At 49.6% G+C, this 46048-nt stretch carries 34 protein-coding genes and 1 pseudogene; 3 read left to right on the top strand and 32 right to left on the bottom strand.

The annotated features are described in order from the left end of the window. Window positions 1-309: 309 nt before the first annotated feature. From ACR0QE_RS08030 to ACR0QE_RS07970, 13 genes and pseudogenes are all read right to left on the bottom strand, one after another. Window positions 310-807, bottom strand: coding sequence for a flavodoxin (locus tag ACR0QE_RS08030; protein WP_432627849.1), 498 nt, complete (start codon window positions 805-807; stop codon window positions 310-312). 218 nt (window positions 808-1025) lie between these two features. Next, window positions 1026-1934, bottom strand: coding sequence for a ketopantoate reductase family protein (locus tag ACR0QE_RS08025; protein WP_432627848.1), 909 nt, complete (start codon window positions 1932-1934; stop codon window positions 1026-1028). Window positions 1935-2309: 375 nt separating this feature from the next. Continuing rightward, window positions 2310-2702 (bottom strand): 30S ribosomal protein S9, encoded by a 393-nt coding sequence (gene rpsI / locus ACR0QE_RS08020; RefSeq protein WP_308451972.1) that lies wholly within the window; start codon window positions 2700-2702, stop codon window positions 2310-2312. Between the two features lie 25 nt (window positions 2703-2727). After that, window positions 2728-3156 carry a 50S ribosomal protein L13 gene (gene rplM, locus ACR0QE_RS08015; protein WP_308451961.1) on the bottom strand — a complete coding sequence of 143 codons (429 nt, stop codon included), beginning with the start codon at window positions 3154-3156 and terminating at the stop codon, window positions 2728-2730. Between the two features lie 136 nt (window positions 3157-3292). Then, entirely contained in the window at window positions 3293-4693 is a 1401-nt protein-coding gene (gene nhaC / locus ACR0QE_RS08010) for a Na+/H+ antiporter NhaC (RefSeq protein ID WP_432627847.1), read from the bottom strand. A gap of 439 nt (window positions 4694-5132) precedes the next feature. Further along, a pseudogene (gene truA / locus ACR0QE_RS08005) lies at window positions 5133-5867 on the bottom strand (tRNA pseudouridine(38-40) synthase TruA); the annotation flags it as partial. A 150-nt stretch (window positions 5868-6017) separates the two neighbouring features. Continuing rightward, a complete protein-coding gene (locus ACR0QE_RS08000; protein ID WP_432627846.1) occupies window positions 6018-6812 on the bottom strand; it encodes an energy-coupling factor transporter transmembrane component T family protein in 795 nt (264 codons plus the stop codon). Next, window positions 6809-7696 (bottom strand): energy-coupling factor transporter ATPase, encoded by an 888-nt coding sequence (locus ACR0QE_RS07995; RefSeq protein ID WP_432627845.1) that lies wholly within the window; start codon window positions 7694-7696, stop codon window positions 6809-6811. The genes ACR0QE_RS08000 and ACR0QE_RS07995 overlap by 4 nt, the downstream gene beginning before the upstream one ends. Beyond that, on the bottom strand, window positions 7697-8590 hold the full coding sequence (locus ACR0QE_RS07990; protein ID WP_432627844.1) for an energy-coupling factor transporter ATPase: 894 nt from the start codon (window positions 8588-8590) through the stop codon (window positions 7697-7699). A gap of 204 nt (window positions 8591-8794) precedes the next feature. After that, window positions 8795-10201: an MATE family efflux transporter gene (locus ACR0QE_RS07985; RefSeq protein ID WP_432627843.1), complete on the bottom strand. Its 1407-nt coding sequence runs from the start codon at window positions 10199-10201 to the stop codon at window positions 8795-8797. An 87-nt stretch (window positions 10202-10288) separates the two neighbouring features. Continuing rightward, complete coding sequence (locus ACR0QE_RS07980; RefSeq protein ID WP_432627842.1) at window positions 10289-10795, bottom strand: flavin reductase family protein; 507 nt, start codon at window positions 10793-10795, stop codon at window positions 10289-10291. A 381-nt stretch (window positions 10796-11176) separates the two neighbouring features. Then, a complete protein-coding gene (locus ACR0QE_RS07975; protein WP_432627841.1) occupies window positions 11177-13261 on the bottom strand; it encodes a heavy metal translocating P-type ATPase in 2085 nt (694 codons plus the stop codon). 105 nt (window positions 13262-13366) lie between these two features. Next, window positions 13367-13675: a DUF6110 family protein gene (locus tag ACR0QE_RS07970; RefSeq protein ID WP_432627840.1), complete on the bottom strand. Its 309-nt coding sequence runs from the start codon at window positions 13673-13675 to the stop codon at window positions 13367-13369. A gap of 522 nt (window positions 13676-14197) precedes the next feature. Between ACR0QE_RS07970 and ACR0QE_RS07965 the strand changes: the two genes are divergently transcribed. Next, window positions 14198-15397, top strand: coding sequence for a class I SAM-dependent rRNA methyltransferase (locus ACR0QE_RS07965; RefSeq protein ID WP_432627839.1), 1200 nt, complete (start codon window positions 14198-14200; stop codon window positions 15395-15397). Window positions 15398-15516: 119 nt separating this feature from the next. Here ACR0QE_RS07965 and ACR0QE_RS07960 read toward each other — a convergent pair whose 3' ends face one another. From ACR0QE_RS07960 to ACR0QE_RS07925, 8 genes are all read right to left on the bottom strand, one after another. After that, window positions 15517-16575 (bottom strand): polysaccharide deacetylase family protein, encoded by a 1059-nt coding sequence (locus ACR0QE_RS07960; RefSeq protein WP_432627838.1) that lies wholly within the window; start codon window positions 16573-16575, stop codon window positions 15517-15519. Window positions 16576-16774: 199 nt separating this feature from the next. Then, window positions 16775-18229: a sugar transferase gene (locus ACR0QE_RS07955; protein WP_432627837.1), complete on the bottom strand. Its 1455-nt coding sequence runs from the start codon at window positions 18227-18229 to the stop codon at window positions 16775-16777. A 314-nt stretch (window positions 18230-18543) separates the two neighbouring features. Beyond that, a complete protein-coding gene (locus ACR0QE_RS07950) occupies window positions 18544-19305 on the bottom strand; it encodes a CpsD/CapB family tyrosine-protein kinase (protein ID WP_432627836.1) in 762 nt (253 codons plus the stop codon). Continuing rightward, on the bottom strand, window positions 19302-20069 hold the full coding sequence (locus ACR0QE_RS07945; protein WP_432627835.1) for a YveK family protein: 768 nt from the start codon (window positions 20067-20069) through the stop codon (window positions 19302-19304). The genes ACR0QE_RS07950 and ACR0QE_RS07945 overlap by 4 nt, the downstream gene beginning before the upstream one ends. 5 nt (window positions 20070-20074) lie before the next feature. Next, the gene (locus ACR0QE_RS07940) at window positions 20075-20818 is read right to left on the bottom strand and encodes a CpsB/CapC family capsule biosynthesis tyrosine phosphatase (protein WP_432627834.1); all 744 of its coding nucleotides are present in this window, start codon (window positions 20816-20818) and stop codon (window positions 20075-20077) included. Window positions 20819-21042: 224 nt separating this feature from the next. After that, window positions 21043-22461, bottom strand: coding sequence for a polysaccharide deacetylase family protein (locus ACR0QE_RS07935; RefSeq protein WP_432627833.1), 1419 nt, complete (start codon window positions 22459-22461; stop codon window positions 21043-21045). A 171-nt stretch (window positions 22462-22632) separates the two neighbouring features. Then, window positions 22633-26331 carry a DNA-directed RNA polymerase subunit beta' gene (gene rpoC / locus ACR0QE_RS07930; RefSeq protein ID WP_432627832.1) on the bottom strand — a complete coding sequence of 1233 codons (3699 nt, stop codon included), beginning with the start codon at window positions 26329-26331 and terminating at the stop codon, window positions 22633-22635. A gap of 18 nt (window positions 26332-26349) precedes the next feature. Continuing rightward, entirely contained in the window at window positions 26350-30219 is a 3870-nt protein-coding gene (locus ACR0QE_RS07925; protein WP_432627831.1) for a DNA-directed RNA polymerase subunit beta, read from the bottom strand. A 225-nt stretch (window positions 30220-30444) separates the two neighbouring features. On the opposite strand from ACR0QE_RS07925, the gene ACR0QE_RS07920 reads away from it, so the two are divergent. Beyond that, window positions 30445-30912 (top strand): hypothetical protein, encoded by a 468-nt coding sequence (locus ACR0QE_RS07920; protein ID WP_432627830.1) that lies wholly within the window; start codon window positions 30445-30447, stop codon window positions 30910-30912. A gap of 349 nt (window positions 30913-31261) precedes the next feature. On the opposite strand, the gene ACR0QE_RS07915 is transcribed toward ACR0QE_RS07920, so the two are convergent. The 6 genes from ACR0QE_RS07915 to ACR0QE_RS07890 form a co-directional block, all read right to left on the bottom strand. Continuing rightward, the gene (locus ACR0QE_RS07915; protein WP_432627829.1) at window positions 31262-32629 is read right to left on the bottom strand and encodes an amidohydrolase; all 1368 of its coding nucleotides are present in this window, start codon (window positions 32627-32629) and stop codon (window positions 31262-31264) included. 233 nt (window positions 32630-32862) lie between these two features. Next, window positions 32863-33459 carry a hypothetical protein gene (locus ACR0QE_RS07910; RefSeq protein ID WP_432627828.1) on the bottom strand — a complete coding sequence of 199 codons (597 nt, stop codon included), beginning with the start codon at window positions 33457-33459 and terminating at the stop codon, window positions 32863-32865. 100 nt (window positions 33460-33559) lie between these two features. Next, on the bottom strand, window positions 33560-34258 hold the full coding sequence (locus ACR0QE_RS07905; RefSeq protein ID WP_432627827.1) for a DUF5058 family protein: 699 nt from the start codon (window positions 34256-34258) through the stop codon (window positions 33560-33562). A gap of 208 nt (window positions 34259-34466) precedes the next feature. Next, window positions 34467-34934, bottom strand: coding sequence for a DUF1934 domain-containing protein (locus tag ACR0QE_RS07900; protein ID WP_432627826.1), 468 nt, complete (start codon window positions 34932-34934; stop codon window positions 34467-34469). A 12-nt stretch (window positions 34935-34946) separates the two neighbouring features. After that, window positions 34947-35813 (bottom strand): glutamate racemase, encoded by an 867-nt coding sequence (gene murI / locus ACR0QE_RS07895; protein WP_432627825.1) that lies wholly within the window; start codon window positions 35811-35813, stop codon window positions 34947-34949. Window positions 35814-35823: 10 nt separating this feature from the next. Then, window positions 35824-36882 carry a D-alanine--D-alanine ligase family protein gene (locus tag ACR0QE_RS07890; protein WP_432627824.1) on the bottom strand — a complete coding sequence of 353 codons (1059 nt, stop codon included), beginning with the start codon at window positions 36880-36882 and terminating at the stop codon, window positions 35824-35826. A gap of 252 nt (window positions 36883-37134) precedes the next feature. Here ACR0QE_RS07890 and ACR0QE_RS07885 point away from each other — a divergent pair, with 252 nt between their 5' ends. Beyond that, window positions 37135-37779: a stage II sporulation protein R gene (locus ACR0QE_RS07885; protein ID WP_432627823.1), complete on the top strand. Its 645-nt coding sequence runs from the start codon at window positions 37135-37137 to the stop codon at window positions 37777-37779. Between the two features lie 214 nt (window positions 37780-37993). Here ACR0QE_RS07885 and ACR0QE_RS07880 read toward each other — a convergent pair whose 3' ends face one another. The 5 genes from ACR0QE_RS07880 to ACR0QE_RS07860 form a co-directional block, all read right to left on the bottom strand. Then, window positions 37994-39199, bottom strand: a complete 1206-nt coding sequence (locus ACR0QE_RS07880) for a TolC family protein (protein WP_432627822.1) — start codon at window positions 39197-39199, stop codon at window positions 37994-37996. 12 nt (window positions 39200-39211) lie between these two features. Next, on the bottom strand, window positions 39212-40378 hold the full coding sequence (locus ACR0QE_RS07875) for a TolC family protein (protein WP_432627821.1): 1167 nt from the start codon (window positions 40376-40378) through the stop codon (window positions 39212-39214). Between the two features lie 161 nt (window positions 40379-40539). Next, the gene (locus ACR0QE_RS07870; protein ID WP_432627820.1) at window positions 40540-41184 is read right to left on the bottom strand and encodes a TetR family transcriptional regulator; all 645 of its coding nucleotides are present in this window, start codon (window positions 41182-41184) and stop codon (window positions 40540-40542) included. A gap of 178 nt (window positions 41185-41362) precedes the next feature. Next, on the bottom strand, window positions 41363-44413 hold the full coding sequence (locus tag ACR0QE_RS07865; RefSeq protein ID WP_432627819.1) for an efflux RND transporter permease subunit: 3051 nt from the start codon (window positions 44411-44413) through the stop codon (window positions 41363-41365). After that, on the bottom strand, window positions 44410-45573 hold the full coding sequence (locus ACR0QE_RS07860; protein ID WP_432627818.1) for an efflux RND transporter periplasmic adaptor subunit: 1164 nt from the start codon (window positions 45571-45573) through the stop codon (window positions 44410-44412). The genes ACR0QE_RS07865 and ACR0QE_RS07860 overlap by 4 nt, the downstream gene beginning before the upstream one ends. Window positions 45574-46048: the final 475 nt, after the last annotated feature.

Genomic DNA, 46048 nt, shown 5'->3' with positions numbered 1-46048 from the left:
ATATGATATTGTAATAAGTATTTGTGTCTGTTTTTAGATTTCCATGTTCCCATGATATAAGCATACAATAATATCTAACTTTTGGCTACCTTAACCCACCGTCTAAAGTCAGTGGGATTGCGGTAGCCTCATTTCAAAGTTAATTATCAGTATAATAATAGCAGACGAAGCGTGAATATCAACTTTTTTCTCCAAAATTTTAACAAAAAATTTTAAAAAGTTGAAATCACGCTTCGTCTCCCGTTTTTCTTTATAATCTTTCTTTAATAAATCTTATTATTTATTTTTTCAGACATTTGCATGCCAAAATCAAAGCAGTGCTTTCACACTCTGCACCCATTTCTCAATCTTCTGCTTCGGAGTCTCAAGTTTGTCTCCGCCATTTGAGTCAAACTGCACCTGAAGCTCACAACTCACCTCTGCGCCCGGACATGCCGCTTTCATGTCACGGATCACATGACCCGGCCAGCCTCCGTTTGTCATGAACGGCACAACGACTTTACCCTTCCAGTCCTGACTGTGCAGAAACGTCAGAACCGCCGGAGCCATCGTATACCACCAGGTCGGCGTTCCCACCGCAATCACATCGTAATCCGCAGGATTTTTCTCGAGAGGTTTCAGCTCCGGCTCGTAACCGCGGTTGACCTCCTCCTGACCCTGACGCACAACATCGTTGTAACTGCCTGAATACGGAACCGCGGTGTCAATCTTTAAGAGATCTCCGCCGGTGACGCTCTGAAGCTCCTTTGCAATCCGCTCCGTATTTCCGTTTGACCATGAATAGTAGACAATCAGCATCTTTTTCATTTTAATCGCCCTCTCTTATCATTTTTACTTATTTTCTTAACCTTTTTATACTTATTGTTCTTGTGCCTGTTTCGTTTGCTTTCTTATACCATATCACTTGAAGTTTACTTTAAGTCAAGAACTTTTTGAATGGGCGAATGAATGAATCATCAAATTTCTTCAATGTCAGGTCAACTAATTCCTCAAACAGGCAATCTCATACGACTTTTATTGATTTTTTATCGATTCTCCATCGCATGAACCAGCTCCACCATGAGTTCATGAATCGGCACAGGCACCTGATGCGCATGACCAGCTCTGACAACTGCTCCGCTGATCACATCAACCTCAGTCTTTCGTCCGGCTTTCAGATCCGCATAAATGCTTGTAAGTCCATCCGGTGCATTCTGCAAATGCTTTTTAATGCGCGCAATCTGAGCCTCCGCATCAAACGGATAGCCGTCTGCGGTTGCCGTCGCACAGAGTTCGCGGATCAGTTTCTGCGCGATGCTCCATGCGTAATCATCTTTCTCCACATATCCCTGCGGAACCTGCAAAACGCCGGAGAGCACGCTCGAGGACGCATTGATCATCAGCTTGTCCCAGATCATGCCCTGAACCTGATCACAGACCTCACACGGGAATCCACACTCGGCAAAGGTCCCGGCGATCGCCTCAAAACGGCTGCTGTCGCCGTTTACAGCGCCAAGAAACGTCTTTCCGCCTCCGCTGTGGCAGATCGAAGTCTCACTGAGCTTGAAACTTCCCTGCTGGGTCGTCCCGATCACAAGCTGGTCTGCCGGAGCGAAACGGCTCATCACAGCTTCATGACCCATTCCATTTTGCAGAGTCATCAGAATCGTGCGCTCGCCGATAATTCCCTGATTCTTCGAGAGCGCGCTCTCAGAAGCACTCGCCTTGACCTGAAGAATCACCAAATCCACCGGCTCCATATCAGAAGAATCTGCCGTCGCATGCGGATAAAACGTTTTCTCCGTGCCATCTGTCTCGCGAATCATCACACCCTGCTTCTCAATCGTCGCCATCTTCTCAGGATTTGTTCCGATCAACGTCACCTCATTTTTCTGGGACAGGTATCCTCCAAACAGAAGTCCCATCGCCCCCGGTCCGATCACTGCTATTCTCATACGTTCGTTTCTCCTTCACACATATTTTCGTTTTGCAGCTATTCCATTTGTTTCTCAATCACATATAAACAGAACTCTGTGATAAATAAAGCAACTGCACACTCATCTTATTTTTATTATATTAGAATCCTCTCCAAAAACCAAGCAGAACCCTATCCGTTTCATAAACCTTTTCATATAAATTACTATTATCCTTTTAAGTCTGATTTGCGTGTTACCTGTGTGCTATCTGTGTGCTACTGCTCAAAATCCCCCACATTTTTAAGAAATTTAGAAACGTCTGCCACCGGGCGCAGACGCAAAAAAAGACCCGGAAAACTTTCGTTTTCCGAGCCTTTTGTAATATTCCAAATAGGAACGCCCTGAAATAAGCAATTATCTCTTGGAGAACTGCGGAGCGCGACGTGCAGCCTTTAAGCCGTACTTCTTTCTCTCCTTCATTCTCGGGTCTCTGGTAAGGAATCCAGCCTTCTTCAGAACCGGACGATACTCAGCGTCTGCCTGAAGCAGTGCTCTGGAGATACCGTGACGGATTGCGCCAGCCTGGCCAGAAAAACCACCACCACGAACGTTAACCAGAACGTCGAACTTGTCGCTGGTCTCAGTTGCTACGAGCGGCTGACGAACAACCAGCTTCAGGGTCTCAAGACCTAAATACTGATCGATGTCTCTCTTGTTGATGGTAATCTTACCGGTTCCCGGTACAAGATATACTCTTGCGATAGATTTCTTTCTTCTTCCTGTTCCGTAATATTTGTTTGCCATGATAACTTCCTCCTTTCAGTACCTTTGATTAAAATTCCAGAACTTCCGGCTTCTGTGCTGCCTGCTCGTGATCCGGGCCTGCATATACATGAAGTTTGGTAATCATGCTTCTTCCCAAAGGTCCCTTCGGAAGCATTCCCTTAACTGCCAGCTCGATTACGCGCTCCGGCTTCTTAGCCATCATCTCGCGCAGGGTAGCCTCTTTCATGCCACCAACATAATCGGAATGGCTGTAATAAACCTTCTGATCCAGCTTCTTGCCGGTTACTTTCACTTTGTCTGCATTTACAACTACTACGTAGTCACCGCAATCGATGTGCGGGGTGTAGATCGGCTTATTCTTACCTCTTAATACTTTTGCTACTTCTGAAGCCAAACGTCCTAATGTATATCCGGTAGCATCTACTACATACCATTTTCTCTCAACTGTAGCTGGACTAGCCATAAAACTCTTCATTGGTTAACCTCCTGTTAAACATAAAAGATCTAAATTAAAACAAAACATATATTGTAAAATGCCTATTCCGGGGCTTGGCTTCAGCATTTCTACCTAACGTCACAGTTAAACATTATATTATACGAATCCCTTTGTGTCAAGCATTTTTTCCTGTTTTTACGTGCTTGATTGAGATTCCGGTGAAGCCGTAAAAAATGCTGAAAAACGGTGTCAGATACAGCAGGAACAGATATGGGAAAAATGCGGACCATGCCACACCGAGCGTACCTGCCATGTATACGCAGTATCCGTGCCACGGAATCATCGGGCCTGCCAGAGTACCGGAATCCTCGAGGCTTCTCGACAGAATCTCCGGCGCAATTCCTCTCTCCTTGAAGATCGGTGCCATCAGGCGTCCGGTCAGCACGTGAGCCATCGGCTGGGAACAGCTGATCAGGCTCGTCACATAGCCGACGAGAAGCGTTGCGGTGATCAGGGTTCCATCATTGTGGATGCGGTCGGTGATGACTTTCAGGATATTTCCGAGAACACCGAGTTTCTCCAACATTCCGCCCATTCCGACTGCAAAGCTGATGATTGCGACATACTGCATCATGCTGTTCATTCCGCCGCGGTTTAAGATTGCCTTTAAAACTGCATCCTCAATTCCGGTTGTGTAGCCGTTGTAAGCGACACGGATGATGCTCTGGAGCGTATTTCCCTGCCAGAAAAAGGACACCAGACCGGCTGCAAACGCTGAAAGACCGAGCGCGACAATCGAATTCACCTTGCATAAGAGCAGCACAATGATCACGGCTGCCGGGATCAGAGTCACAATGCCGAGGTGGAACTCTCCCTCGAGCGCCTGAATATAAGTTCCGAGATCTCCCATCTCATATCCGCCGGAAGTCTGGCTGATTCCGAGAATCGTGAACAGCACAAGGCTGATCACAAACGTCGGCAGCGTTGTCCACATCATTGCGCGCACATGGTCGCTGAGCTTTGCCCCTGCAACTGCCGGAGCAAGGTTTGTCGTATCGGACAGCGGGCTTAACTTATCACCAAACATCGCACCGCAGATAACGGCACCGGCTACCATTCCCGGGTTGAGTCCCATCGCATTTCCGATTGCCATCATCGCCACACCGGCACTTCCCGCAGAGCCGTAAGACGTTCCGGTCACAAGACTCAAGACCGCACAGAAAATCAACGTCAGCGGCAGAAGCCATGTCGGATTGATCATCTTTAAACCGCCGACAATAATCATTGCGATCGTGCCGCTCTGAAGCCAGGTTCCGATCATCACACCGATCGCCATCAGCAGACACAATGTAGGTACAACAACACGGATCGCATCGTAAGCACCTCCGACAACCTCATCATAGTTGATCTTCAGTACCTTACAGAACACATACACGATGATCCAGCTCGTAAAAAGACCGATCATCGGTCCGCCCGTCTTCAGACGGATACAGACGGCAACTGCGCACACAATGAGAATCAGCAGCAGCACTGACTGAAACCCATTGAGGCTTTTTTCATTTGTTTTTTCATTCATCCTATCACATTCCCTCCATTCTTTCCCGTTTAACTTTGCCCCGGTAGTACTATTCTTTTGCGTCCACAGCACAATACCATGCCGGGAACGAATCCACACGCCGCTCCGCCATACAGGAGATCTCCATCATTGCCATATTTTCCTCATCGCTCAGCAGCGACATCGCCTCTCCCATCTGTTCAGGTTCCAGCGCGTGAATTCTGTAATAACCATACTGATCGCCCTCACACAGGCGATCTTTCTCCAGATCAATCAGCAGGACTTTCTTTGCTCCATTCTGGAATGCATGGTGAATATTTCGGCGAAGCAGGCGCTCCCACTCCTCATCGAGACATCGCTCCACAAGAAAATATGCCAGCTTCTCCTCCTTGATATGAGACTGTAAAATATCGTAATTCCACTGCAGATTTTCACTGTAATGCCACTGTGGAAGTTCTTTTTCATACTCCATGCTCACGAGCGTCAGCCCCCTCGCCGCCGCAGTCTGTCCTGCCTCGCGGCGGTCTCTCGCCTCAAGAATCGCCGCCACATGTTCCGGCGGATAGACTCCCATTCCGACTTTCATCAGCGTTCCCGCGATGATTCGCACCATATTATAGAGGAAACCACTTCCGCTGATCCGGATTGTGATCATATCGTCCTGCTTTGTGACATTCAGCGAATAAATCGTCCGGATCGTCTCCTCCGCCTGCGTCCGCGTTGTACAGAAGCTCTTGAAGTCATGCTCTCCGATCAGATAATTGGCCGCCTCCTGCATTCTCTCCACGTCGAGTGGAAAATAACAGAAATGTGCGTACAGCCTCTCAAGCGGCATTGCGATCTTTCTGTTCAAAATCTTGTATTCATAAGTCTTCGTGCAATTTGCCTTGCGCGGATGCCAGTCTGCCGGTACTTCCTCCGAGGACTGGATCCGGATATCATCCGGAAGTCTCGCATTCAGGGCAAAGCAGATCTTATCCGCTGCCATGCGATTTTCCGTGTCAAACACAGCGACATTTCCTCTCGCGTGAACGCCGGAATCCGTCCGGCTCGCCCCAATCACCGTGATCGGCTCCCTCAAAAGATCCGAGAGCGCGCGATTTAAGATCTCCTCAATCGTGACTCCGTTTGGCTGAAGCTGCCATCCCCGGTAGTTGGTGCCGTCATACGCCACCACAAGTTTGATTCGTTTCATTCTATCTTTTCTCTTCTATCCTTTCTCTTCCCAATCCATAATAATAGGACAAACGCCCAGAACTCAGACTGTCGTCTTCCCTGACAACCGAATTCCAGGCGCATGCCTTTCTTTCTATATTTTTATAATTCTATGTTCCTTTCCTTATCTCTACTTTCTAAGAAGAATCACGATTGCAAGATAGACCACATACGTCAGATAGCCAAGTCTGTCTCTCTTCTCATACTTGAGAGGTTTCATCTTCGTTCTGCCCTCTCCTCCGTGATAGCAGCGCGCCTCCATCGCCATTGCAAGGTCCGTCGCACGGCGGAATGCAGAGATGAACAGCGGCACGAGAAGCGGAACCATGCTCTTTGCTTTCTGGATCAGATTTCCTGTCTCAAAATCTGCTCCGCGCGCCATCTGCGCCTTCATGATCTTATCCGTCTCCTCCACAAGAATCGGGATGAAACGAAGCGCAATCGACATCATCATCGAAATCTCATGAACCGGAACCCCCACCTTGTTCAGAAAGCCAAGGCTTCGCTCAAGTCCATCCGTCAGCTCATTCGGCGTTGTCGTCAGCGTCATGATTGAGGAACCAAGCACGAGGTAAATCAGGCGAAGCGCCATAAATCCAGCCGTCCGCAGACCTTCCCAGGTCAGTTTCAGAAATCCGATCTGAAAAATCGGTTCTCCGGGTGTCAGAAACATATTGAAACTGACACTGATGAGGAGCAGAAAGACCACAGCCTTCAGTCCTCTCACGATGAATTTAAACGGCACTTTCGATGTCCGGACTGCCAGAATCAGAAAGATGGTCGCCGCGCCGTAAGCGGCAAGGTTATTTGCAAGGAACAGGGAGATGATAAATATCATTGTTCCAAACAGTTTCGTTCGTGGATCCATCCGGTGAATCACCGAATCTACCGGATAATACTGACCTAATGTAATATCTCTTATCATTCCGCTCTATCCTTACCCTTCTCCTGCTTCTCTTCTGTCTTTCCGAGCAGTGCAAGAATTGCATCTCTCGCCTCCTCCACGGTGATGAGATCCGAATTGATCGGAACACCGTGATCCTTAAGCTCGTGAACGATGTAAGTGATCTGGGGTGCCGCCAAACCGATCTTCTCGAGTTCCCGATAATGATGGAAGACTTCTCTCGGCGGTCCGTCAAAGACCTTCTCGCCGTGATTCATCACCATGATCCGGTCTGCATAGCGGGCAATGTCCTCCATGCTGTGAGAGACGAGAATGATCGTCATGTGCCTGTCACGATGAAGCGCCTCAAGCTCATCGAGAATCTCATCCCTGCCTTTCGGATCAAGTCCCGCTGTCGGCTCATCAAGGATCAGAACCTCCGGCTGCATCGCAAGCACTCCGGCAATCGCGACACGGCGCTTCTGTCCGCCGGAAAGCTCAAACGGAGACTGCTCCCAGAACTTCTCATCGAGTCCGACCTGGCGGAGCGCATCCTTTGCTCGCTCCTCGATCTCCTCTTTCGAGAGTCCCTGATTCTTCGGGCCAAAGCAGACGTCCGAGAATACATCGACCTCGAACAGCTGATGCTCCGGATACTGAAAGACAAGACCAACCTTGCTGCGGAGGGCTCTCATATCGTAACCCTCACTGTAAATATTTTCTCCGTTGTAGTAAATCGCTCCGCTGCTCGCCTTCAAAAGTCCGTTTAAATGCTGGATCAGCGTGGATTTTCCGGAACCGGTGTGACCGATCAGTCCGACAAACTCTCCGTCCTGAATCTCAAAGTTCACATCACGCAGGGCATACTGCTCGTAGACTGTGCCCTCTCCATAAATATGATTCAAATGTTCTGCTCGGATTGACATTTATTTTTCTCCTTCCAGCTTCACCTGATCCGGAAAGCGTTTTTTCATCAGTGGAAGAAGTGCCTTCATAAATTCTTCCCGGCTGAGAATTCCATCCGGAAGATCAACCCCAGCCTTCTTTAACTCCCACGCAAGTTCTGTGACCTGCGGAACATCCAGACGGTAGGACTTGAGTTCCTGCACATGAGAAAAGATCTCCCTCGGAGTTCCATCCATCACAAGTTTTCCGTCATCCATCACGATCACGCGGTCGGCATCGATGACTTCCTCCATGTAGTGCGTAATCAGAAGAATCGTGATGTTCTCCTTCCTGTTCAGCTCATGGAGCGTCGCAATGACCTCTTTTCTTCCGTTCGGGTCAAGCATTGCCGTCGGCTCATCGAGGATGATGCACTGAGGTTTCATCGCCATGACTCCGGCAATCGCCACGCGCTGTTTCTGGCCTCCGGAGAGCTTGTTCGGAGACTTTAAGCGATACGCCGTCATTCCGACTGCCTCGAGACTCTCGTCAACCCTCTTCCAGATCTCATCCGTCGGAACGCCGAGATTCTCCGGTCCGAATCCGACATCCTCCTCCACGATATTTCCGATGATCTGGTTATCCGGATTCTGGAATACCATTCCCGCAGTCTTTCGAATATCCCAGATATGACTCTCATCTGTCGTATTCATGTCAGATACCCACACAGTTCCCTCACTTGGAAGAAGGATTCCGTTGATCTGCTTTGCAAATGTGGATTTTCCGGAACCGTTATGTCCCAGAACCGCCACAAAATCTCCTTTTTTGATATCCACAGTCAGCTGATCGATGGCACGGTTGACTTCTTCCACGTGCTCATCTTCATCTCTCCGGATGTATTCATATATCAATTTGGAAGCTCGGATGATGCCCATAGTAAAGCCTTCCTTTCCACTTTATCCATATTCGTTCATTACCGTCCACGCATTGCACTGCACAGACTGCAACATTCCTCTATTCGGCTCTATTGTTATTGTCAACCTTATCGGCTCTGACACTTTACATTTACATTCGTTTCTCAATTTTATGTCATATCCCGTCTGCCGTCAAGTGCTTTTCCACAAACACTCTGACCAGAATTATCCCCGCAATTTTTCTTCCTTTTCCCTGCGGTCAAGCTCCTTAAAAATCCCGCTCATAACGATCACTGAGAGGATCAGGGTAAAGAGATCCGCAATCGGCTGGGCCGCCTGAATTCCGAGAAGTCCCAGGAAATGCGTTCCAATCAGAAGCACCGGTATCAGGAAAAGTCCCTGTCTCGCAATCGCAAGAATCGTGGCACGCACGCCAAATCCAATCGACTGTGACATCATATTGCTCATTGTCAGAAAGCCATTCATCCACATCGTCAGAATCTGAAGGCGAAGAGCCAGTGTTCCGATTGCGATGACTTCCGGGTCATTTCGTCTGAACATCATAATCACCGGCTTTGACACAAAAAATCCGCCGATGCAGATCACGAGCAGAACCCCCGTTGTAAGTTTTACACAGAACCAGAATGCCTCCTTCACACGGCGGTATTTTCCGGCTCCAAACGAGAACGCGCACAGCGGCTGGAATCCCTGACCGAAACCGATGACAGCGGAGTTGACGAGAAAGACAAGGCGGTTCACAATCGCCATCGCCGCAATCGAGGCATCCCCGAACGGATGCGCCGTCGTGTTCAGAATGACGGTTGCAAGGCTTGCCATTCCCTGACGGGACAGGGAGGGCATTCCTCCGTTGATCACCTCTCCGTACAGGTGAAGGGACGGGCGGAAATTCCTGAAGCGGATCGGAATACACCCTTTGCCGCGATTGCACTGATAGAGCAGAATGCAGAAACTCACAATCTGTGAAAATCCGGTTGCGAGTGCTGCTCCGGAAGTCCCGAGTCCAAATCCGAAGATAAAGATCGGGTCGAGAATCATGTTGAGAATTCCGCCTGTCGTGATTCCGACCATCGCAAGTGCCGCAAGTCCCTGAAGACGCAGAAGATTATTCATGATAAAGGAACACATCATAAACGGAGTCGCAAGAAAAATGTAACGCGCATACTCCACGGCATACGGCTTGATCGTCTCCGTGGAACCGAGAAGCATGACGATCTCATCAATGCGGAACAGGCAGAAAATGCCGAGCAGCGTTCCAATGATCAGACCAGTGAAAAATGCCGTTGAGACTGTGATCTCGCCCTCTCTCTGCTTTCCGGCTCCGAGGCAACGCGCCATATAGTTTCCGCTTCCCATTCCGATTGTAAAGGCAATCGCCTGAATAATTGCCATCGCCGAAAAAATAATTCCGACGGCGCCGGAAGCACTCGTTCCGAGCTGGCTCACAAAAAAAGTATCTGCCATATTGTAAATGGCACTGATCATCATGCTGATGATCGTCGGCGCAGCTAAGCGCGGAATCACTTTCCGAACGTCTCCCTCGATCAACATCTGCCGCCTGTTTTCCTGATGTTGTCTCTCCTCGTCCGCAACCACCATGTCACTTTCCTCCATATTCTGTTCTCTCGCGATCGATTTGAAGTTCATTCCATTCGAAGACATCTCAGAATAAATTTCACTCGAATCTTGTTCAAATCCATATTACACACGCTTGAGAACTTTCACGATCTCTCCCATGTACATGGTGTGGTAATCCTTATCCGGATACCATTTCTCATCATTCTCTTTCTCATCAAAGCACTCCGGCTTCATCTCCTGATGATACTGTTTCTTGCAGACAAAGATCAGATCAGCCTCCTCAACAGCCGTCGTTCCATCCACATAATACGGATGAAGACCTGCTGCTTCCCACTTGTCTTTATCGCGTCCGGACACACTTCCGCACACGCTCAGTGCCTTCCGGTACTCCTCCGGCAGAAATGAGAGCGTAAAATATTCATTTGCATCCACAAACTCTTTCGTGTAGCGCTGAGGACGAATATAAGCCGTTGCGATATTCTTTCCCCACATAATTCCGAGGCCGCCCCAGCTCGCCGTCATTGTGTTGCTCTTTTTCTCATCCCCTGCAGTGATCAGCATCCACTCTTTCTGAATCTTATTGAACGGATTAAACTCCAGACTGTCGATTGAAATCTCCTGAAATCCCATGATAAATCCTCCTTTGTTTTGATATCTGATTTGTCTTGATATCTGACTTCATGCATCTGTTTTCCATGCACGCCGAATCATTTTCGTTCAAGTCGACGCCAGCAAAATACTGTCGCATGATTCCGGTCAGCTCTGCTGACATCTTCTCCCCGGAATCACTGCACATCCGCCTTGCTGCGTCCCGTGACTTCTAATATTATATAGCAGACTTGGACTTTTGGCAATGAGACACAAAAATACGGCTGTACAAGGTTTTATTTTCCCTGAACAGCCGTATTTCATTGCTACATATATATTGTTTTATAAATTACTTGATAAATTGTTTTATAAATTGCCTGCCCTGTTGATCCGCATATCAATCCGCAAAAGAAGCGTCGCCGCTTATTCCTGCTCCTCGATCAGATTTGTCATGCTCTTCAAGCTGATTGCAAGGGTGGAGGTGTTGTGCAGAAGCGCCGAGGTTGTCGGAGCCAGGATTCCGCCCACACCCAGTAAGATCAGTCCGAGGTTGAAGCTGATGACAAAGCGGTAATTCGCATGAATTCGCTTCATCAGTGCATTGCTCAGCTGTTTGAGAATTACAAGCTGTGCAAGATCATCCTCTGAAACGGTGACATCTGCAATCTCACGCGCAATCTCTGCGCCCTCGCTGATTGCAACGCCGACGTCTGCGGCAGACAATGCCGGGGAATCGTTGATTCCGTCACCGACCATGATTACCTTGTGACCATTCTTCTTTGCCTCTTCCACATAGCGTGCCTTATCTTCCGGAAGAACCTCGGAATAATACTCATCCACACCGACTCTGCGCGCAATCGCACGCGCTGTCCGCTCGCTGTCGCCCGTCATCATGACAAGCTTCTTGATTCCTGCTTCGCGCAGCTGGCGCAGAACCTCTGCTGCCTCCGGGCGAAGCGGATCCTCGATGCAGATTACAGCTACAAGTTCTCCGCCGATTGCCATGTACAGGTGGGAATACTCCTCCGGAAGCGCATCGAATTTGGCCTGACCATTCTCCGGGATCACGCACTTTTCATCCTCAAATACGAAGTGATGGCTTCCGATTACGACGCGCTCGCCATTGATCTGGCTTGCAATTCCGTGTGCCACAATATACTCCACTTTCGTGTGCATCTCATCGTGGACAAGATGTCTTCTCAGCGATTCCTGAACAACGGCATTTGCCATTGAGTGCGGGAAATGCTCCTCCAGACAGGCGGCGATTCTGAGCATCTCATTCTTGTCTCTGTCACCGAAGGTCACAATGTCCACAACCACCGGTTTTGCCTTTGTCAGTGTACCGGTCTTGTCAAAGACGATCGTGTCCGCATCTGCAACTGCCTCCATGAACTTTCCGCCCTTTACCGTGATATGATGACCATTTGCCTCACGAATTGCAGACAGGACAGCGAGCGGCATTGCAAGCTTCAGAGCGCAGGAGAAATCTACCATAAGAATCGACAGTGCCTTCGTCGCATTGCGGGTCAGAAGGTACGTCAGTGCCGTACCGCCAAGACTCCACGGAACAAGCGCATCTGCAAGATTCTCTGCCTTGCCCTCCACGGAAGATTTGAGCTTCTCGGACTCCTCAATCATCGTGACGATTCTCTCAAAGCGGGTGGAACCTGCTGCCTTCTTGACGCAGATTGTGATCTCGCCCTCCTCCAGAGCAGTTCCTGCATAGACATAGGAGCCCTTTTCCTTCTTGACCGGAACGGACTCACCCGTCATCGATGCCTGATTTACCATCGCCTCGCCCTCAACAACGATACCGTCAAGCGGGATCATCGTTCCGACATGGACGAGAACCTCATCACCTTCCTTGACCTGAGAAATCGGAACAAGGACTTCTGTGCCGTCTGCCTTCAGCCATACCTTGCTGACATTTAAAGACATGCTGCGCGCCAGATCGCCGACGGACTTCTTGTGTGTCCACTCCTCAAGCAGTTCTCCAATGCCGAGAAGGAACATGACAGAACCGGCGGTGTTGAAATCTCTTCTCAAGATCGAAACGGTAATTGCCGTCGCATCCAGAACTTCAACCTCCAGTTTGCGCTTCCACAGGCACTTGATTCCCTTGATGATGTAGTGAACTGCCTTGATTCCCGTGTAAACTGCGCGGACCGGTGCCGGAAGAACCGTCTGGGTCACAATTCGCGTGCAGACTCTCTGAATCAGTTTTTCTTTATATTCTGCATTCAGCTCTCTTCCGCTGTTCTTCGGAACAATCTCCTCAAGCTGGCTGTCCTGATAGCTGAATTTCTGGATTCCCTCCAGAACATTCTTTCTTTCTCCGCTGTAATGGATCACAGCGTCCGCCGTCCGCTCATATACCTTTACCAGAGTGACACCCGGCAGATTTTCCAGATAGTATGCCAGAATGTCTGCCTCCCGCATTGTCATATTTTTCTGCCACATATGCACACGGATTCGTCCGGCAAGCTCATGTTTTACTGCAAATTTCATGTTCTCTCTTTCTCCTTTTGCACAAAAGAGGGGGCAGTGTGCGCCCCTTGTGCGACAGCCCCCTCTTTTTCCGTCTGATTGCAGGCAATTGCCTGACTGCCGTGATTACTCTTCCTCTGCAGTCTCCTCAGCAGCAGCCTCTGCCTCTTCGCTCTCGTCCTCGAATACGACATTCTCTGCCTCTGCACGCTGACGGTTGATCTCCTTAGCCTCTGCCAGGATATCCTCAGCATTCTCCTGGATGTTGGTAGCGGTGTTCATCACACAATCCTTTGCACGCAGACCTGCTGCCAGACAGTTGATGTAGCACTTCTTTGCATCGCTGCTTCCCAGAACCTTCATACCTGCTGTTCCGAACAGAACGCCGCCTGCAAATAAACCAATCTTCTTTACGCAATCTACACTAATCTTCATGATAAATTCCTCCTTCTTTGTATAAACAATTTATTTTTCATTTTTCGGGGTTCGGTCCTCTTATCGCTTTATCTGTGCTTATATCCAGTGTAAACTGTCATCGCCAGACAAAACATCATTGCCCAGGCCCAGAATCTGTGTTGTTTCATTCCATTCACACCTCTCTTCTTTCGCCCAAAACGGCAGCAATTTTCGGTCTGTCCGAACCGTTATCCAGATGTTATCACCTGAATTTGCTGTTAGTCAAGCCCAACTTTTCTCAATAAGGAAATGTTGTTTTGTGCTAACTCGCTAAATTTCTTTATTTTTCCTATATTTTCAGACTTTTATATTTTTGTTTTTCTTTACACTCCCCGCCATTTTGTACTATAATGTTTCCGTCAACTCCCCCTCCCTGAAAGGCTGTAGGGAGGTTGCCCAAAACAAACGAAAGAATGGATTCATTCACATTATAAACGAATTCATTATTTATTTAAAACATTTTACTCACAACATCTAAATTTAAAAAAGGAGATTGCACTTATGGCAACAGTCATTCTGAAAAAAGGCGAAGGCCGGACCATCAAAGCCGGCGGAGCCTGGATTTACGACAATGAAATCAATGAGATCAAAGGCGACTACGAGAACGGTGATCTCGTCCATGTAGAGGATTTCGACGGATATCCGATGGGACAGGGCTTCATCAACACAAAATCTAAAATTACCGTCCGCATGATGACGCGGCGCAAGGATACCGTCATCGATGACGCCTTCCTCGAGATGCGCGTGCGCAATGCGTGGGAGTACCGCAAATCCACGGTTGACACTTCCAGCTGCCGTCTGATTTTCGGTGAGGCAGATTTCCTTCCGGGACTTGTCGTCGACAAATTTTCCGATGTTCTCGTCGTCGAGTCTCTCGCACTCGGCATCGACCGTCTGAAACTGACAATCCTCGATCTTCTGAAAAAGGTCCTTGCGGAAGACGGCATCACAATCCGCGGCATCTACGAGCGCAGCGATGCCAAAGTCCGTCTTCAGGAGGGCATGGAGCGCTTCAAGGGATTTATCGGTGAACCATTTGATACAAAGGTAGAGATTATCGAGAACGACGTTCACTACATGGTCGATGTGCAGGATGGACAGAAGACCGGTTTCTTCCTCGATCAGAAGTACAACCGCCTTGCCATTCAGCGTCTCTGCCCGGGAAAGAAAGTACTCGACTGCTTCACCCACACGGGTTCCTTTGCTCTGAATGCCGGCATCGCCGGAGCTTCCTCTGTCCTCGGTGTGGATGCCTCCGAACTCGGTGTCGCACAGGCTGAGGAAAACGCCGCTTTAAACGGTCTTAGCGACCGCGTAAAATTCACTTGTGCCGATGTCTTTGATCTCCTTCCTCAGTTAGAGGCACAGGGCGAGCAGTACGACGTTGTCATCCTCGATCCGCCTGCATTCACAAAATCCCGCAACTCGATCAAGAACGCTGTCAAGGGTTACCGCGAGATCAATCTGCGCGGAATGAAGCTCGTGAAAGATGGCGGATATCTTGCCACCTGTTCCTGCTCTCATTTCATGGATCCGGAACTTTTTGCAAAGACAATCCGTGAGGCAGCTGCCGGCGTCCACAAGCGCCTTCGCCAGGTCGAGTACCGCACCCAGGCCGCAGATCATCCGATCCTGTGGGAGAAAGACCAGTCTTCTTATTACCTGAAATTCTATATTTTCCAGGTATGCGATGAGAAATAAAAAAGCAGGGACATCACACATTCTGTGGTGTCCCCATTTTTTCAGTAATGTCTATTTTCTGTGCCTGCAGATTCTCTTACTGCAAAATTCCTTATTACCAGAATTCATATCCGCTTTTTTTAGCGGAATTCAGAATATAAGTGTCCTGCCTGAAGGCTCTTTCCTCTTGCGGCTGCCATCTCACTGACTGTCACCATCTGGAATCCTTTGCGCGCAAGCTCCGGCACAATCCGCTCCACTGCATCCGCCGTAGAAGTGTAGAGCTCATGCATCAGAACAACATCTCCATCTTTCACATGGTTCAAAACTGCTGCCGTCGTCTTATCTGCATTTCTCGTCTTCCAGTCAAGTGTATCCACATTCCACTGAATCATCGGCATGTGCGTGTTTGCGACAACAGTTGCATTGTGATTTCCACCCGGAAGGCGAAGAAGCGTCGGGCGGACTCCGCATGCAGCCTCAATCGCATCATTTCCTCTGCTGACTTCTGCCTGAATCTGAGCTGCGCCAAGTTTCTGAAGATACTTGTGGTCCATCGTATGGTTTGCAACCTCATGTCCCTCTGCAACCATTCTCTGAACTTCCGTCTTGTAAGATCCCACACGGCTTCCCACCATAAAGAACGTTGCCTTTCCGCCATACTGCGCCAGACAATCCATAATCCGGTTTCCGACAGACGGCTGAGGACCATCATCAAAAGTCAGTGCAACCATCGGCTTTGACGGGTCAATCTGACGTCCTGTACTCGTCTGGGTCTGCGTTTCTTCCGTTGCAGAAGCTGCCGCATCCTCCGCGGCCTGATTCTCCGCAGCCGATGCCTCACTCACTGCCTCATTTTCCTGTGTAGCTTCACTCTGTGTTTCATTATTCTGCGCTTTGTTTTCTGCCGTCTCATTGTCCTGTCCGGACTCCGATTCTGTGTTTTCTCCCATCGTGATCACGCGGGATGCTGTCTGATCCTGCGGTGCCGATCCAACACTTGTCTGCTCACTCACCGAAGCAGTATTTTCAGAATTTCCCGGTGCATTTCCGAGACCAACCTCTCCCTGAGCCTCACCGGACTCTCCCACTGTAATTCCCTGTCCGGCCGTGATCACGGCGGAAGCAGCCCAGACCGGCTGGACAGCAAACATTGCGCACACTGCTGTCGCCAGCACTCTCATCTTCCATTTTTTCATAAACATAAACTCCTCCTGAATTTTAATTATGATTGACCCCCATCCGTTCCTCTAAGCATACCACAAACCCCTGAAAAATCCTAGAGTACAGATAGAATTTCACCCCTACTAACAGCGCCCCCAAAAAGCAAAAGAAGCAGACGCCATTCAGATTTCTCTGAATCACTTCTGCTTCTCTCTCGAATCGTGTATTCTTATCTTACATCGATCCCTCTTTTTTGAATACAACCAGAACTGTCTTGAACAAAATTCTGAAGTCAAGTCCCATGCTCCACTCGCGGATATACTTCGTATCCAGCTTCACAACATCCTCGAAATCCGTGATGTTGCTTCGTCCGCTTACCTGCCACATTCCAGTCACACCCGGACGCATTGCCAGACGTGCACGGTGATGGAGATCATACTTGTCCCACTCATCAACTGTCGGCGGACGTGTTCCAACCAGACTCATATCGCCCTTCAGGACATTGAAGAACTGCGGGAATTCATCGAGGCTCCAGTCACGGATGTAGTTGCCGACACCCTTCTTGATCGTTCCATCCGGAAGTTTCTTTGTTCCGATGATACGCGGATCCCAGTCCAGCTTAAACATAAAGCCATCCTTGACACGGTTCTGTGCCATCAGCTCTTTCTTACGCTCCTCCGCATCCATATACATGCTGCGGAACTTGTACATCTTGAACTTCTTTCCGTTCTTTCCCACGCGAACCTGTGAAAAGAATACCGGTCCCGGTGACTCTCTCTTGATTGCCGGAGCAAGGAACAGATAGAGAATTCCTGTAATCAGACATCCGACAAGACCGCCCGCGATATCCATCGCACGCTTCAAGAATGCCTGCATCGGAGTTGCACAGTTGATACTGGTCGTCAGCACGGTGTAAATACCAAAACGCTCCACAAACTGCATGCGATCTGAGAAATCTTCCGATTTCGCAAGTCTGAGATGAACGACAATTCCCATCTCCGTGAACTGATCCATCAGCTTCTGCGGACGCGGCTGTCCATCCGGAATGTTTAAGAATACCTCATCCACCCACTCCCGACAGGCATACTCTGCCACAGTGTCCTTGTTCGCCACAACCGGAATATCTCCGTCAAGCACCTCTCCTGTGCGGTCCCGGTCAAGAATCACCACGCCCGCAATCTTAAATCCATCGTAATTGTGATTCCGAATATTTGTAATCACCTGATCGACGATGCTGTCGACCGTCACAATGATCAGAGAGCGCTTTGTTGAATCCGCCATATAGGCAAGAACAATTTTCTTCCACAGAATTCTCGTCACAAAGCTGAGTACTGCATAGATGATGGTGATCATCAGCAATACCGACCGGGAATAGATGGAACTCTCCTTCGTAGCAAACAGATAAAACGCTGTCATCAGAATCACCAGACAGACCTGTTTTATTGTCGCCGCAAACTCCGTATAATATCCTCGCTTCAGAACATTCTTCATTGTCAGGAAAAATGCCATCACGCACACATCAATGAGCAGCATGACAAGATTCGTTGTCAAATACACGCTATCACCATATGCCGTGATTCCTCCATGTCTGATCGCATATGCAATCAGATAGGCAATCTGAAGACAGCAAAGATCCAGCATTGCAAAATCAAGATGCTTGAGCCATCCCTGCGTCTTTCTCTTGTACATATTTTTACTCTCCCCACGCCATTTTTACCGCACAGCTGATCAAATTCTTCCTGCCATTTCTGCAAAGGAATTTCTCAGTCATGCCTATTTGTATTATTCTCTTATACCATATCTTAGATCATCTTGTTAAAAAAGCTTCGCCCTCACCAGCAGATGACACGTCACCGGCACGTCCGGGATCTCCCACACAAAAAATGGGAAAGAACCTTGCAGGGTTCATTCCCATCTCTGCCATCATTTCTCAGGCAGCAAGGTTTTATCTTGTTTGGCATCTTCTATTTGAAGTACCGTTTTATCTGTCTCCAGTCAATCCCTTATCTGCCTTCTTTTCCGTCATCTGACTGGCCGTCACGCGTTTCTCCGTACTTCGAATCATATTTGCCATAACGACCATATTTTCCGTACTTGCCATAGTACTTTCCATGCGGATCCTCATCCGGACGTACCCGGTTGAGCACAACTCCGAGAATTCTGCATCCGCTCTTATCGAGCTGATCTTTTACTTTCTGCTCCAGATGATAGCTGATGCTTCCGCTCTCAATTACCATGACTGCTCCGTCACACTTTGTCGCAACAATCGCACCGTCAATGACTGCTCCCATCGGCGGGGTGTCAATAATCACGTAATCATACTGTTCTGCCGCATAGTCGATCAGCTGTCCAAAAAGATCTTCTTCCAGAAGCTCTGCCGGATTCGGTGAATACGGTCCAACTAAAACGATGTCAAAATTTTCCACATCTGTATGGCTAATGACCTCCTCCAGCTTTTTCTGTCCGCTCAGGTACTGAGACAGGCCGCCTGCTTCTTTCTTTACACTGTAACGGCTTGCGAGAACAGATCTACGGATATCCGCATCAACCAGAAGCACTCTCTTTCCAATCTGGGCGAGAGACTGTGAGGTCACCACTGCGATCTGGCTCTTTCCCTCATCCGGAAGAGCACTCGTGAACATAATCTTTCTCACGTTGCTTCCGCAGAACTGAATGTTGGTACGAAGTGTCTTAACGGCCTCGCGATACGCATAGCTGCTCTCACTTGCAAGCTGATTTGCCAGCTCTATGATCTGTCCGCTCATGACTTCTTTCCTCCATTCTTCTTGTTCTCAGACTTTCCGTAATATCCATACTTCTTTCCGTTTCCTGCATCTTCCCAGTCCGGAATAGATGCCAGAACCGTCAGTCCCAGATACTTCTCTACATCGTCCTCCGTGCGAATGGTATCATTCATCAGAACAGTCAGCACAATCACTCCGCATGCCACTACAATTCCTGCCATTGCTCCAAGCATTGCATTCTTCTTGTTGTTCGGGCTGGTCGGAGACTCAGCGATGGTTCCTTTCTCAATGATTTTCGGCGGAACCATTTCCATGATATCACCGATATATTCGGAAGATGTCGATGCAATCGAATCTGCCAGCTGCTTTGCCATTACCGGATCCGGGTCTGTCACCGTCACCGTCAGGATACGGGTATCCGTCGGGTTATCTGTGCTGATCTTTCCTTTCAGCTGCTCATATGTCAGATCCAGGTGATTCTCAGAAATCACGCTGGTGAGCAGCGGACGGCTGCTCAAGATGACCTTATAGTCCGCAGTCAACTGACTTCCGATCTGAAGATCTGCCAGTGAAGTCAGTGTCGTCTCCTTCGACAGGATGTACATCATCGCGGTGGAAGTATACTGAGGAGTCAGCACCAGTTTGCTGTAAACACCAGCGATACCGCCACAGACAACTGCAGCCAGAATAATCGCCCAGAGCTTTTTCTTCATTGCAAGAAGAAGTTCGAGCAAGTCAATCTCTACCTCATCATTGTCGTTGTTCATCTGATTCTGGTTTTCCATTTTCTTCATCCCTGTTTTTGTATTTCCCCTATAGGTTCATTTCTCAATACTTTTACTGCATTGTTTCGCAGTAATCTCCGAAGTGTCTCCTCATCCACATGATTCTGAAGCCACTTGAGTGCCTCCCGAATCCTCGGCTCTCTCCAGTCAATCCGGTGCATATCCGTTCCCATCAGATGAATATAGCCTTTTTTGATCTGGTTTCGACACCAACGTGTCTCCGCCTGAAAAACACTTCCATTCAGACTGTCATAATTCATCTGAAGCAGACATCCGCTTCCTCTCAAATCCTGAAGATTCCGTTCTTCTCTCAGACAGCGGTACCTCTCCATATGGGCCACAACCGGCACATATCCGGCAGCTGTCAGCTGGCGGATTCCGCGGTACAGATTCTGATACGGAACAGAAGGATCAAATTCCACAAGAACATAGCGGCTTCCATTCAAAGGCAGAGCGCGCCCCTTTTCCAGATCGTTCAGAAGTTCTTCTTTATAATAAGTCTCCTGTCCGAGATAAAGCTGAAAATCCGGCATTCTCTGCTGAACCCGCTGTCTCAGTTCCTGAATCAGTTCCTGATATCCTGTGATTCCACGTCGATGAGAATAGTGTGGAGTTGCAATCACTGCACCGATGCCCTCGGATGCAGCCATCTCCAACATCTTTAAAGACTCCTCCATAGATCCAGAACCGTCATCCACTCCCGGAAGAATATGTGCATGAACATCTACGATAACAGGCAGTCTATTCACGCCTTTTCCTCCTCTCCTTCATGATATGATCACGTTCTGAAAAGAATCTCGAAATATGGCTGTTTTTGCCACATCCCTAAGATAGCATGAAACATCTTAAAATTCAAGTTCTTTTCAGCATTTCCATTTTCTGCCTTGTTTTTCCTCAAAAACACGCTCTGTTACCGCCATTTTTCCGAAAACGAAACCGGCTTTCCCACAGAGCGTGTTGAAAAGTTCTTATTTTATTTCGGTCTGAACTGGCTGTATGATTTTCCGGGAATCATTCCTCCGCGGTAAGATGAGAGTTCACTCACCGTCACAAGCTGGAATCCCCGGTTTACAAGCTCCGGAATGACCACCTCACTGGCATCTGCTGTCGCACTGTAAAGGTCATGCATCAGAATGATGTCGCCATCCTTCACATTGTCGAGAATCGTCTGGATCGTGCTCTGCGCATTTCTCGTCTTCCAGTCGAGGGTGTCCACACTCCAGAGAATTGCCGGCATCGAGATTGCTCCGACTGCCGCCATTCCGGCATCACTCTTGGCTCCTCCGACCGGACGCATTAACACCGGCGTGATTCCGCACGCATCGGAAATCAGGTGATTGTTCTGCTCAAGCTGAGCCGTCAGTCCTGCCTGATCCTCCTTCGTCATTGCGACATGGTCATAAGTATGGTTTCCAACCTCACATCCCTGCGCAACCATCTGCTTGACGACATCCATGTTCTTGGCAACCTGACGGCCTACCATAAAGAAGGTGGCACGTCCGCCGCACTCCTTCAGCTTTGCAAGAATCCGGGCTGTGGACTCAGAAGAAGGACCGTCATCATACGTCAGTGCAATCATCGGCTTTGTGGGATCAATGTTGCCGGCATAGGAATTGCCGTCTGCAAGCTTCTTTGCCACAGAGATCCGGATTCCCTGAACCGGAAGACCAACTCCATATGCGCCTGCCTCTTCTCCGTTTTTCATCCAGTCTGTCCACTGGTTATCCTGAAGAACACTGTAAAGGATGTCATACTGCTCTGCAAGCTGTCCAGTCAGTTTCATCGAGATCGCCTCGAGCGGTTCATTTCCATCCGCTTTTCCGGACTCATTGCCGTCCTCCACCCAGTCCAGCCATCCGGTTCCGCTCAGATTCGCGCGGTAAGCCACAGTTCCCGTCATTCCATACGGCTGGCCGTTCAAAGTTGCCCGAAATGCTGTCACATATTTATCCGACGGTGTCATACAGTAGGAATTGTCCGCAAAGAAACGGCTCCAGCCAATGTTATTGACAGACACGCCGTAAATCGCACTGACTCCGTCTGCACTCTCCGAAGTCTGGCCGTCCGCACCCTCTGCTCCGCTCTGGGCAGCCTGTGCTTCTGTATCTCCGGCAGCATCCACACCCACATTCACGGAATCTGCATCAGATTCGCTGGCATTTTCCTCACTCACAACAGTCACCTGATCAGAATCTGCCTTTTTTCCAAAGTGTCCGGCTACTGCCGCCACTACGGAACCGATCGCCACACAGAAAAGCAGCACTGCTGCAACCAGCATGGCACGAACTCGTCTTGCACGGCGGATTCTCTGTCTTCTCAGGCGCTCTCTTCTCGCCTGAATCTGGCGTCTCTCCTGCTCGCTGAACTCGCCGTCTCTCCTCTTCTCACTCATCTGTTTCTCCCAAAGAATCGAATCAATCTCATCGTTCTGTCTCTCCTTGATGTCAAATCGCTTCTTGTTCTCATGCAAAAGTCCCCGGCACTGTATCCAAAAAGGCAGTACCGGGGACCTGTATTATTTCTATATGAAATTACGTTTCAACGCCTGAACATGAACACGGACTTACTCCTCCGGAGTGTTGTCCTCATCGTCATCGAAATCATCGCTGTCATCGTTGTCGTTGATGTCGAGAACCTCTACTGCCTCAGAATCATGATCCTCTGCTGCAGTGTCCGGGGTATCGTCATCCTCGTCCATCATGATCTCGTCCTCCATCTCAAGCTCAGTATCCAGCTTGACATCGCGGTACTGCTTCATTCCGGTACCAGCCGGGATCAGCTTACCGATGATAACGTTCTCCTTCAGACCAATCAGGTGATCCACCTTTCCGTTGATTGCAGCCTCAGTCAGAACCTTAGTGGTCTCCTGGAAGGATGCAGCAGACAGGAAGGAATCGGTTGCAAGAGATGCCTTCGTGATACCAAGCATAACCTGCTTGCCCTCTGCCGGCTTCTTGCCCTCCTCGATCAGCTTCTCGTTCATCTCGTTGAAGTCCAGAACATCCATGGATACGCCCGGCAGTACATCGCTGTCGCCGCTCTCCTCAATTCTGATCTTCTTCAGCATCTGACGAACGATCATCTCGATATGCTTATCGTTGATTTCTACACCCTGAAGACGGTATACACGCTGTACTTCCTGGATCATGTAATCCTGTACGGCACGAACACCCTTGATCTTCAGAATATCATGCGGGTTTACGCTACCTTCGGTCAGCTCGTCACCAGCCTCGATTACCTGCTCATCCTGAACCTTGATTCTGGATCCGTAAGGAATCAGATAGGTCTTGGCATTGCCGGTCTCGGTATCGGTTACAACGATCTCGCGCTTCTTCTTCGTATCTTTCAGGGTAACAACACCGCCGAACTCGGAGATGATTGCAAGACCCTTCGGCTTACGAGCCTCGAAAAGCTCCTCGACACGAGGAAGACCCTGTGTGATATCTCCACCTGCTACACCGCCGGTATGGAAGGTACGCATCGTCAGCTGAGTACCCGGCTCACCGATGGACTGTGCTGCGATGATACCGACAGCCTCACCAACCTGTACCGGCTGGCCGGTTGCCATGTTCGCACCGTAACACTTTGCGCAGACACCGACATGGGATTTACAGGTCAGGACGGTACGGATCTTCACAGAGTCACGACCCTGCTTGTTCAGAACCTTCATAACTGCTGCTGCACGCTTCGGTGTGCACATATGGTTTGCCTCGATCACGGTCTCACCGGAATCCGGATCCACGATGGTCTCAGCGATATAACGTCCTGTGATACGCTCCTCAAGACTCTCGATGCTCTCCTTGCCATCTGCAAATGCCTTGATCTCCATGTACGGGATTGCCTTGCCTTCGCAACAGTCAACCTCACGGACAATCAGATCCTGAGAGACATCTACCAGACGTCTGGTCAGGTAACCAGAGTCAGCGGTACGAAGAGCCGTATCGGACAGACCCTTACGAGCTCCATGTGCGGAGATGAAGTACTCCAGTACGTCAAGACCCTCACGGAAGTTGGACTTAATAGGAAGTTCGATCGTGTGACCGGTTGTATCTGCCATCAGGCCTCGCATACCAGCCAGCTGTTTGATCTGCTTATCAGATCCTCGAGCTCCGGAGTCAGCCATCATGTAGATGTTGTTGTACTTATCCAGACCGCTTAACAGGTCATGGGTCAGCTGGTCATCGGTGGTCTTCCAGGTCTCGATAACCTCTTTATAACGCTCTTCCTCAGTGATAAGACCACGGCGGAAGTTCTTGGAAATACGGTCAACCGTTGCCTGTGCATCTGCAATCAGCTGCGGCTTGGAAGCCGGCACGGTCATATCGGAAATGGATACGGTCATTGCAGCTCTTGTGGAGTACTTGTATCCGATTGCCTTGATGTCATCGAGAGTTACTGCGGTCTGGGTTGCACCATGAACGTTGATGACTTTCTCCAGGATCTGCTTTAACTGCTTCTTGCCTACGTGGAAGTCAACTTCCAGAACAAGCTCATTTCCTTCAATCGAACGATCCACGAATCCAAGATCCTGCGGAATGATCTCGTTGAAGATGAAACGGCCTACGGTGGACTCTACCACGCCGGTCTTTACGGTGCCATCCGGCATCTTGCGGCTGATGCGGACTTTTACTCTGGAATGCAGAGTCTCCACACCGTTCTCGTATGCAAGAATTGCCTCGTTGACACTCTTGAATACCTTGCCCTCGCCCTTTGCACCCGGACGCTCCTGGGTCAGATAGTAGATACCAAGGACCATATCCTGAGACGGAACGGCTACCGGACCACCATCAGACGGCTTCAGCAGGTTGTTCGGGGACAGCAGCAGGAAACGGCACTCTGCCTGTGCCTCTACGGACAGCGGCAGATGAACTGCCATCTGATCTCCATCGAAGTCTGCGTTGAATGCGGTACATACAAGCGGATGAAGCTTGATTGCCTTACCTTCTACAAGGATCGGCTCGAATGCCTGGATACCCAGACGATGCAGGGTAGGTGCACGGTTCAGCATAACCGGATGCTCTTTGATGACATCCTCGAGGACATCCCAAACTTCCGGCTGAAGGCGCTCTACCATCTTCTTTGCGCTCTTGATGTTGTGAGCGGTTCCGTTCTGAACCAACTCCTTCATAACGAACGGCTTGAACAGCTCGATTGCCATCTCCTTCGGAAGACCACACTGGAAGATCTTCAGCTCCGGTCCTACGACGATAACGGAACGTCCAGAGTAGTCAACTCGCTTACCAAGCAGGTTCTGACGGAAACGTCCCTGCTTACCTTTCAGCATATCGGAAAGGGATTTTAACGCACGGTTGCCAGGTCCGGTTACCGGACGGCCTCTTCTGCCGTTATCGATCAGGGCATCGACTGCCTCCTGAAGCATACGCTTCTCGTTGCGGACGATGATATCCGGTGCGCCAAGCTCAAGCAGGCGTGCCAGACGGTTGTTTCTGTTGATGATTCTGCGGTACAGATCATTCAGATCGGAGGTTGCGAAACGACCACCGTCAAGCTGTACCATCGGACGGATATCCGGCGGAATTACCGGAATTACAGTCATAACCATCCACTCCGGCTTGTTGCCAGAGGTGCGGAATGCCTCCACAACCTCCAGGCGCTTGATGATGCGGGCACGCTTCTGACCGCTCGAATCCTTGAGCTCTCTGCGGAGCATCTCGGACTCTTTCTCCAGATCAATTGCACGCAGGAGTTCGAGAATTGCCTCGGCACCCATTCCTACACGGAAGTTGCCGTAGCCCCACTTCTCTACTTCCTCACGGTACTCCTTCTCAGACAGAACCTGCTTATACTGCAGGCCGGTCTGCTTTGCATCCAGAACAATGTAGGATGCAAAGTACAGAACCTTCTCCAGGATTCTCGGGGAGATATCCAGGATCAGACCCATACGGCTCGGGATTCCCTTAAAGTACCAGATATGGGAAACAGGAGCAGCCAGCTGAATATGACCAATGCGCTCTCTACGCACGCTGGACTTGGTAACTTCTACGCCGCATCGGTCGCAGATAACGCCTTTGTAGCGAATCTTTTTATATTTTCCGCAGTGACACTCCCAGTCCTTCGTCGGTCCGAAGATGCGCTCGCAGAACAGACCGTCGCGCTCCGGCTTCAGGGTACGATAGTTGATGGTCTCAGGCTTCTTAACCTCTCCGTGGGACCACTCCAGGATCTTCTCCGGGGAAGCCAGACCGATCTGGATAGCGTCAAATGTCAACGGCTGATATGTTGTTTCATTTGTCTCAGGCATGAGCGATACTCCCTTCTGTTATTCTAATTCTGTGGAATCGTCAAAATCATCGCCATCTGTGTAGTCATCATGGGTATATGCGTCGTCATTCGCATCCTCGCCACCTACATTTACCAGTTCGTCGCCCTTGAACTCCTGCTTCTGGTAACCGTATTTGCCATAGGAATCCTCATCGTCCTTGTAACGATGATCTCCCTCGATGACAGAACGAAGATCGGTGTCGCCGTAATCGATGTTCTCGCCGATTTCAACTTCGCTGCCGTCCTCACGCAGCACACGTACATCCAGTCCGAGGGACTGCAGCTCTTTGAGCAGTACCTTGAAGGACTCCGGAACGCCCGGCTCAGGGATGTTCTCGCCCTTGATGATTGCCTCGTAGGTCTTGACACGTCCTACAACATCATCGGACTTCACGGTCAGGATCTCCTGCAGGGTGTAGGATGCACCATACGCCTCAAGAGCCCAAACCTCCATCTCTCCGAAACGCTGTCCACCGAACTGTGCCTTACCACCCAGAGGCTGCTGAGTAACCAGAGAGTATGGGCCAGTGGAACGCGCATGGATCTTATCGTCAACTAGGTGATGCAGTTTCAGGTAATGCATGTGTCCGATGGTTACCGGGCTGTCGAAGTACTCACCGGTACGTCCGTCACGCAGTCTTACCTTACCATCTCTTCTGAGCGGAACGCCCTTCCAGAGCTCTCTGTGCTCCAGATGAGATCCGAGATAATCCATCACTTCTGGTTTCAGGGTATCTTTATATTTCTCCTGGAAATCTTCCCAAGAGGAATTTACGTAATCATTTGCGACATCAAGGGTATCCATGATGTCAACCTCGTTTGCACCGTCAAATACCGGCGTTGCAATGTTGAAGCCGAGTGCCTTGGCAGCAAGGCTTAAGTGAATCTCCAGGACCTGTCCGATATTCATTCGAGACGGCACACCCAGAGGATTCAGTACGATATCAAGCGGACGGCCATTCGGCAGGAACGGCATATCCTCTACCGGAAGAACGCGGGAAACGACACCCTTGTTACCGTGACGTCCTGCCATCTTATCGCCGACAGAAATCTTACGCTTCTGAGCGATGTAGATGCGAACCGTCTGGTTTACGCCAGGAGCCAGCTCGTCGCCGTTCTCTCTTGTAAATACCTTTGCGTCTACGATGATACCATATGCACCGTGCGGTACTTTCAGGGAAGTATCACGAACCTCTCTTGCCTTCTCACCGAAGATTGCGCGCAGCAGGCGCTCCTCAGCAGTCAGCTCGGTCTCACCCTTCGGGGTTACCTTACCAACCAGGATATCTCCGGCGCGAACCTCTGCACCGATACGGATAATTCCGCGCTCATCCAGATCCTTCAGAGCGTCGTCGCCGACACCCGGAACATCGCGGGTGATCTCTTCCGGTCCGAGCTTGGTGTCACGGGCCTCTGCCTCGTACTCCTCGATATGAACGGAAGTATATACATCCTCCTGAACAAGACGCTCAGAAAGCAGAACGGCATCCTCGTAGTTGTAACCTTCCCAGGTCATGAATCCGATTAACGGGTTCTTACCAAGTGCGATCTCACCGTTCTTTGTGGACGGGCCATCTGCGATAACCTCGCCAACCTCAACATGATCGTTCTTGTATACGATCGGCTTCTGGTTGTAGCAGTTAGACTGGTTGCTTCTCTTGAACTTCGTCAGATGATATACATCACGGTTGCCGTTGTCATCGCGGCGGATGATGATCTCATTGGAAGCAGAGCGCTCAACCACGCCGGCATGCTTTGCGACAACGCAGACACCAGAGTCAACTGCTGCCTTTGCCTCGATACCGGTACCAACAGCCGGAGCCTCGGTGGTCAGAAGCGGAACGGCCTGACGCTGCATGTTCGATCCCATCAGAGCACGGTTTGCATCGTCGTTCTGAAGGAACGGAATCATGGAAGTTGCCACGGAGAATACCATCTTCGGGGATACATCCATCAGGTCTACGTTCTTCTTTAAGAACTCGGAAGTCTCCTCGCGGAAACGACCGGAAACGTTGTTGTTTACAAAGTAACCATTCTCATCGAGAGGGGTGTTAGCCTGTGCTACGATGAAGTTATCCTCCTCGTCAGCGGTCAGGTAAACAACCTCGTCGGTTACGCGCGGTCCGTTCGGATCGTTCTTGTCAACGATTCTGTACGGAGCCTCGATAAAGCCGTACTGGTTTACACGAGCGTAGGTTGCCAGAGAGTTGATCAGACCGATGTTCGGTCCCTCAGGAGTCTCGATCGGGCACATACGGCCGTAGTGTGTGTAGTGTACATCTCGTACCTCGAATCCGGCACGGTCTCTTGACAGACCGCCAGGTCCCAGTGCGGAGAGACGACGCTTATGGGTCAGCTCGGAAAGCGGGTTGTTCTGATCCATGAACTGAGACAGCTGGGAACTTCCGAAGAACTCCTTGACTGCTGCAGTTACCGGCTTGATGTTGATCAGAGACTGCGGTGTGATGCCGTCCATATCCTGAGTCGTCATACGCTCGCGAACGACACGCTCCATACGGGACAGACCGATGCGGTACTGGTTCTGTAAGAGCTCGCCGACTGCACGGATACGACGGTTGCCCAGATGGTCGATATCATCTGCATTGCCGATGCCGCCCTCAAGATGCAGGTTATAGTTGATGGAAGCGATGATGTCTTCCTTGGTGATGTGCTTCGGAATCAGCTCACTCATGTTGCGATGGATCAGATCCTTGAGTGCATCCTGATCATCTCCAGCTTCTTCCAGAATAGTCTTTAATACCGGGTAATATACTAATTCTGTAACACCAACTTCAGCCGGATCAAAGTCTACATATGCTGCCAGGTCTACCATCTGGTTGGACAGAACCTTGAAGTTTCTCTCGAGTCCCTCGATCATAACGAACGGAACTGCGGAGTTCTGCAGGGTCTCTGCCAGCTCCTTGTCCACGGTGGTTCCAGCCTCTGCCAGTACCTCACCTGTGGTCATATCAACAACATCCTCAGCCAGCTTCTGGCCCTTGATGCGGTTCTTGAAGTGGAGCTTCTTGTTGAATTTATATCTGCCGACTTTGGCCAGGTCATAACGGCGCGGGTCAAAGAACATGCTGTTTAACAGGCTTTCTGCACTATCAACGGATAACGGCTCGCCCGGACGGATCTTGCGGTAGAGTTCCAGCAGACCATCCTGATAGTTCTCGGAGGTATCTTTGCCGAAGCTAGCCTGCAGTTTAGGCTCATCACCGAACAGCTCAAGAATCTCTGCGTTCGTTCCGTAGCCCAGCGCACGGATCAGCACGGTCACCGGTACCTTACGGGTACGGTCCACGCGCACATAGAAGATATCATTGGAATCCGTCTCATATTCCAGCCATGCTCCACGGTTCGGGATTACCGTACAGCTGTACAGCTCCTTACCGATCTTATCATGTCCAATGCCATAATAGATGCCCGGGGAACGCACCAGCTGGCTGACGATAACACGCTCTGCACCGTTGATGACGAAAGATCCGGTGTCAGTCATAAGCGGAAGATCGCCCATGAAAATTTCGTGTTCATTGATCTCTTCTTTATCTTTATTGTAGAGTCTTACTTTCACCTTTAACGGTGCTGCGTAAGTAGCGTCGCGTTCCTTGCACTCCTCTATGGTGTACTTGACCTCATCCTTACATAAAGTAAAATCTACGAATTCCAGGCTCAGATGACCTGCAAAATCGGAGATTGGGGAGATATCTTCAAATACTTCTTTCAGGCCTTCATCGAGGAACCACTGATAGGAGTCTTTTTGAATCTCAATCAGGTTTGGCATCTCAAGAACCTCTTTCTGTCTTGAGAAGCTCATTCTAACGCTTTTCCCGGATGTGACCGGACGCATTCTGCTTTTCTCCATTGACGTTTCACCCCTGTTTTCTAATCGATATTCTAAAGCATTCTCAGGGCGCAAAAGGCCCATAATGCCACAATAGTGCACACTCCATAATATCATAGCCATGTCAAGGTGTCAAGTTTTTTATGCACAAAAATTTCAGGAAATCTTGCATTTTATTTGCAAAAATGATATACTAATGGAACAAGTCTGTCCTAATACAGAAAGAATTTACTGGAGGTAGCCCCCATGTGGTCGATTGTATTCAATGTGTTACTGGTGATTCTGGTCATCATGGCCATCGCTCTCGGTGTGCTGTATTTCTTTGGCCGGAAGATGGAAAAGAAACAGGTAGAGCAGCAGCAGATGCTCGAGGCTGCAAAGCAGACCGTATCGATGCTGATTGTTGATAAGAAGAAAATGAAAATTAAGGATGCTGTGGAAGCAGGTCTTCCGAAGCAGGTTCTCGAACAGACTCCGTCCTATATGCGCTGGGCAAAACTGCCGGTTGTAAAGGCAAAGATCGGACCGCGTATGATGACGATGATCGCAGATGAGCGGGTATTTGAGATTCTTCCGGTTAAGGTAGAGGCAAAGGTAGTCATCAGCGGAATCTATATTTCCGAGATCAAGAGCGTCCGCGGCGGCGTGCTTCCGAAACCGCAGAAGAAGAAAGGCTTCTTCGCACGTTTCAAGAAAGACAAAAACGAGAAATAATCATTTCAGGACAGAAATAAAACTCCCGACCCATTTGGCTGAGTGCCGAATCGATCGGGAGTTTTTTTGTGTTTCTTTTACATTCCTCATGTACTTTTCTTGCGCTCCTCATGCGGGTAAAGTCATGCAAACACGCTCTCGCTCCGGGTTCGACGTAACGGTGCATAAGATCGCAAAATACGCGATCTAAACACCGACGTCTCACACGGGTTTGCCTGATCTTTCCCGCTTCGGAGCGCTTCAAGATACATCTCTGCGAAAGTAAAAAACACTATAACACTATAAAAAATTACACTTACAAATCAACTTCATTTTCATGGTTTAACAAAAACATTTACATTATGTATCATTACTCCTCATACATTGGCTCGTATGGCTCGCGGTTCTGGGAGTCGAACTCCTCACGGATCTTTGCGCGAAGCTCTGGCTTCGTGAAGAGGTCGTAGGCTGTGCCTGCAAAAATCTTCGCCGCATAGAATGCACCCTTCTGTCCGATTGTGCTTCCAGCGGAGGCACAGCTCTGCCAGGTGTGCGGGGCTACTCCAACCGGCCAGCATGCGGCTGTGAAAAAGTTCATCGGCATGATCTGGCTGACATCTCCGGTGTCGGAGGAAGCGGTAAGCGGTGCCTTCTCCCACGCCTCTCTCGATACCACTCCCTCGGCAAGCACCTTGTCTTTCGCTTCATAGACTTTCTGGTCATGTGCCTTGATCGCCGGATCTACGGTGTCCTGGAGACTCTTTGCAAATGCAAGTTCCTCTTCTGTGTATACCGGAGGTTCAATCTCCTTCATGTTTTCCCAGGTCAGATCCTCAAACGATTTCTCGCCGAGCATATCACAGCAGCCGTACTCGGTCTTGATCTCAACCTCCGTCTCCGTCATCATCGCTGCGCCCTGTGCAACGAGACCGAGACGTCTGAGGATTTCCTTCACATCGGAAATATGCGGGGCTCTCGTGAAATACCATGCGCTTGCCTTATCCGGCACGATATTCGGGGCAAAACCGCCGCTGTCTGTCGTGTAATGGATTCTCGCCTTGTCCATCACATGCTCTCTTAAATAGTTTGCTCCGACACTCGTCAGCTCCACGGCATCGAGAGCACTTCTTCCTCGCTCCGGAGCGAAGGCTGCATGGAAGGTACGGCCCTTGAACTTATATTTCACGGATGCACTCGCAAGATAGCCCTCATCACATACCATATTCGAGGACATCGGATGCCAGCTGAGTGCCATGTCACAGCCATCAAACATGTGATAATATGCCATTTTTACTTTTCCGCAGAGAAGCTCCTCCTCCGGGCAGCCGTAAAAACGGATTGTTCCCGGAATTTTCTCCTTTTCAAGAAAACGGCGGATCGCAATCGTTCCGACCACAGCGCCGGTACCGAGAAGATTGTGACCACAGCCATGTCCCGGCGCTCCCGCAGTCACCGGCTCTTTCGTGATCTGACATTTCTGGGAAAGTCCCGGAAGCGCATCGTACTCACCGAGAACCGCAATCACCGGACTTCCGCTTCCGTACTCTGCACAGAATGCATGTGGAAGATGCTCATTGTCCGTGATCGTAAATCCCTCTTTTTTCAGAAGTTCCCGCATCAAATCTGCTGAGCGTTTCTCATTTCCGCCTGTCTCCGGGTGTTCCCAGAGATCTGTGCAGACCGCCGTGCACATGGCTTCGAGATTCTTCATCTGATCCAGCATTTCTTTCTTGCTCATTTTGCCTCTCTCCTTTTTCCACAAATTTTCTGACCACTCTCAGTTTTCCCTCAGGCTGACAATGTCCGTTGTTTCTCATTATCGCTCATTCAGTCTAAGATTTCAATATTTCAATGATTCATAGTCCTTTGCCCTGCTTAATGATCTGCCTGCTTCTTATAGGTTGCAAGCGTCACACCGATTGCGACAAAGACACTTGCCAGTGTTCCGAGATAATTTGCCGCACCCGGAAGCTAGGAAAAGATTCCCGCCTTGATTGCCACATAGATTAAAATAGAAAAGATCAAAATTCCAGTTGCAAATCCGGCTTTACGGATTCCAAACTGCATCAGCAGCGCACCAAAAAGCGCCGGGAGAAGATAATTCAAAGCCTCTGTCACACCTGCCGGCATTGCGGCGAGGACAGAACTTCCGAGAATGACACCGATCGTGAGCACAGATACATTGATGATGATTGAGGTCGCCATACCGAGAATCGAGATCACAGATCCCTTTTCCGTTCCCGGCTCCACACCCGCTGCAATCTGTGCCATGCTCGCACACGGAACTCTCATATTCGAGATATTTCCGGAGAGAAACGCCATGTAGGTTCCAATCGGCCCGAGAACCGTAAAGTAAGAGATCGGTTCGACAACCCACAAAAATCCAAATGCGCTCGCCGCCGCAATAAACGCTGTCAGAAGCGCCGCCGGATCCGGAAGCAGTCCATAGACAACTGCAAGCATCAGCGCCGGAAGAAACGAACATACGACACCGAGAAATCCGGTGATCTTTCCGATTTTGTGCATTTTCGGCATATATTCGTTTTCATAATAATCATTTTTTCCCATCGTCCATTCCTCCCTCAAATTCACACAAACTTGAAATTTTTTCAAATCCATCAGGCGTACTCACCATATAGGTAGACACCTGCAAAAGATGATCCACTCTTTACGGAAGCAGTGCCGTGATGATCATTGCTGCCAGAATTGCTATCGTTAAATTCCACTCTTTGAGCCCTTTCATGCTCTCTTTTTCGGATAATTTCAGGAGAACTGCCATGAAAACAGCTCCGAGCACACAGGCAATCGAATATTTATTTAATTTAATCAGATGAGAGGCAGACATAGAGCTGAACGCACCGATGATTGCCGCTGTGGAGATCGCCATCAGCTTTGCCGGATCTCCTCCGGAAATCTTATGCTGTACCTTGTCCATTCGATTGGCAGAAATCGTCGCAAAGATGATCCATCCAATCGATCCGAGCACCATTGTCCACACGGCCATGTCGAGCGCGAGCGGGGTCATCGGATCCGCACCGAGCTGAACACCGACGGAGGAAGTTCCAAATCCTGCCGCAATCGACTCAAACATAACGGAACCGATCAGGGAAAGTCTCATCCATGCCATCGGCGCTCCGACTGTGATTAAGAGCGAGAGCATTCCGCTCAGGATCACGATTGACGGGCCAATTGAGGTTGTCGCACTGCTCCTGAGTGCATGCTTCATCTGCTGGTCTGTCAGACCAATCCTGCTTCCCGCTTTCCACGCACTTCTCGCAAACACCAACGCCTGCACAAGTACCAGTGCGACCGGAATTCCACAGGCAATCCACATCGGAATTCCATTTGCAATCTTCATAGCATCCATACCCAACTACCTACTGCTTTTTGATTTTTCATCTCCCGATTCGGAGCGTTTTTGTTTTACAGGATACCATTTCCCATAAAACAAAAAAGCGAAGATGCCCTTCTCAAGGCTTCTTCGCTTCTGAGCGTAATCATAGCAACATTTTTTCTGTTTGTCAATCATCACTCATTTCTGAGCATGCTTCTGAACATTTCTGTTTCGAAAATTTCTACTCATGTGCACAAACGTTATCTTCCATCAGCTGCAAATCTGCACCGACGCGCGGGCAGATATCTACGGTGATCTGACAGTCCGAGACATGCTCGTAATTGATGTCAAGAGAATAGTCGATTGCCACATGAAGGTGTTCTTCTTCCCATTCCTGTTCAATCTTATTTGTCGTCAGCTGAACCAGCATCTCTCCCATCGGAGTCGCATAGCTCGTTGTGCTTCTCTCTCCCTCTGAGAACGAGAGAACCGCTGTCGCCGCACCGGTTTTCTTTACTTCCATGCGGTTTTCCGAGATCTTGATTGTGTTCCGGATGCTCTCCTCAACTCCGTCAATCACCTCGTCATAAAGAATATAATGTTTGCCGTTTTTCCAGAAATAATCTCCGGCCGTGATGACTTCCACGTCATCATGCTCTCCATCAATCAGCTGAAGTCCGCTGATCCGCACCAGAACATCTCTTGTCATAATTCCTCCGTCCTAATACTCCTCGATGTTGATCTTCTGAGTCTCTTTCACCTCATCAGGAAGAATCGAGGTCGCAAAATCCGTAAATTTCTCTGCAAGGTCGCTGACGTAAAACTGATATTTCTCCCCGGTGAGAGGATCCTGCGGATTCCGGTTCAGTCCGTGCGCCTGCAAGAGTTCCTTCAGCTCAATCGCCGTCTCATAGGCAGGGTTGACGAGTGTCACCTCATCGCCGAGCAGGCGGCGCAGAGTGGAACGCAAAAGCGGATAATGCGTGCATCCCATCACAAGGGTATCGATGTAACGCCCTTTTAACGGAGTCAGATAGCGCGATGCCATCTCATCCGTCACAGAGTCATGCCAGAGTCCTTCCTCAACAAGCGGGACAAAGAGCGGGCAGGCTTTCCCGGTCACCTCGATGTCCGGTCTCATCTGCTGCATCACCTTCGTGTATACTCCGCTTCTGACAGTCGCCTCTGTTCCGATCACACCGATCTTTCCGTTGCGCGTCGCAGAAACCGCAGCTCTCGCACCGGCATTGACCACACCGATGATCGGAATATCCGACTCCGCCGCAACCGTGTCGAGCGCATATGCACTCGCGGTATTGCAGGCAATCACGATCGCCTTGACTCCCTTTGTCCGAAGGAAACGAATGATCTGGCGGGAATAGCGCACAATCGTCTCCTGAGACTTGCTTCCATACGGGACACGCGCCGTGTCTCCAAAGTAGACAATCCGCTCCTCCGGAATCTGGCGCATAATCTCTCTCGCAACTGTGAGACCACCGATTCCGGAATCAAACACGCCCACCGGCGCATCCCGGTCGACACCTGCCAGATTCAGAGCACTCTGAATATTCTTCTCCTCTGCTCCCATCGCTGATCACCTACCGCTCAAATGCCAGATCGATCAGATGATCAATCAGATCCGTCTTTGAAATTCCAGCTGCCTCCCAGAGCATCGGGTACATGCTGATTGCCGTAAATCCCGGCAGAGTGTTGATCTCATTGAAGATCACCTCTCCATCCGCAGTTACAAAGAAATCCACGCGCGCAAGGCCATAGCCGTCGACTGCGTTGAAAATCTTCTCTGCCGCAGTTTTGACACGGGCAGCTGCATCACCCGGAAGTTCCGGATTCACAACGGTTCTCGATTCCTCATTGTTGTACTTTGCATCGAAATCATAGAAGTCTGCTGCTGCTAATACCTCTCCAACCACGGAAGACTTCACCGGTTTTGTGCCTCCGCCGAGGACTGCACACTCGATCTCACGTCCGACAATCGTCTCCTCGACAAGGATCTTGCGGTCGTGGTGGGCTGCTTCCTTAAGTCCTGCAATCAGTTCTTCACGGTTTTCTGCCTTGGAAACTCCTCTCGAAGATCCTGCATTGGAAGGCTTGATGAATACCGGATAAGCAAAACGGTCTTCCACACGGCGCACTACACTGTCGAGATCCTTCTCCATCTTCCAGCGCATAACCGGAACGTAAGCTGCCTGGCGGATTCCGAGTGTATCCACAATGATCTTCGTGTACAGTTTATCCATTGAAACGGCAGAAGCCAATACTCCGCATCCGACATACGGAATCTTTGCAAGCTCAAACAGACCCTGAACGGTGCCATCCTCGCCGTAAAGGCCGTGCAGAACTGGGAAAGCCACGTCAATGTGCTCCTCCCAGAATTTCTCTCCGTCCTGGAACAGCACACACTGCTTCGTTGCATCCGGAAGGATCGAAGCCTCCACCTTGCTGTCTCTCCATGCACCGGAACGGATCTCCTCAACGGAATCTGTCTTTACCCAATGTCCCTCTTCGGTAATACCAATCAGAATCAGGTCATATTTGGTCTGATCTATCAGTTCAATCACATTTGCCGCTGACATGCAGGATACCACATGTTCAGAAGACTGTCCTCCAAACAGAACTGCGATTTTTTTCTTATTCATCTCTCTTTTCCTCCTGGAAATATGCTCATACTCACTCTGACCCCTGCCCTCCATCTTTTTCTCAAAATACAAATTCTGGAAAACACGGGATCCGACTGCGTTGAATCTGATTAATTATATCATATCTGTCAATACTAAAAAACAAGAATTGTAATCTCAATCTGCTACCATCACTGTATCATATGGAATTTTCCGTTGCGAAAATTCCTATCCGCATACAAGAACAAACACAAAACAGAAAGGAAGATTTTCTTGAAAAAGTCAGAATTCCACACAGGTCCTTATTTTCCCGGACTTCTCGCCATGATTCTTCTCATCTTTCTCCTGAGCCTCACGGCTCTCCAGAACAGGCGGGAAACCCTTGCTGCCCACATCGCCCCTGCTGTTCTTCGCTTTCATGTGCTTGCAGACAGCGACCATGAGAAAGACCAGGACGTCAAACTCGAGGTCCGCAGTCTCGTTCTCGATCTGATAAAAGAAAATCTGCCCAGACATGCCAACAAACAGGAAACGATCTTGTGGATTTTATCCTCAAAACCATTTATTGAAGAGACTGCTGACTCCTACCTCGCCAGTCACGGCTTTTCCTACCGCTCCCGCCTCTCCCTCGAACACACCTACTTTCCGACCCGGACTTATGACCATCTCGTCTTTCCCTGCGGAAACTACGATGCGGTGCGCCTCGTTCTCGGAAGCGGAAAGGGGCACAACTGGTGGTGTGTCCTCTACCCCGCCTTCTGCTTCACCGACGAAATCTGCAAACCACTCACCGCCGAGAAACTCGCCGAGTTGAAATCCGCGGTTGAAAAAGACGATTACCCCGCCCTTGTGGATAATCGTCCTGATCTCAAACTTCTTTTTCCGCTATTTATCTCTCGTACCCTTCAATCTGATTAAAAAACACTGTTGCCATCCTTGAGAGGCAATCAGGCGTCTTGGCGGGAATGTCCATGCAAACCCGTTTGGGCCGTCAGTGCTTAGGTCGCGTATTTTGCGACCTTATGCACTGCTACGCCCCAATTCGGAGCGAGAGCGAGTTTGCAGGGATTTCTCCCGCCTAAAGACGCCCTACCGACACTCGGTTCTCGCCCCTTACTCGTAATCCTTATCTTTAATCCGGATTTACAAGTCCCGTGACTGCCCATCCGTAAGTCTCAATCGCCTGACGCAGGGCTGTGTCCGCATTCTCGTAGGAAGCTTCCTTGCTGTAATAGCTCAGCATACCTCCCAGATACTGCGTCTCGGACATCATGCCGAGCTCCTTCATCTTTGCATAGCTGTCCGCACTCTTCTTTGCTGCCTCAAATCCATCCTTTGCAGCCTCGTAAGCGGCAAGTTTTGCCTGCACATCGCTGTAAAGTTCTTTCATCTTGATCGTCATCTTCTCGTCACTCTCATTGATCGCAGCGAGGCGGGCCGCATCTCCTGCATAAGTGTTGGCGGAGGAAGAACGGCGCAGCTGCTGAAGCTGGGTATTGTTACCGATTGCTTTTCTCGTGTCCTCCTCAAGATTCATCTCAGAGATCTTTGAGAGATCCACGGACGGAATCGATGCGATCTTCGGGGTCGCATCTGCCGGCCATCCGGTCATTGTGCAGATCTTCGGCAAAATCTGGGAGAGCGCACTGTCAATCGTCTCGATGTTGGACTGCGCGGTCAGCTGATTCTTCTGCGCAGTCAGCACATCGGTCGCCGTCGCCATTCCAAGCTGCTGCTGCTTGACTGCAAGATCATACTGGCGGTCGTAGAGCTCCTTCATATGTGCCAGGACAGCGCGCTGTTTTGAGAGGGAATCATAGGAAATGATCGCAGACTGCGCATACATCGTAATCTGCTTTTCCACCTTCTCAAGCTGGATCAGATTGCTCTTGCTGAGCGGATTGACTGCCGCCGAACTCATCGCCTTGATGACAACATTCAGAACCGTCTTCTGAATCGTGCTGTTAATGACTGCGGAGAGATCCCCGTCATCCTTCGCACTGTCAAGGCGGTCCGAGGCCTTTCGTCTCGCACTCTGGAGTTCCTCGAGGTTGTTTGCGAGATCCTGTCTCGTCTCATCGAGATTGTCCCACTGCGTCCGCATTGTCGTGTTGAATTCATGAATCAGGTTCGGAACCTCATCGTACTCAATCACATCATCGGTCAGCTTTGCCCAGGTCGCATCGTCATATCCGGAGTTCACACGGTCACTCAGCGGACCGGCTCCCGCCCATGCCTGTGTCGGAAATGTCACCGCCGCAGAAGTGCCAAGAACAGCAGCCGCAAGTGTCATCGCCAAGAAACGAGAAGTGCCTCTTTTCATTTTTTCTCTTCTCATGCTCTCACCGCCTTACGTTCCTGCTAAACCGTTGATCGTCCACTCATAGTTCTGGATTGCCTGAAACAGCTTGTAGCGGTTGATCTGAACGGTCAGTTCTGCGGTCTGCGCCGTATTCTGCTGCGTTTTCAATGACAGATTGTCGAGCTGGCCGGTCTGTGCCTTTTTCTGTGCAATCTGAAGATTCTGCTGTTCAAGCGCTGCCTGTGTCACAGAGAGATCATACGCGGTCTTTGCAGAGAGCACAGACTGATAACTGCTGTTCACAGAAGCAACAATCGCGCGCTCATTGTCCGCAACCGTCGTCGTCAGATCGTCTTTCTTATCCTGACTTCTCGCATTCGAGAGCTGGCGCTTGTTGATCAGAAGCGTGTAATTGTTCTCAAGCGCTTTGTCCTTGTCGACACTCGGATTCATATTCGCAATCCGGGAATCATCGATCTCCGGAACCGGTCCGATCTCCGGCGTCGCATCTGCTGCCCAGCCGAGCATTACCTGAAGCTTCTGTCTTCCAGTGTCGATCGCGGACTGGTCATTGATCAGCGCCTGATCCGTATTTCTGAGAGACTCCTTTGCAGTCAGGACATCAATGTCCGTCGCCATACCCGCATTCCGTCTCGCCTCAACCGCCTGACAGTTCTCCTGTGCAAGTTCTTTCGCTTTCTGGTCAACCTGAAGCTGAATCTGATTCTGGTACCAGCTAATCATCTCGCTCTGCGCACTCTGCACAATTCCCGCCTCGGTCTGGCAGTTTGTCATGTACTTGACATAGCTGTCCTCAAGTGCATCATCCGCCTTCTCCTCGTAAGTCTTTGCCGTCTGGTTGTTGCTGATGATCTGTGCCATCATGGAGCCGTAGTTGGAATCGTCCACATCCGGATAGGAGAGCGCATCCCGCAGATCGGCCGCCAGCTTGCGGTACTCATCTGCAACGTCCTCCTTCGTGTCGCCGTACTTCTTGCGGAATTCATTGTAATCAATCTGATTTTTCTGTACCGTCGCATTGTACTCGTGCACAAGACCGGCAAGCTCGGAATACTCAATCTTATTGTCCCGCAGCTGCGCCCACTCCTCTGCCGTCCGGGAAAACTCCGGGCTTGCGGCATATGCCGCGAATGGGGCGGACACCGCCAGAATGCCAGCAAGACTGGCTGGAAGAATATATCGTAACAATCTCATATTTCTCTCCTTATTATGTTGGTGGGAAGGTTTCGGTATCTGGTCTTCCTAATGTCACTAGTTTCTGTCACTGGTTTTAGTATAACACCGAAACCTTACCCTTTCCGCACCCGTTTCATTACAGTTTCTTTACATTTGATTTTTCATTCCATCTGATTTCCTTACATTTCGTGAAAGGAATGTTCTTTCAGGGCACCGTGCTTGAGAATATCGAGCTGTTTGTGAAACATCACTCTTACCTTATCTAAAGATTCCGGATTCTCATAATACTGCTTGATGGCAAGCAGTATCACAGTCATTCCAAGCGGCATCAGTACCGAAAAATCTTCAATGGTATCCACGCGCAGGCGGTTCTTGTCAATCAGATTAAAAAACCACGCTGCCGGGCTGTCATCCGCCGCCATATTACATGGTTTTGACCAGTCTCTGAAACCGACACCCTGAATATTTTCCTGATAAGAAAAGAGATTTTTGGCCATGTGGAGCAGACCGTCTGTCTCCTGAAGCGTCCGCACAAAATACTCAAACATCTGCTCGAGAAGCGCGAAGTAATCTCCGCCGCTTCTTCGAATCTCTCTCTCGCAGAATTCCTGCAATTCCCTTCTCATATCCGCAAGCAGGAACTTCACCACATCTGACTTGTCTTCAAAGTAGGTATAAAAGCTTCCTCTTGAAATCCCCGCATTGTGGATAATCTGGTTGATGGATACTTTTTCAAAAGGAACTCTCGCAAATTCCTTCATCGCGGCAGCCCGGATCACAGCCTTTTTCTGCTCCGGCAGCCGCATAAATCTCTCTGTTGGCATCTTTTCTTTCCCTTTCTTACTCTCCCCGATAAATGGATTAATCGTTACTGTACACGGGTAGGCATTTTCTGAACTGAAAATGCCGTATGATACAGTGATGGTAGCAGATTCTGCCGATTTGGAATGCGAAGCATCGGCAAAATCCGTTGCTGTTTGCGCAATGCGTGAACAGTAACAATTAATCCGGCATCGGATCTCCGTCTACCCACTTTCTTCCCGCCATGTATACAAAGCGGTAGAACGTCGGCAGAAGAATCAGGGTCAGGATCGTCGAGGTCGTCAGACCACCTACGTTTACAAGCGCCATACCCTGCATCATTGCACCAGACTTACCAAATGCAAACGCGTTCGGGATCATGGAGATGATCGTCGTCAGCGTTGTCATGATCATCGGTCGAACACGGATTGCTCCAGCCTCAACGAGTGCCTCATCAATCGGAGTTCCCGACCCGATCATCTGGTTCACGGTATCCACGTATAGGATACCGTTGTTTACCACGGTACCGACGAGCATCAGGAATCCAAGCATGGATACCATACTGATCGCACTGTCTGCAAGGAACAGTAGACCGAAGGAACCGATCATTGCAAACGGAATCGTCGCCATCACCATCAGGGAATACTTCGGAGACTCAAACTGAATCGCCATGACGATGAAGACAAGGAAGATACCGGTTCCAAGTGCTCCGCCGAGAGCTCCGATCTCCTCACCCATCATCTCATCCATGCTGTTTGTCGCCATCTCGACATCTGCCGGCATGCTCCAGTTCTTTACATAGTCATTGACTGCCTGCTTTGCCGTCTTCTTTGCGTCAGCCTGCGGCTGCATCGTGATTGCTACCTGATACTGCTTATCTTTTCTCTTGATCTGCTGCGGGCTGTCCTGATAAGAGATATCTGCGAGATCCTCCAGCGGAAGCGTTGCGCCTGTCGCCGTCGTGATCATCATGCCCTGCAGCTTGTCGATCGTGTCGTAACGGTCGGAAGCATACTCAACCTTTACATCGACATCCTCACCGTTGATGCGGACTGTCGATGCCTTCACACCACTTAAGTTCGTGTAAATCACAGAACCGATGCTAGCCGGGGTCAGTCCTTCTGCCTCAGCGGTAACCGGATCAACTTTTACCTTTACTACTGGTGCTGCGTTCTCAATCGAGGAGTGTACCTGCATGACATCGTCGCGCTGTCTGAGTTCCTCGACAAGCTGGTCTGCTGCCGATTTCAGTGCATCGTAATCTACACTCTGAAGATCGACCTCAATCTGGTCTCCGCTCGACATCGAGCTTGAGGAAGTGGAACTTCCGCTCTCCATCGAAACGGTGCAATCCTTATAATATGCAGTCTCATGTCTCCACTTATCCATGACCTCATCCGTTGAGAGCTTTCGGTCATCCTTCAGATATGCGGTCAGCGTGACATCAGAACCGGCGCCGACACTCAGTCCGCTTGCTCCGTAGGTCAGCAGATAATGATCGACATCCTCATCGCTTGATACGAGATCCTCAAGACCCTTCACTGCATCATTGACTGCCTCGATCGTCAGACCCGGCTTTACCTGAATCGTCATATCAACGATTCCCTCATCGGCAGATGCCATCAGGTCCATGCTCAGACGGCTTGCCATCATAAATGCAAGAACAAGAAGTGCGATTGCAGAGATAAATACCGTCTTTGTCTTCGGAATTACCTTCGGCATCGTCTTGCGGTACCATGCCTGGAAATGCTTCAGAACACGGTCAGCCGGTGCGCTGTCCTTCGCCTGCGGATGCCAGTGTAAAAAGCACAGCGGTACAATTGTGACTGCGGAGAACAGGGATGCGATCAAGCTGAAGACGATCGTGTAACCGAGCTGTTTGAACAACTGTCCACTCAGTCCGGAAAGCAGAGCCAGCGGAATGAATACAACGCAGGTCGTCGCCGTACCACCGATGATCGAACCGATCATCGTCTTTGTTCCCTCAACAGCCGCCTCATAGAAGTCCGGCTTCTTTTCTTTCGCTCGGAAACATCCATCGAGAACGTTGATCGAGTTATCTACCATCATTCCGACACCGAGTACGAGGGAGGTCAGAGAAATAACGTTCATCGAGAATCCCATCGCACTCATACAGATCAGCGCGATCATAACAGAAACCGGGATGGACGTACCTACGATGACGGAAGCCCGGAGCTCACCGTAGAAGATGAACAGGATGATCATCGAAAGGATGATTGCCATGACCATCGTCTGTGCTACGTTCTTGATGGAGCTTGTGATCATCTCACTGCTGTCGTTTACAATCGTGAAAGTCAGATCCGGATACTCTGCCTCAAGTTTTGAGATCTGCTTGAGCACCTGCTTCGATACATCGATTGCGGTACTGCTCTGCTGCTTCTTGATGCCGACAGAAATGACATCCTGACCATTGTAACGGCCGATTGAGGATTCCTCCTCAAGTGCATCGGAAACCTCTGCGACATCGGACAGGTGGATCGTGTCACCACCTGCAAGCGGGAGCACGATGTTCTTGAGTTCCTCTGCGCTGTCATAGTCATTTCCGACACTGACATCAAGTTTCTGTTTTCCGACGGTCACATCACCGGCAGGAATCGTAAAGTCTGCGGCACCGACAAGCTGTGCCACGGTGTTCATGTTCAGATGATACTGAGCCATCTTCTCCGGATCAAGCTGAATCCGGATGTAGGACTGCTGACCACCGGAGATCGATACCTCACCGACGGAGCTGAGTTTTTCAAACTCCGGAACGATGTTGTTGTCTACATAAGTATAAAGGTTTCCGCTCACATCTCCGCTGACTGCAAGAGAAATAACCGGCTGGGAGTTCATATCGAGCTCCATGATCGAAGGCGTATTCGCGTCATCTGGAAGATCGTCCTGAATTCCGTCGATTGCCTTCTTCAAGTTGATGTATGCGGTATCAATGTTTGTTCCGTACTCATACTGAACCAGCACGATCGAAACATTTTCCTGAGAATAGGAAGTAACGGAATCCACGCTGTCGAGCGTCGATATCGCGTCCTCTTCCTTCATTGTAATCAGCTCATTGATATCATCCGGGCTCGCTCCGGCATAGACCGTGGAGATGATCAGCATCGGCATCTCCATCTCCGGCGTCAGCTCTACTTTCGCTCCGAGCACAGCCTGCAGACCGAAGTACGCGAACGTAATCAGGCACAGGATAACTGTTACCGGGCGGCGCAGAGCAAATTTTGTCAAATTAATCATTTTGCGCTCACCTCGCTGTCAGCTGCTGTCTCACTGTCTGCACTGCTCTCTGCATTCTCCGCAGAAGAATCGTTAGAAGAATCTGTGCTTGTTTCCGTGGAATCTGTTCCGTTATCCAGAAGAACTTCCTGACCTGCCACAAGCTCATTGCTCCATGTCGTGATGATCTGGGCACCTGCATCCAGTCCGGAAATCACCTGCATTCTCTCGGAATCGTAAATACCGGTCTCGATCTCGGTTTTCTCTGCGATTCCATTGTTGTATACATAGACGAACGGAACACCTGCATCGTAGTTGACTGCATCAACCGGAATGGTCATCACATTGTCTGCGTGATCCATCACAACCGTGATCTTGACACGGGTTCCGTTAGAAAGGCTTCCGTCCTGCGGAAGAGATGCCTTCACATCGTAAAGACCTGTGGAACTGTTTACCATAGAACCGATCTCGGTGATATTTCCCTCTCGGCTGCTTCCATTCTTCTCAACAGTCAGCGTATCGCCGAGGGACATGTTCTTCATCGTCTTCTCAGTCACGCCGAACTTCACCTCAAGCTGGTTCTGTCCGGAGATCTCGCAGATTGCAGTCTGGCTGTTTACATGATCGTGAAGCTCAACATTGCGGCTCTCAATCACACCGTCCATCGGAGCGGTCACAGTCGTGTACTCCACCTGAAGATCATACTGATGCTTTGCAGAATCGTAGGAAATCTGCGCGCTCTTTGCGGAATTCTGTGCCTGCTCAAGTGCCTGCTGGGATACAAATCCGTCTGCTGCGAGTGCCTGGGTACGGCTCAGGTTGTCATTCGCATTGTCGAGAGCGACTTTTGCCCCATCGACCTGAAGCTGAAGGGAAGTCAGTGCATCCGAATCAATCTTGATTAACGGCTGTCCTGCCTTCACCGTATCTCCTGCCTGGAAGTAAACCTCCAGAACCTCACCGCCCATCTTCGGCATCACCGACGCACGGGACTGGGGCTCCACAATACCGGTTACATCCGTATACAATACAATATTTCCCTGCTGTGGCTGCTCCACCGCAACAGTCGGACGGTTCTCATACTCCACGACCGGCTCTTTCTTGAAAAAGCGGGTAAAAATCAGTCCTCCGGCAAGAACCACCACGATTCCGCCAACAATCCACTTCATCTTTCCTTTCATTTTTCTTCCTTTTCCTTCCTTTTTCTGTCTCCGATTTATGACACCTGTTTCTGATTATTATGCGACTGTCCGCCAACAGATGCAGTCGGATTCCTGACCGGGATCTTCCATCCCTGCACAGAAACCAGACTTCTGGTGACAATCTGTCACTCATTATAATGACAACCTGTCACTATGTCAATAGGGCAATGGAAAATTTATATTTTTTTAACACTTAAGGAAATACTTGGCATTTTTTTCACAATCGTCTTTGATTTGTCTGATTTTTTAGTTTATAATCTGAATATATAGAAATTCCCGTGAAGTCCGAAAAATTTGTAAATTAAGATAAAAAGGCTCTATGTCAATAGTTGGGGTGGGATCCTTTGGAATCCCGCCTAATTATTGACTTTAGAGCCATTTTAATGATGAGCTCTAAACGTCCTGTTTTTGGGCATGCCAAATAAGCCTCCCTCATTTACCGACCATTTTAACT

Origin of the sequence: Brotaphodocola sp. (genome assembly GCF_050873065.1) — a bacterium.
Classification (GTDB): domain Bacteria; phylum Bacillota; class Clostridia; order Lachnospirales; family Lachnospiraceae; genus Brotaphodocola.
This window is presented reverse-complemented; position numbering and strand designations above follow the sequence as displayed.

Bases quoted from the DNA above. Each gene is read 5' to 3' on its own strand.
- nhaC (WP_432627847.1), bottom strand. From the start codon at position 4,693: ATGAATGAAAAAACAAATGAAAAAAGCCTCAATGGGTTTCAGTCAGTG.
- ACR0QE_RS07890 (WP_432627824.1), bottom strand. From the start codon at position 36,882: ATGAATAAGAAAAAAATCGCAGTTCTGTTTGGAGGACAGTCTTCTGAA.
- ACR0QE_RS08000 (WP_432627846.1), bottom strand. From the start codon at position 6,812: ATGATAAGAGATATTACATTAGGTCAGTATTATCCGGTAGATTCGGTG.
- ACR0QE_RS07980 (WP_432627842.1), bottom strand. From the start codon at position 10,795: ATGGGATTTCAGGAGATTTCAATCGACAGTCTGGAGTTTAATCCGTTC.
- ACR0QE_RS07960 (WP_432627838.1), bottom strand. From the start codon at position 16,575: ATGAAAAAATGGAAGATGAGAGTGCTGGCGACAGCAGTGTGCGCAATG.
- ACR0QE_RS07925 (WP_432627831.1), bottom strand. From the start codon at position 30,219: ATGGAGAAAAGCAGAATGCGTCCGGTCACATCCGGGAAAAGCGTTAGA.
- ACR0QE_RS07995 (WP_432627845.1), bottom strand. From the start codon at position 7,696: ATGTCAATCCGAGCAGAACATTTGAATCATATTTATGGAGAGGGCACA.
- ACR0QE_RS07975 (WP_432627841.1), bottom strand. From the start codon at position 13,261: ATGAAATTTGCAGTAAAACATGAGCTTGCCGGACGAATCCGTGTGCAT.
- ACR0QE_RS07865 (WP_432627819.1), bottom strand. From the start codon at position 44,413: ATGATTAATTTGACAAAATTTGCTCTGCGCCGCCCGGTAACAGTTATC.
- ACR0QE_RS07970 (WP_432627840.1), bottom strand. From the start codon at position 13,675: ATGAAGATTAGTGTAGATTGCGTAAAGAAGATTGGTTTATTTGCAGGC.
- ACR0QE_RS08030 (WP_432627849.1), bottom strand. From the start codon at position 807: ATGAAAAAGATGCTGATTGTCTACTATTCATGGTCAAACGGAAATACG.
- ACR0QE_RS07915 (WP_432627829.1), bottom strand. From the start codon at position 32,629: ATGAGCAAGAAAGAAATGCTGGATCAGATGAAGAATCTCGAAGCCATG.
- ACR0QE_RS07965 (WP_432627839.1), top strand. From the start codon at position 14,198: ATGGCAACAGTCATTCTGAAAAAAGGCGAAGGCCGGACCATCAAAGCC.
- ACR0QE_RS07900 (WP_432627826.1), bottom strand. From the start codon at position 34,934: ATGACAAGAGATGTTCTGGTGCGGATCAGCGGACTTCAGCTGATTGAT.
- ACR0QE_RS07955 (WP_432627837.1), bottom strand. From the start codon at position 18,229: ATGTACAAGAGAAAGACGCAGGGATGGCTCAAGCATCTTGATTTTGCA.
- ACR0QE_RS07945 (WP_432627835.1), bottom strand. From the start codon at position 20,069: ATGGAAAACCAGAATCAGATGAACAACGACAATGATGAGGTAGAGATT.
- ACR0QE_RS07990 (WP_432627844.1), bottom strand. From the start codon at position 8,590: ATGGGCATCATCCGAGCTTCCAAATTGATATATGAATACATCCGGAGA.
- ACR0QE_RS07860 (WP_432627818.1), bottom strand. From the start codon at position 45,573: ATGAAAGGAAAGATGAAGTGGATTGTTGGCGGAATCGTGGTGGTTCTT.
- ACR0QE_RS07950 (WP_432627836.1), bottom strand. From the start codon at position 19,305: ATGAGCGGACAGATCATAGAGCTGGCAAATCAGCTTGCAAGTGAGAGC.
- ACR0QE_RS07910 (WP_432627828.1), bottom strand. From the start codon at position 33,459: ATGGGAAAAAATGATTATTATGAAAACGAATATATGCCGAAAATGCAC.
- ACR0QE_RS07905 (WP_432627827.1), bottom strand. From the start codon at position 34,258: ATGGATGCTATGAAGATTGCAAATGGAATTCCGATGTGGATTGCCTGT.
- rpoC (WP_432627832.1), bottom strand. From the start codon at position 26,331: ATGCCTGAGACAAATGAAACAACATATCAGCCGTTGACATTTGACGCT.
- ACR0QE_RS07880 (WP_432627822.1), bottom strand. From the start codon at position 39,199: ATGAGAAGAGAAAAAATGAAAAGAGGCACTTCTCGTTTCTTGGCGATG.
- ACR0QE_RS07935 (WP_432627833.1), bottom strand. From the start codon at position 22,461: ATGAGTGAGAAGAGGAGAGACGGCGAGTTCAGCGAGCAGGAGAGACGC.
- ACR0QE_RS07870 (WP_432627820.1), bottom strand. From the start codon at position 41,184: ATGCCAACAGAGAGATTTATGCGGCTGCCGGAGCAGAAAAAGGCTGTG.
- murI (WP_432627825.1), bottom strand. From the start codon at position 35,813: ATGGGAGCAGAGGAGAAGAATATTCAGAGTGCTCTGAATCTGGCAGGT.
- ACR0QE_RS07920 (WP_432627830.1), top strand. From the start codon at position 30,445: ATGTGGTCGATTGTATTCAATGTGTTACTGGTGATTCTGGTCATCATG.
- ACR0QE_RS08025 (WP_432627848.1), bottom strand. From the start codon at position 1,934: ATGAGAATAGCAGTGATCGGACCGGGGGCGATGGGACTTCTGTTTGGA.
- ACR0QE_RS07985 (WP_432627843.1), bottom strand. From the start codon at position 10,201: ATGGAGGAAAGTGACATGGTGGTTGCGGACGAGGAGAGACAACATCAG.
- ACR0QE_RS07875 (WP_432627821.1), bottom strand. From the start codon at position 40,378: ATGAGATTGTTACGATATATTCTTCCAGCCAGTCTTGCTGGCATTCTG.
- rplM (WP_308451961.1), bottom strand. From the start codon at position 3,156: ATGAAGAGTTTTATGGCTAGTCCAGCTACAGTTGAGAGAAAATGGTAT.